The organism is Kluyvera sichuanensis, from assembly GCF_040930405.1.
GTDB classification, from domain to species: Bacteria; Pseudomonadota; Gammaproteobacteria; order Enterobacterales; family Enterobacteriaceae; genus Kluyvera; species Kluyvera sichuanensis.
Window position 1 is genome coordinate 2,446,524 of sequence record NZ_CP162271.1, and the last position, 57,671, is coordinate 2,504,194.

The window sequence follows — 57,671 nt, forward strand, 5'->3', positions numbered from 1 at the left end:
CCCTACCGCTTCAGCTGTTCGCCGCCGAAGAGTACGCCCGCCGCACCGGCGTGTTGTTGATTCCGGCGCAGGTGCTCGCCGCTGCCTCACCGTTTGCCTACGCGTGGCTGAATCATCGTCTGGGGATCAATGGCAGCCTGATGCTCTCCGCTGCGCTGGCGCTGATCGTCGCCGGGCTGGCGGTGTCGATTGCGCTGTGCCAGGCTAGTCGCACAATAAAAACGCACGATGAACAACCTTTTCGACAAGGATAAACCCATGCACCTGCAATCAGAACATCTCACCCTGCGTCCAGCGACAGCAGACGATCTCGACGATCTTTATCGCATTTACGGTGACCCTGCGACCAACACTTTTAACCCAGCAGGCCCGCATGCGGATCTCGCACACTCTTGCCGGGTGCTGGCGGGCTGGCTCGAGCATCTCAACGTTTATGGTTTTGGTAACTGGGCCATCAGCCTGCGGGAAAACCCGCAGCGGGTGATTGGTTTTGGCGGGCTGCGTATCGTGGAATATCCCGACTGCACGGTAAACAACCTGGGGTATCGCTTTGCGCCAGAGGCCTGGGGTAAAGGGTTGGCCACGGAGTTCTCACTGACAGCGATTGATTATGCGTTCAACGTGCTGAATTTTGAGGAGGTGGTAGGCATCGTGCGCAAGAACCATCTTGCCTCGCAGAAGGTGCTGCTGAAATGCGGAATGACGCTGGTACGGGAAATTGATGATGTGCCGGGGAAGGAGCCTAGCCTGATGTTCAGACGGCTACGTGGCTAGCTATCGCTCCAGTCTTCGAGACGCAGCCCACAGATTCGCTCAAATTGGCGGGTATTAATAGGGTGGCCTGCTTTTGCAGGCTCAACCCCTATTTTCGTGGTCTGAGGCATCATGGGCTTTCTATGTGACATGTCACGCTCTCTTTCTAAATGATAGCCATTCAAAAAATGATGACATCCCCCCTAGTGCAATTGCGAACACGAGCCCGCCAAAGAATAACAGACAAGCCTGCCACCACTCCCAGCGCCAAACATCCATTGCCCCGACGACACCAACAATGGAACCGACTAAAGGGATATAACTTATGATGAATGCCACTGGGCCAGCAATTATCCAGTGAACGCCCCACCATGACTCAAGACCAGCCATGATCGCAGCTAATTGAAAAAGCCCAACGACGATGTAAACAATGAATCCGATAGCTTGCATATACCCACCAATTGAATTGTTATCTGGAAAAAATCATGCAGCTTGCTCTAAAAACTTTCTTAATTTTTTAGAAAAGAAGATTTAAACGATAGTCAGAATGTAGGCTAGCTATGCGCCAATGATTCCTTATGTTGTCTCCAATAATAGAGCGTGGTTATTTAGCAATATGTAGATAACAGGCCCATCCAATACCATCACTACAACCAAACAGATAATCTGTGTAAATGACGACGACTATCCGCCAGCTCTGGTATTCAAAGTGTATGCTACAAAAGTTATCAGTATCATTTGCAGTACAACGATTGGCCCAATCACACCGGTCAGCAGAGAAATGACACCGAATGCATAGAAAAATTTCAGAAACAGCATTGACCAGGAAATGCAACGATAACGGTCTCTCTGTCTTGAATAAATTCATTTATTTTCCGATAGCCTTCCCAGTATCAGGTGAACGTCGTGAAACCTGGTAGGGCCAACAAGCCAACATCAGCGGTAGCCATCTATAAAGGCTATCCGACGTCAACTCGGTAACGTATAACCCGTCACGTTCAGAAACCTTATAAAGTTTATCCTGTGGATTAATATTTTTTAGCTTTGTATCGGTAGGCACTTTTCAGCTGTATGGCATCCCTGATTCGACGGTATGCGAATATGCCCGGCAGATAATACCAGTCACACATACCGGCAAAAAAGTGAAGCAGAGTGAATAGATTTGAAGTGATATAAAGAAAAACCCTCTGATTTACAGAGGGTTAAAAGCTAAATCAAGTAAATATGATGAACTAGTGAATAGCAGTGCATCATTCCCACTCAATCGTAGCCGGTGGCTTACCGCTGATGTCATACACCACGCGGGAGATACCGTTGACTTCGTTGATGATGCGGTTGGATACGCGGCCGAGGAAATCGTACGGCAGGTGCGCCCAGTGTGCGGTCATAAAGTCGATGGTTTCCACAGCACGCAGGGAGACAACCCAGTCGTACTTACGGCCATCGCCCATCACGCCAACGGAACGAACCGGCAGGAACACGGTGAACGCCTGGCTCACTTTGTTGTACAGGTCGGCTTTGTGCAACTCTTCGATGAAGATAGCGTCCGCGCGACGCAGCAGGTCGCAGTACTCTTTCTTCACTTCGCCCAGCACGCGAACGCCGAGGCCTGGGCCTGGGAACGGGTGACGGAACAGCATGTCGTACGGCAGGCCCAGCTCCAGACCAATTTTACGCACTTCGTCTTTGAACAGCTCACGCAGCGGTTCAACCAGACCCATCTTCATCTCTTTCGGCAGGCCGCCCACGTTGTGGTGAGATTTGATGACGTGCGCTTTACCGGTTGCGGAGGCCGCAGATTCGATAACGTCAGGATAGATAGTGCCCTGCGCCAGCCACTTCACGTCTTCCAGCTTCAGCGCTTCTTCGTCGAACACTTCAACGAACACGCGACCGATGATCTTACGTTTGGCTTCTGGGTCGTTTTCGCCTTTCAGCGCGTCGAGGAAGCGCTGCTCGCCTTCGACGTGAACAATGTTCAGACCGAAGTGGTCACCGAACATGTCCATCACCTGCTGGGCTTCATTCAGACGCAGCAGACCGTTGTCAACGAACACGCAGGTCAGGTTTTTACCGATGGCGCGGTGCAGCAACATCGCGGTAACGGAGGAGTCTACGCCGCCGGACAGGCCGAGGATCACTTTATCGTTGCCAACCTGCTCGCGGATGCGGGCAACGGCGTCGTCGATGATTTTCTCTGGGGTCCACAACGCTTCACACTGGCAGATGTCGCGTACAAAACGCTCCAGCATACGCAGGCCCTGACGGGTATGGGTCACTTCTGGGTGGAACTGCACGCCGTAGAAGCGTTTTTCTTCGTGCGCCATAATGGCGAACGGACAAGTCTCGGTGCTGGCTACGGTGACGAAGCCTTCCGGGATGGCGGTAACTTTGTCGCCGTGGCTCATCCACACGTCCAGCAGTGGTTTGCCTTCAGCGGTCAGGGCGTCTTCGATGCCGCGGATCAGCGCGCTGTCGGTCTGTACTTCAACCTGAGCGTAGCCGAACTCACGCTCGGTGGAGCTTTCAACGTGGCCGCCCAGCTGCATTGCCATGGTCTGCATGCCGTAGCATACGCCGAATACCGGCACACCCGCGTTGAACACGTACTCTGGCGCACGTGGGCTATTTGCTTCGGTGGTGCTTTCCGGGCCGCCGGAGAGGATGATACCGCTCGGATTGAACTCACGGATTTGCGCTTCAGTAACATCCCATGCCCACAGCTCACAATAGACGCCCAGTTCACGTACGCGACGTGCAACCAGTTGGGTGTACTGGGAACCGAAATCAAGGATGAGAATGCGATGTTTATGAATATTGTCTGTCATTTGACGTTAATTCCGAGGCAAGTGAAACAATAACAAAGCGCCCGGTGAAAACCGGGCGCGGAAACTTATCAGGAGCCCATACGGTAGTTCGGGGACTCTTTGGTGATGGTCACGTCGTGAACGTGGCTTTCCTGGATACCCGCACCGCTGATACGCACGAATTCAGCCTTCGTACGCAGCAGGTCGATGGTACCACAGCCGGTCAGACCCATACAGGAACGCAGGCCGCCCATCTGCTGGTGAATGATCTCTTTCAGGCGACCTTTATAGGCTACGCGACCTTCGATACCTTCTGGTACCAGTTTGTCGGCAGCGTTATCGCTCTGGAAGTAACGGTCGGAAGAACCTTTGGACATCGCGCCCAGGGAGCCCATACCACGGTAAGATTTGTAAGAACGGCCCTGGTAGAGTTCGATTTCACCCGGGGATTCTTCGGTACCTGCCAGCATGGAGCCGACCATCACGGCAGCAGCGCCTGCTGCGATCGCTTTGGCGATATCGCCGGAGAAACGGATACCACCGTCGGCGATAACCGGAATACCGGTACCTTCCAGCGCTTCAACCGCGTCGGAAACGGCGGTGATCTGCGGTACACCGACGCCGGTGACGATACGGGTAGTACAGATGGAGCCAGGGCCGATACCGACTTTAACCGCGCTGCAGCCAGCGTCTGCCAGCGCACGAGCGCCCGCACCAGTAGCAACGTTGCCGCCGATGATCTGCAGGTCTGGGTATTTTGCACGTGTTTCACGAATACGCTGCAGAACGCCTTCAGAGTGGCCGTGGGAGGAGTCGATCAGCAGGACGTCAACGCCCGCGGCAACCAGCGCATCAACGCGGTCTTCGTTGCCCGCACCCGCACCAACCGCTGCGCCTACGCGCAGACGACCTTTCTCGTCTTTACAGGCGTTTGGTTTACGTTCCGCTTTTTTGAAGTCTTTAACGGTGATCATGCCCAGCAGGTGGAAGCTATCGTCAACCACCAGCGCTTTCTCTACGCGGCGTTCGTGCATCTTAGCGAAGACCACTTCACGCGATTCGCCTTCGCGAACGGTAACCAGACGATCTTTCGGGGTCATGTAGACGCTCACCGGCTGGCTCAGGTCGGTCACGAAGCGCACGTCACGACCGGTAATGATACCGACCAGTTCGTTGTCTTCGGTCACAACCGGATAGCCTGCAAAGCCGTTACGCTCGGTCAGCTCTTTCACTTCGGCAAGCGTAGTGGTTGGCAGGACGGTCTGCGGGTCGGTAACCACGCCAGATTCGTGTTTCTTCACGCGGCGAACTTCTTCCGCCTGGCGCTCGATGGACATGTTTTTGTGGATAAAACCAATGCCGCCTTCCTGTGCCAGGGCAATTGCCAGGCGCGCTTCAGTCACGGTGTCCATTGCCGCAGAGAGCATAGGAATGTTCAGGCGAATTGTTTTGGTCAGCTGGGTGCTGAGGTCAGCAGTGTTCGGCAGAACGGTAGAATGAGCGGGAACGAGGAGGACGTCGTCAAACGTCAGGGCTTCTTTTGCGATACGTAGCATGGGCAATATCTCACCTGGGAGGTTATTAAATATTGCCGCGGCATTATACAGAGCGTAAGCGATTGCATCCACACTTTTTTGCACAAAATGCTTGCACTCACCTGTTAGCAGGTTACTATCGACTGAATAACCTGCTGATTTAGAATTTGATCCCGCTCACATGTTATCCTCACAAAGCCCCTCAATTTTTACCGTTAGCCGCCTTAACCAGACGGTGCGTCTACTGCTTGAGCAGGAGATGGGCCAGGTGTGGATTAGCGGCGAGATTTCAAACTTCACCCAGCCCGCTTCCGGCCACTGGTACTTCACCTTAAAAGACGATAACGCCCAGGTGCGCTGCGCGATGTTCCGCAACAGCAACCGCCGCGTGACGTTCCGTCCGCAGCATGGGCAGCAGGTGTTAGTCCGCGCCAATATTACGCTGTACGAGCCGCGCGGCGATTATCAAATCATCGTTGAAAGCATGCAGCCAGCGGGCGAAGGGTTGTTGCAGCAGAAGTATGAGCAACTGAAAGCGAAGCTCCAGGCCGAAGGCCTCTTCGACCAGCAATTTAAGCAACCGCTCCCCTCTCCGGCGCACTGTGTTGGGGTCATCACCTCGAAAACCGGGGCGGCGCTGCACGATATTCTGCACGTCCTGAAACGCCGCGATCCGTCGCTGCCGGTGGTGATTTACCCGACCGCCGTGCAGGGCGAAGATGCGCCGGGGCAAATCGTTCGCGCTATTGAGCTGGCCAACGCCCGCGGCGAGTGCGACGTGCTGATCGTCGGTCGCGGTGGCGGTTCGCTGGAAGATTTGTGGAGCTTTAATGATGAGCGCGTGGCGCGGGCTATTTTTGCCAGCCGCATTCCAGTCGTGAGCGCCGTCGGCCATGAAACCGACGTCACTATTGCCGATTTCGTCGGCGACCTGCGCGCGCCAACGCCGTCCGCCGCAGCAGAAATGGTCAGCCGTAATCAACAAGAGTTAGTCCGCCAGATCCAATCCGCCCAGCAGCGTCTCGGTATGGCGATGGACTACTACCTGGCTAACCGCAGCCGCCGCTTTACCCAGATGTTCCATCGCCTTCAGCAGCAGCACCCACAGCTACGGCTGGCACGCCAGCAAACGACGCTTGAGCGTCTCCGCCAGCGCATGAGCACGGCGCTGGAAAACCAGATAAAGCAGGCCAATCAACGCCAGCAGCGCATGATGCAGCGCCTCAATCAGCAGAATCCGCAGCCGCGCATTCATCGCGCCCAGTCGCGTATTCAGCAACTGGAATATCGTCTGGCCGAGAATATTCGCGCCCGCCTGAGCGAGCAGCGTGAACGCTTTGGCAATGCGGTGACGCATCTGGAAGCCGTCAGCCCGCTGGCAACGCTCGCGCGCGGCTACAGCGTCACGACTGCCAGCGATGGCAAAGTGCTGAAGCAAACGAAGCAGGCAAAAGCGGGAGAGATGCTGACGACGCGTCTGGCAGACGGCTGGGTGGAGAGTGAAATCCGCACGGTCACCGCGCAGAAGAAAACGCGAGCGCGTAAAAAAGCCGACTAAGCGCTGAGAATGACCGGGCATTTATGCCCGGTCTGAGACGTCCATTACTCACCGACAGGCGCCCACTCCACCCGTTTTTTCGATATCAATCCGTGGCCGTTCTGGCAGAAGTAGTCCACCGCGCCGCAGGCTTTCAACACTTCCAGCGGCTTCAGACACTCCGGGCAGCGCGCCTCCAGCGTAAAATCTTGCTCGCAGCGATCGCAGTGGGCCTGGTTACCCTGCACCTCCAGCGAGGCCTGACAGGTTGGGCAGATGAATTCCATGACGACTCCTTAACTCGGTTCTTGTGCCGCTATTTTACCACGACTCACCGCTCAATGTTCCCCACGCAGCTGCTGCTGGATACGCAAAAGCGTCTCCACTTCCGCCATCCGGCGCTGCGTCAGTTTCGCCACTTCGTCCGGGGCGCGGAAAAACAGGCTACGCTTACCGAGAATGTGCTCCGCGAGGCAGTGCGCGTAAATGGCGCCCGGCCGCGTCCAGCGCATCACGCTATCGCCATCAATCAGCTCCACGCTTTCACCGCCAGGAGCACGAGTCTGGCTGATAATCCTGCCGTCGTGCAGATAAATGCGGATCCCTTTGCGCTCTACGCCCGGCCCAGCGTATTTGTTCAGCCACAGATTCACCGGAATATGGCCTAGCGTACCTTTGAGATGCGCCTCCCCTTCCGCCGTTTCGATATCGCCGCGTGCAATAGGCCGTCCCAGCCGGTCCTTAACCTGCTCCGCCACCAGCTGAATATCATCGCTACCGCCGAGATAGCGCACCGTTTCACGCATCATGGCCAGCACGTGGGTGCCGATATCGACAATCACGCCGTCAGGATGGCGAAATTCACGGGTATCCGGCTCGCCGGTAGTAAAGTTCAGGGCGATAGGCTCCCCGGCGGCGTTAAAGCCGCTTGGCTCCAGCAGAAAGCCGTCGATGCCGGCAATATCATCCAGCGAAGTGACCAGCGGTGCAGTCACGCTCGCTGAATCCTCCGGCTGCCAGCGCTCATCCATTTTCCCCTGCGCCAGACACCACGCGCCATCGCGCGCCATCCAGTGGTCCAGCGCCAGCACGCGCTGGGCATTATCTTCATGGGCAAGCAGTTGACGCAGGCTATCAATCTGCTCCAGGGTGGCGGCGACCGGTTTTTCCACCACGATACGGGGGATGTTAGAACGCAGCGCCTGCTCGAGCGCAGGCAGATGCTGCAATGAAACGGTGGTGATAAACAGCACGTCGAGCGGCTTTTCCAGCAGCTCCGCCAGTGACGCACAGGCGCTGACGCCCGGCAGCGTGCGCTGTGGATTCAGATCGTATCCCCAAAGCGAAGAGATTGGGAACGACAGTCGCGCTAGCGCAGGAAGATAGGCGGTTTCCACCACCGCTCCCAGGCCGATAAATCCAATATTCATAATTTCCGACTCACGTATAAGTAAACGACATTTAGCGCCATTATGCGTGAAGCGCCATCGTGAATTATTGTTCACGATGGGCTATCGGGTTACAGAACCGCGCGCAATCGCGCAAAACCTTCTGCCAGATCGGTCTTCAGATCTTCCATATCTTCAAGGCCAATCTGGATACGCAGCGTCAGGCCACCCGGCTGCCAGGTGGTGGCGGTACGATAATCAGCGCAGTTAAACGGAATCATCAGGCTTTCGAACCCGCCCCAGGAATACCCCATGCCAAAAATGCCCATATGATCCAGCATGTTTGCCACACCCGCTTTGGTAAATTCCGGCTTAAGCACGAAAGAGAACAGCCCGGATGAACCGGTAAAATCACGCTTCCACAGCTCATGCCCCGGGCATTCCGGCAGCGCCGGGTGCAGCACTCTCATCACTTCAGGGCGTTCGCTCAGCCAGTGCGCCATCTCCAGGCCGCGTTTTTCCGCCTCTTTCAGGCGTAGATGCATGGTGCGCAAGCCGCGCAGCGCCAGGAAACAGTCTTCGGCACCGGGCAGCATCGCCATCAAATCGTAGGTCTGACGAAGCTGGGGCCACCAGTTTTCATTAGCCGACACCACGCCCATCAGCAGGTCTGAATGGCCACCGAGATATTTGGTCCCCGCCTCCAGCGACAGATCGCAGCCGTGCTCGTGGGCGCGGAAGAAAATCGGCGTCGCCCAGGTGTTATCGATGATGGTGGCAATATTGTGTTTTTTCGCCGCCCGGGTCATCGCCGGAACATCCTGAATCTCAAAGCTTTGTGACCCCGGTGACTCGAGGAACAGCGTAGTGGTATTGGGCCGGAACAGGCTCTCAATGTCCGCACCAATCAGCGGGTCGTAGTAGGTGGTTTCGATGCCCATTTTGGTCAGCATCCCGGCGCAGAAGTTACGGGTTGGCCGGTAAACGCTGTCGGGCATCAGCAGGTGATCGCCCGCTTTCAGCGTGGTCAAAAGCGACAGCGCAATCGCCCCCAGGCCAGACGGCGACAGCACCGTACCGGCAGCACCCGCCAGCGCGCTCCACGCATTCTCCAGGCTGGCAATCGTCGGCGTGCCCATGGTGCCGTAGTTAAACTCCGCGCGGTTATGTTCAAGGTCACTCACCGTCGGGAAAATCACCGTCGAGCCGCGATAGACCGGTACGTTCACAAATCCCGCCTGTTTACTGGCATCCCGGCCAAGCTGGGTGATTTGCGTGCTGATGTTAAAGTCGGATGTGGATCGATTACTCATGGATTACCTCATAAATTTCCCTGGTCGCGAAAACATCGTAACCACCGAACGTTACTCAAAGAACTTAAAGAAGGGCGATAGACACAGCAAGATGCCGAAGAAAATGATGAACCAGACCCCCGGGCCTTTAAACTGATGCAGCACCTTCACCTTATAAACCAGATAGCAAGGGATCAGGCAGGACACCAGGCCAAACAGCGGACTGCCAAGCTGCATAAAGAACAGGATCGAGAAACGCGTCGAGATCCAGACCCACAGCGCGAGGATCACACCAATGCTAATTGCCACGTGCAGCACCTTCTGGTTGATCTTCTCTTCAGGCATAAAGCGGGTGATAACGTTCACCACGATGCCCTTAATCGCCTCCTGAAAACCGAGGTAGATACCGAGAAACGCGGTGAGGATGGCAAAAATATTGAGCAGCGCGCTCATCACTTTAACCACTGAACCAGGAATGACCTGGGCGGCAATGGCAAGCGCCGAAATATTCTGTTCAAAAGCCGATACTGCCTGCTCGTGGCTAATGGCAAAGGTGAACGAAAAAGCAAAAAACAGCACCGCAACGGCCAGAATAATATAGGCCACCCGGTTGGCGCGAATCGCCCGGTAAGTTGCGATACGTTTATCGGTTTCTATCTTGCGATAGGCGATATTCATTGGGCTTAATATCTGCACAAACAAAATAGAAAACAATGTAAACGGCAGCGTCAGGAACACATCGCGCATAAACGTCAATATAGGTGGAAATGCGCTAATATTGCTGAAGTTCCAGTACGGCACCATCACCAGACCCAGCACCACGATAATGCCAAACTTCACGCACACCATGGGTCCTGAAACCTTAAACAGCAGCTTTTCACCCTGCGAGGCAATACAAACCAGGACCGTCAGGATAATCAACCCGTACCAGATAGAATCAGATAGCAGGCCTTTCGTCAGGCCAAAGGTTTGAATATAGGATGCGCTATCAAAGGTCACGGCCAGCGAGTAAGAAAACATACCGTGCAGCAGCATCAGGAAGTAGGCAATGCCTAAACCCATCCCCCAGTTTTTCCCCAGATATTGAGTGATGACGCTGGCGTAATCCTGACAATCATCTGTTTCTGACAGCGTCTTCAGATAGAGGCTTTGCAGAATATAAATCGCTGGATACGAAATTGCCACCGAAGCGATAAAGACCCAAATACCTTTAATACCCACCTGTACTGGCATAAAAACGATGCCTGAACCAATGGCCATACCAATGCAGAGAATCACCCAACCAACATCATATTTCGTGAAGGGCACGGATTTATATAAATTATTAGCTTTATTTTCGAGTATCTCAGCCATTAAATGCCTTCCTATTTATAAGTGTTATTTAGAATAGAAACTCAAAAAACTGGATTGAGGTGTCTGTCAGCACAAATGTTAGGGGATATGGCAGGGATAAAGAAAGGTCTGAACGGTGTTAATCACTAACAATACCTTTGCGTTTAACGCAAAAGTTGATAGCCATCTCAATTTTTAAGGAATACAATAAAAGCCTTTTAAAAACAAATAACTATACCATAAAAAGATTCTATTTTTCTTTCTGAGTCGGTTCGGGTAAGGTGACAGCAGGCGGCGTACTTTATTGCGCATAGCGAACAGGTCAGTGAGCGGTTCACCATTTCCGTGATGGTGTTCAAACTTCGAAATTTTTACGGCTATTGTTCAGCTAAAAAAAAAGGGGTAGCGATGTCATTAAATAAAAATGCGGCACTCGCAAAATTAAAAATTGATAACTATTCCATCTTTCATCATCTGAAAACGTTTATCAAAGTGGTGGAGTGCAATAGCTTTTCTGCCGCTGCGCAAAAGCTGAATCTGACGCCCTCTTCCGTGAGTCGCAGTATTGCCCAGCTTGAGGATCAGCTAGGGGTCGTTCTATTAAAGCGCACCACTCGCACCTTAATTCTGACCGAACCAGGTCAATATCTACTGTCCCGCGCACAGCGCCTATTAGAAGAGCTGGACGAGTCGCTGGCCAATATCGCCAGCTTTAACCATCACCCTCAGGGCAAGCTGCGCGTCACCTGCTCTATTGCTTTCGGCGTAGGCCATCTGATGCGTATTTATAGCGACTATCGTCAGGACAACCCGGACGTCACGCTTTCCGTCGATTTAAACGACCAGAACGTCAATCTTAACGAAGAGAATTTTGATATTGCCCTCAGAATTACCGCACACCCGCCTACCAATTTTGCGCTGCGCAAAATCTGCAAAATTAACTGGGTGTACTGCGCCAGCCGGGACTATTTCGCACGGCGCGGCGTGCCGCAACGGCTTGAGGATCTTGAGCAGCACGACTGTCTGATAAATCCTAACGTTTCCGATAACTGGCGCTATCAGAACGTCAACGGCAGCTTTAGCGCGCTAAAGGTGAACAGCATCATCGAAGTGAACAGCACGCTCGGGCTACTTCAGGCTGCGCTGCATCATCAGGGAATCGTCAGCCTGCCGACCTATATGCTGGGCGATTCGATTGCCCGGGGTGAGCTGGTGCCGGTACTGACGGAATATAGCACGAGGGAAAATGATTACAGCCTGTACGCGCTGTATCATCCGGGGCATTACCAGGATCCCAAGGTCAGAAGTTTTATCGATTTTCTGGTCGAGAGCATCGGGGAAAACCCCGACTGGGATCGCTGGATGCAACGCCCCGCAGAGGCGTAGCGCGTTACTCGTTGCCCCACTCGTTGAGGAAGTTGGCAATCTCATCAATACGCTGCGCACTGATACCGGCTTCGGTCGCCATCTCCTGCTGGGCTTCTTCGCTGATCTCTTCGTTATTCATTAAACGGGTCAGCAGCAGCTGGAAGTAGTGCGCCAGCGCATCCAGTTCGCTCTCGCCGACGGGCTTCGCCGATTCAGAGGCGTACTCTTCGGCAATATCATAATACTTCAGTGGAATGTCATTATTCATACATCGCTCCTGGGTTAATCTCATTCTTCGCGGTTGAGCTGGTCTCAGACCTTGAGCATTTTTACCGTGGCTTCAATATCAATCTCATCTTCCGAGAAAATGAGCGTCGTGCCCTGGAAAGTGGTGATTGCCAGCTTCTTCAGCGTGCGCATTTCACCCGCTTTCTCCGCTGATTTCGGCTTGATGCTGTTCATCAGAAGCCCAACGGACAGCACCGCATTCTCTTTATCAATACGGCTATCGGCAGGCACTTCCTCGCTGTACACCAGGAAGGATTTGATCGACGTAAGCTTGATGCGCTCGCCCGCGATATAGATATGTTTGCTTTCCGGGATAACTTTCACCGCGTAAGCAGACAGCCCTTTGTTGTTGGTGGTGGGTTCGAAGGTCACCGCGGCGTCTTTTTTAATCAGATCGGGGTTGGCAACCTTAATCACATGAAAATAGCGGTTATCGCCGTTTTCATCTTTGATAAACCCAAAACCTTTATCTTTAAACCAGGTTGTGATTGTTCCGTTCATCGACCTTACCGCCTACTTTAATCGTTTGTTGACTCAATTTTTGCAGCGCGCAGTGTAAAGCACAATGCCTGTACAGACTACGTCTTTGGCTTAAGTCTGGATGATAATTTTCGCCTACGCGAGAACAACCTGCCATAAGCGGCGTCATAAAGCGGTTACGTTCGCTGCTCACTCCGGCAATTGTGCCCACGGTCGGGCCACATTCAGCCGTCGGTACATCGACGGCGTGATACCGACGCGCTTAATAAACGCCCTGCGCAGCACGTCGCTGCTGGAGTACCCACACTGGCTGGCAATGGTTTTCAGCGGCAGCGTGCCGCTTTCCAGCAGCATTTTAGCCCGATCGATACGCCCAGCCTCCAGCCACTCTCCAGCGGCCATATTCATCTCCTGACGAAACAGCCTGCCCAGATGGCGGGCGCTAAGACCAATATGGTCAGCCATATCCTGCAGGCTCAGCACCGTCGACAGGTTGGCAAGCGTCCAGCGCTGCAAGTCCTGAAAGGCATTGCGACCGGTCGTAGAGACCGCGCTGTGGCGTATAAAGTGCCCCTGATTCACCGGGCGACGGAAAAACATCACCAGATTACAGGCTATCTCCTGCGCTACCTCGCGCCCCAGATCTTCTTCCACCAATCGAATGGCTAAATCCATACCCGAGGTCACCCCTGCCGCCGTTCTGACCGGGCCGTCCGCCACATACAACGCATCGGCATCGACCTCAACGTCTGAGAACGTCGCCATAAAGCGGGACGTCATGGCCCAATGGGTGGTGATTTTACGCTGGGTCAGCAGCCCCGTTTGCGCTAATAGAAACGCACCGGTACAGACGGAGCCGTAGCGGCGGCTACTGTCACAAAGCCTGCGGATTTGCGCGATTTGCTCATCGTTCAGCGTCTGTTGCCAGACTTCCGGCGCACCGGCTAGTAAAAACGTATCCGGCTGTAGCGCCGTGGTTTCCGCCAGTCGCGTATTCGCCACCAACTTCACGCCGGACGAGGCGCTCACCGTCATCTCTTCCAGTGCAATAACGGCAAACTCATACACCTCGCGATGCAGGATCCGGTTAGCCTCGGCAAAGACATCCAGCGGGCCGGAAACGTCCAGTAGCTGAACGCCGGGCACGGCAAGTAGAGCAATAACGCGTTTCATGAGCGGGGTGTCCTGATTCGATGCAATGTCTTAAATCGTCGCAATACGTCAATTCATGACATATAGAATGCCCTGTAAACTCCCCTTCAACAACCCATGAGGAGAAAAGATATGACCATCAACGTGCAAGGCATCCGTATTCCCGACAGCAAACTGGCTCGCGAAACCACCGAGTTTATTCGCGATACCGAAAGTGACCTGCTGTTCCACCACTCTAGCCGCGTCTACTACTGGGGGGCGCTGGCCGGAGCACGCCGGGAGCTGAAAGTGGACCACGAACTGCTGTACGTCGGCTGTATGTTCCATGATATTGGCCTGACGCATGGGCATTGCAGCTGCGATAAGCGATTTGAAGTCGACGGCGCCAACGCCGCCCGCGCTTTCCTGGAAGGCCACGGAATCCCGCCTGCCGATATTGATAAAGTGTGGACGGCGATAGCCCTGCACACCACGCCCGGTATTCCGGAATTTATGGCCCCGGAGATAGCGCTGTTAACCGCAGGTGTGGAAATGGACGTGCTGGGAATTGGCTATGACGAGGTTAGCGATGCGAGTCGTGAAACGGTCGTTCAGCAGCACCCGCGCCTGGATAACTTTAAAGAGAATATCATTAGTGCATTTTATGATGGGATTAAAGGTAAAACCCAGACCACCTTCGGCAACGTGAAGGCTGATGTTATCTGCGATAAAGACCCTGGCTTTGTGCCCGGCAATTTCTGCAGCGTGATTCGTCAGTCGCGCTGGAAATCATAATAGCGCCGGATGGCGCTTTGCTTATCCGGCCGACAACGGCCATAAAAAAACCCGCTCTCGCGGGTTTTTTGCTATTCGGCGCTTAAAGCATCACTTATTTGCTTTTCTTAATGTGTCGAATCAGACGCTGACGCTTACGCATCTGGGTTGGCGTCAGCGTATTACGTTTGTTCGCATACGGGTTCTCGCCTTCCTTGAACTGAATGCGGATAGGCGTACCCATCACATCCAGCGATTTGCGGAAGTAGTTCATCAGATAGCGCTTGTAGGAATCCGGCAGGTCTTTCACCTGGTTACCGTGGATAACCACAATCGGTGGGTTATAACCACCGGCGTGCGCATATTTCAGCTTCACGCGACGACCGCGAACCAACGGCGGCTGGTGATCTTCCGTCGCCATGGTCATGATGCGGGTCAGCATCGCGGTACCCACGCGGCGGGTCGAGCTGTCATACGCTTCACGGATAGATTCGAACAGGTTACCTACGCCGCTGCCGTGCAGTGCGGAGATAAAGTGCACGCGAGCAAAGTCGATAAAGCCCAGACGGTAGTCCAGGGTCTCTTTCACCTGCTCTTTCACTTCCATGCTCAGGCCGTCCCACTTGTTGACGACAATAACAAGTGAGCGCCCACTATTGAGGATAAAGCCCAGCAGCGACAGGTCCTGGTCAGAGATACCTTCACGGGCATCAATCACCAGCAGACAAACGTTCGCATCTTCAATAGCCTGCAGGGTTTTGATTACGGAGAACTTCTCAACCGTATCCGTTACCTTACCGCGCTTACGCACGCCTGCGGTGTCGATGAGGACGTATTCGCGCTCATCGCGTTCCATTGGGATATAGATACTGTCGCGGGTGGTACCCGGCATATCGTATACCACTACGCGGTCTTCGCCGAGGATACGGTTAGTAAGCGTAGACTTACCTACGTTCGGACGGCCCACGATAGCGATTTTGATTGGCAGGTCCTGCGGGTTGAAGTCGTCTTCCGGCTCTTCAACCGCTTCGCCATTCTCGGCTTCAAACTTCGCCCAGTACTCGGCATCTTCGTCCACTTCTTCCGGCGGGTTGACGTCGTCAACAAACGGCAGCAGAACGGTTTCCAGCAGCGTGGTTACGCCACGACCGTGGGAGGCCGCAATCGCGTGAATTTCACCGAGGCCCAGCGACCAGAAATCGGCAATCGCCTGATCCGGGTCAATCCCGTCGGTTTTGTTCGCCACCAGGAAGGTTGGCTTTTGACGAGAACGCAGATGTTTGGCGATACCTTCGTCCGCAGGCATCAGCCCCGCACGCGCATCCACCATAAACAGCACGACGTCAGCTTCTTCAATCGCCATCAGCGACTGTTCCGCCATGCGGGTTTCCACGCCCTCTTCCGTGCCATCGATACCGCCGGTATCGATACAGATAAACTCACGCCCTTCAACTTCAGCACGACCGTACTTACGGTCACGAGTCAGACCCGGGAAATCCGCAACCAGCGCATCACGAGTGCGCGTCAGGCGGTTAAAAAGCGTGGATTTTCCAACATTAGGGCGCCCGACAAGCGCGACCACAGGTACCATGTTAAAGCCTCATATACTCAAAATTTTGACAAAATCTATAAATAGCAAACGGCCCCTGAGCATTCAGGAGCCGTCCATTGCTGAATCAACGCCGCCGTTAACGCGTAATCGCGTAAACCGTACCGTCTTTCGCCTGAATCAGCAGTTTACCGTCAGCCACCACCGGCTCCGTCAGGAAGCCCGCGCTGTCAACCTTCTGCTGAGCGACGAAACGCCCATCTTCCGGGTTAATCCAGTGCATGTAACCTTCCGCGTCACCCACCACCAGGCTGCCATTATACAGCGCCGGAGAGGTCAGCAGACGGTGCAGCAGATCGCTCTGCGTCCACAGGGTCACGCCACCGTCGGTGGTCAGCGCCAGCAGACGGTCGTTCTGGTCAACGATGTAGATACGGTTGCCGTCAACGATGAAGTCATTCACCGAGCCCAGCTCACGCTTCCACATGATCTGACCGCTGCGCAGATCCAGCGCCGTCAGGTTACCATTGTAGGCTAACGCGTAGACAACGCCATTCACGATAACCGGCGTAGTATCTACATCGCTCAGACGATCGATTTCGGTTGAGCCAGTCGCCTGAGAAATACGCTGCTGCCAAATCATCTGGCCCTGCTGCATCAGTACCGCGCTCACGCGACCGTTATCGCCGCCAACAATCGCCGCGCCGAAGGCCACAGCCGGTGCAGATTCACCGCGCAGAGAGAGCGCAGGCATATCCAGGTTCACCGTCCATTTCACGACGCCGCTGTTTTCATCCAGTGCCTGCAGCTGACCGTTGCTGGTATGCACCAGCACCAGGCCATCGCTGACGGTTGGACGAGACAGCACTTCGCCTGCTGCCGTGGTTTTCCAGACAACGGAACCATCACCCGCATCCAGCGCATAAACCTGCGCTTTTTCGCTGCCCACATAAACGTGGCCGCCGGCAACGGTCAGGCCGCCGGAGAGCAGCGCTGGCTTACGAGAGAACCAGCCATCTTTTTCCGCCAGGTTGACGGACCACACTTCTTTGCCGTCATCCGCGTTCAGCGCTTTCACGGTACCTTTACGGTCTGCCGCGTAAACCACGCTGTCCGCATAAGCCGGATGCAGGTTAGAGTAGAAGTCACCGATACCGCTGCCGACGGAAACATCCCATGCGGTAGACGGCGTAAACTGGTTTTCTACGGTTGGCAGAGGAGACATTTTAACCACATCTTCTTCGCCGCTAAACAGTGAACAACCACTCAACAGAGTGACAGAAAGCAGTCCTGGCAAAAGTAATTTACGCAATTGCATCGGGTCCCTCTCAGACGGACAAATTATTAATTTTCATGCGCATCATTTCGCTCAGCGCGGGCGATGCATCGCTCTTAGCGCCAGCTTCCCACGCCGCACGTGCACCCTGCTTGTCACCTTTACTGAGCAGGATTTCCCCGCGTAAATCAGCAACAATCGCCGTCCAGCCTTCGCCCTTCACGCCTTCCAGCGTTTTCAGAGCAACGTCAGGCTGCTTCAGCTGTAGCTGAACGCGCGCCAGACGCAGGCTGATGACGGATTTCAGATTATCATCAGATGCGGCAGCCAGGCCCTGCTGCAGCTGTTTTTCAGCCTGAGCAAGGTCGCTTTTATCGACGAAGACCTGAGCCAGTTCCAGAGAAGCAAACGCACCATAGGTGTTTTTACTGTCGGCGGCAAATTTCTCCGCGGCGGCCAGCGCTTCCGGTTTCCCTGAACTCAGAGAAGAGACGGCGTTTTCATAAGCCGCAGAGGACTCACGGGCCGAATCTAACTGATGCGAGTTCCAGTAACGCCAGCCAACCAGCGCACCAATCCCAAGAATGACCCCAACGGCCAGCGCTTTACCATTTTCGGCAAAGAAGCTTTTAATCGCCTCAACCTGATCGTTTTCGTTATTAATTTCCACGCAGCCCTTCTCCTGATAATAATGTCCTGGAGATTAACCCAGAATAGTGCGCAAATGCGCGGCAACGCCTTCCTGCGTTACGGTTGTCTGCTCACCAGAGCGCAAATCCTTCACGACAACAGTGGCTTGCTCAACCTCAGACTCACCCAGAACCAGGGCAATACGGGCGCCCCATTTATCAGCGCGGGCAAACTGCTTCTTAAAGTTGCCGCCGCCGTGGTTGGTCATCAGCTTCACGCCCGGTAACGCATCACGCACCTGCTCTGCCAGACGCATGGCGGCTGACTGAGTATCGGTGCCTGAAGCGACCAGGTATATATCGACAACAGGATCGGCTTTAAATTCCGGATTAACTGCCTGAACTAATAAAACAAGACGTTCCAGACCCATCGCGAAGCCTACCGCAGGGGTAGCACGGCCGCCCAGTTGCTCAACCAGACCATCATAACGGCCGCCTGCACAAACGGTACCCTGCGAGCCGAGGCTGTTGGTCACCCATTCGAAAACGGTGCGGTTGTAGTAGTCCAGACCGCGAACCAGACGCTGGTTAACGGTGTAGGCAATTCCAGCGGCATCCAGCTGCGCGCACAGGCCAGCAAAGTGCTCACGGGACTCTTCGTCCAGATAGTCGCCCAGCGCAGGAGCGTTGTTCAGCAGCGCCTGTACGTCTGGGTTTTTGGAATCCAGCACGCGCAGTGGGTTGCTGTACATACGACGTTTGCAGTCTTCGTCCAGCACTTCTACGTGCTGTTCAAGGAAGGCCACCAGCGCGTCACGATAGTTGGCGCGGGCTTCCAGAGAACCGATGGAGTTCAGCTCCAGATTCACATGTTCTGCCATGCCCAGCGCACGCCACCAGCGCGCGGTTAGCATGATAAGCTCGGCGTCGATATCCGGCCCCTGCAGGCCAAACACTTCGACACCCAGCTGATGGAACTGGCGGTAACGTCCTTTTTGAGGGCGTTCGTGGCGGAACATCGGCCCGATGTACCACAGACGCTGCTCCTGATTGTACAGAAGACCATGTTCGATGCCGGCGCGTACGCAGCCCGCAGTACCTTCCGGACGCAGCGTCAGGCTATCGCCATTGCGGTCTTCGAAGGTATACATCTCTTTTTCAACCACGTCGGTCACTTCACCGATAGCGCGTTTGAACAACGGGGTCTGCTCTACAATCGGCAAACGGATTTCGCTATAACCGTAGCTGCCGAGCACCTGCTTGAGTGTGCCTTCAATGCGCTGCCAGATGGCGGTCTCGCCAGGCAGATAATCGTTCATGCCGCGAATGGCTTGAATGTTTTTTGCCACGTTAATTCTCTTTATATATAAAAATGAACCCTCGGCGCGTTCGGCACCTGGGGTTCAATCATACACAGGAAGCAAGCCGCTTCCCATCTCGTTATTTTTCAACCTGCTGAACGTCGATACGGCGCGCTTCATCAAGCACCGACGCTTTCGCGCGGATCCTTGCTTCAAGCTGGCTAATCATATCGTCGTTATCGACGCGATCTTTACGCACGCCGTCTTCATACAGGCCGCTTTTTTTGTTGCCGCCGGTCACGCCGAGCGTCGACACCAGCGCTTCGCCAGGGCCGTTTACCACGCAGCCGATGATCGATACGTCCATCGGGGTGATGATATCTTCCAGACGCTGCTCCAGCGCGTTGACCGTCCCGATAACGTCAAACTCCTGACGTGAACAGGTTGGGCAGGCGATGAAGTTGATCCCACGTGCGCGGATGCGCAGTGATTTCAGAATATCGAAACCGACTTTGATCTCTTCAACCGGATCCGCCGCCAGCGAAACGCGCAGCGTATCGCCGATCCCTTCAGAGAGCAGCAGGCCCAGGCCAATGGCAGACTTCACGGAACCGCTACGCAGACCGCCCGCTTCGGTGATCCCGAGGTGCAGCGGCTGATCGATCTGTTTAGCCAGCAGGCGATAAGATTCCACCGCCAGGAAAACGTCGGACGCTTTCACGCTGACTTTAAACTTGTCGAAGTTCAGACGATCGAGGTGATCCACATGACGCATTGCTGATTCCAGTAGCGCCTGCGGCGTAGGTTCGCCGTATTTTTCCTGCAGATCTTTTTCCAGCGACCCGGCGTTCACGCCGATACGGATAGGGATATTTTTGTCGCGAGCGCAGTCAACGACCATGCGAATACGCTCTTCGTTGCCGATGTTGCCCGGGTTAATACGCAGGCAGTCAACGCCATACTCCGCCACTTTCAGAGCGATACGGTAGTCGAAATGGATATCAGCAACCAGCGGGACGTTAACCTGCTGTTTGATAAGTTTGAAGGCTTCTGCGGCGTCCATCGTCGGCACGGATACACGAACGATATCCGCCCCCACGCGTTCCAACGCCTTAATTTGATTAACCGTCGCTTCAACGTCTGTTGTGCGCGTATTGGTCATCGACTGTACGGCGATAGGAGCCCCATCGCCGATCGGCACGTTCCCAACGTAAATGCGTGTGGATTTTCTACGTTGAATTGGAGCCTGGTTGTGCATGAAAAATCTCCCGCATTACGCGTCTGTTATTGTGCTGGTGATTGTTCAGCACTCACGGTCAGGCGCGCAACCTGGTTAGTTCTGATAAAGCGGCTCAGATCGACCGGTTTACCCTGGTAGGCGATCTGTACTGCGGCCGGTGCACCAATTTTCAGTTTGTAAGGCGCCTGGCCGCTCAGGTTCAGGTTACCACCTTTACGCTGCAGGCCGCTGAACAGCTTTTTACCGGTAGCGTCGGTCACTTCCAGCCAGCAGTCGGCGGAGAAGTTCATCACCAGCGCGTTAGCATCAGCAACCGGTGCGGCGGTTTGCGCCGGGTCGGTTGGCAGTGCACCCGGCGTTGCGGTCTGCGGTGCAGGGGTGGTGGTTTGCGCTGCGGTACCGTCGACGTTAGCCTGAGACGGTGCCACAACGGCGTTATTCTGTGCGGTCGCTACAGGTGCATCTGGAGCCGGGGTGGCATCCGCTGGTGCGGCAGTAGCGCTATCTGGGGTTGCTGCAGTATCGGTCGTAGCAGGAGTCTGCGCGGTATCCGCGCCGGTATTCAGCGGGATATCCTGCGAGTCGTTGCCGCTCGCTTTCAGCTCAACGGAAGATTGATCGGCCATGGTGGTGATCTCTTCCTGCTGCGCTTTATGGTTCTGCCACCACCAGGCGACGGTTAACCCGACAACCACGAAGAGGACAAGCCAGGTAAAGCTCATCAGCCAGCCATCACGTTTTTTGCGACGCTTGCCCAGGGAGAAGGTCTGCATCGGAGCGACTTTCGCCGCGCGTACCGGTGCTTGCTTTTCCATCATCGGCAGCAGCTCTTCCTCGGGGATATGCACAAGGCGAGCGTAGGAGCGGATATAACCACGCAAGAATGTTGAAGCGAGTTCAGCAGGCGCCTTATCTTCTTCAATATCACGAACGGTGGAAACCTTCAGGCACAAGCGTTCTGCAACGGCTTGCTGGCTGAGTCCGAGTTGTTCACGGGCAGTACGCAGACGGACACCCGTGGTTTGTGCTTCTTGTTGGTCGTGGTTGGTTTCAGTATTCATTCGCTACAACTGCTGATTCGTGAAATTTAAGGTTCTGATGCGGAACCGTACCCGCACCGCGAAACATCCGATCGTTGCTATCGGACAGACCGACAAACTGCCCGGTATACCCAACTTCAAAACAGCGTCAAAGGCCGTCGCTACGCTGTTGTTGCAACGCTACATACTGCCTCAATACTCATCGAAACGCACCGTAATTATTATCCAAATCAGTACGTTTCGCCTAATCCTTAAGCACTTGGCTTTACGTGCGCCTTTTCAGGCGCACGCCACGCTGAATTACAGCGCTTTCACGTCGATCGCTTCACCCTGCATACGCTTACGCATTGTACGCTTGGTGCGGTCGATAACGTCACCGGCCAGTTGGCCGCAGGCGGCGTCAATATCATCACCGCGCGTTTTACGCACAATGGTGGTAAAGCCATAGCCCATCAGCACTTTACAGAAACGGTCGATACGGCTGTTCGAGCTGCGGCCATACGGCGCGCCCGGGAACGGGTTCCATGGGATCAGGTTGATCTTACATGGCGTATCTTTCAGCAATGCCGCCAGTTCATGCGCATGCTCGGTACCATCGTTGATATGGTCCAGCATCACGTACTCGATAGTCACACGGCCCTGGTTGGCGTTGGATTTCGAGATATAGCCGCGAACAGATTCCAGGAAGGTGGCAATATTGTACTTTTTGTTGATAGGTACAATTTCATCACGGATGGTGTCGTTCGGAGCGTGCAGGGAAATCGCCAGCGCCACGTCAATCATATCACCCAACTTATCCAGCGCAGGCACAACGCCTGAGGTAGACAGGGTTACACGACGTTTGGAGAGACCAAAACCGAAATCGTCCAGCATGATTTCCATCGCTGGAACCACGTTGGTCAGGTTCAGCAGAGGCTCGCCCATGCCCATCATCACCACGTTGGTGATAGGACGTACGCCGGTCGCTTTGACGGCACCGACGATTTTCGCCGCGCGCCAGACCTGGCCGATGATTTCCGATACCCGCAGGTTACGGTTGAAGCCCTGCTGAGCCGTAGAGCAGAATTTACACTCTAACGCGCAGCCGACCTGTGAAGAGACGCACAGGGTCGCGCGGTCGTCTTCCGGGATGTAGACAGTTTCAACGCGCTGATCGCCAACGGCAATCGCCCATTTGATGGTGCCGTCAGATGAACGCTGCTCTTCCACCACTTCAGGGGCGCGAATTTCAGCGACTTCTTTGAGCTTGCCACGCAGCACTTTGTTGATGTCAGTCATCTCATCAAAGTCGTCGCAGCAGTAGTGATACATCCACTTCATCACCTGATCGGCGCGGAAGGGTTTTTCGCCTAAGTCTTTAAAAAACTCGCGCATCTGCGGACGGCTAAGATCCAGCAGGTTAATTTTTCCATCTTTGTTGGGAACCGCCGGGATGGCGCTCTCAGGCGTGACAATTTGTTCAGACATTTTCTATTCCGGCCTCGTTGTTACACGTTATGGCCCCTGGAGGGTTGATAAAAAGAAGCGCCCCAGGAAAGCGGTCTGCTCGTCCGGGGGCGCTGCATTGTACAAATTCTGGCGCATGGATGCCACGTCTGCACGCGGCATTCGCTAAATAAAGTGTAAACGTGCCCTTAGCGGGTACGTGGGCACACTTCGCCTTCTGCGAAGAAGAACGCGATTTCGCGCGCGGCGGATTCTACGGAGTCAGAACCGTGGGTGCCGTTTTCGGTGAAGCTGTCCGCGTAGTCAGCACGCAGAGTGCCAGCCAGCGCGTTATCTGGGTTGGTTGCGCCCAGCAGGTCACGGTGACGCTGAACGGCGTTTTCGCCTTCCAGTACGGAAACCACGATTGGGCCGGAGGTCATGAACTCAACCAGACCGTCGAAGAATGGACGACCATCGTGCTCAGCGTAGAAGCCACGAGCCTGCTCAACGGTCAGGTGCAGCATTTTGGTGCCAACAATCTTAAACCCTGCTGATTCAAAGCGAGCGAAGATGCTGCCAATAACGTTTTTTGCCACCGCGTTTGGCTTGATGATGGAAAAAGTACGTTCAATAGCCATGATTACCTCTAATTTTATGTTGTCGTGCATACAGCTGTTGTATGACCTGGCGCGGATTATAAAGACCAGATGCGTCGTTGCCTATGGATGAAGGTAACATTTTTTTAAAATAAAACACTTTTAAGCAACACATTTTGTAACAAGCCCGGTTTGGCTATTGTGCGCCGGTTTTGCCCGATGGCGCTACGCTTATCAGGCCTACAACACGGTATCTCACTGCAGCGTAAAGTTCGCCACCGACGTCTGCCCGGTTTCATCCATCACCACCAATTGATAGCGCGCTGGGTCCGTCAGCGTTAAGGTCAGGCTATCCCCTGCGCTCGTCTGCGGTTCACCGTTGAGAAACCACCAGCGTCGCCCTTCTCCACCGCTCGCCTGTAACACCACTTTTGCGTTCGGCTCCCCGGGCAAGCGCCGGATTACCGCGTCTTCACGAATACCGGAAAGCATCAGCGGGGCGGCATTCTGCAATTGACGCGGTGGGCAACTACTCGAGATCGGCGGCAACCGTGCGGCGCGTCGCTCACCGACGGGCAGCCACGGCTCCAGCGGCAGCGGCCAGACGTCGAGCGTGATTTCACGAGCATCAGGACAATCCGCGGCGACGCGCTTACCTTCGCTATCCAGCCACAACGGGAAACGAATCCCCTGCATCCCTTCCTGCTCTGGCAGCAGCAGCGTCGGCGGCAGGCTGTTATCCAGTACCCAGGTGGACAGACGTCGACGGCAGTTGCTGTCTCCGGCAGGTAACGGCTGCCCGCCCGGCCAGCAAATTTCCGCTGAACTGACCGAGGCAGGACGCGGATCGCGACCTTCCTGCTGGCGCGCACTATTCGCAAGCAGCAGGTTACTCACCTGATTGAGCAGCGGGATCGCGCTGGCAAACCCGAACTGCCCGGCAACCGGCGTGCCGTCTGGTCTGCCCGTCCAGATCCCGATGCTGTAGCGAGCATTTACGCCAATAGCCCATGCGTCGCGATAGCCATAGCTGGTGCCGGTTTTCCACGCCAGCGGCACCACCTGAGGCAACGACGCGTCCGGCACCGGCTGGGCTTCGCCCGCGAGGATGCGGCGAATGATCCACGCCGCGCCGGGCGAAAGCAGCGGGCGTTCCACCAGCGGGTCACTCGCCAGCATACGTAATTTTCCGACCTTGCCGTGGCGAGCCAGAGCGCTATAGGCCGCGGTGATATCCGCCAATCGCGCGCCCGCACCGCCGAGGATCAGCGACAGATTCGGCTCCGCGCCCGCAGGCAACATCAGCGGCAGCCCGGCATTACGCAAACGCGCGGCAAACTGCTTTGGCCCGTAGGCGTCCAGCACCTGTACCGCCGGGAGATTCAGCGAGCGCACCAGCGCCTCGCTCATGCTGACCGGACCGTGGAAACCGCTATCAAAGTTGCCGGGACGATAGTCGCCCACACGCCGGGGGACATCCTGTAGCAGCGATTCAGGGTGAATCAGCGCGCTGTCGAGCGCCAGACCGTACAAAAACGGTTTCAGCACCGAGCCCGGCGAGCGCACCGCCGTCACCATATCGACATGGCCAAAACGACTGTCGTCAGTGATATCCGCCGACCCCACCCAGCCACGCACTTTCATATTGCGGTTATCCACCACCACCATCGCCAGCGAGCTGCGCGGCGGCAGGCGCGATTTCCAGTTCAGCGCCATCTCTTCCAGTTGACGCTGCAGCCCGGCATCCAGCGTGGTGACGACTTTCTCATCCCGGCTCTGCGCCAGCATGTGACGAGCAAACAGCGGCGCAAGCTGCGGCATCTGCCGAGGAAACAGCCACACCGGCTCCTCTTTGGCCTCTTTCACCAGCGCGGCGGACCAGACCTGTTGGGCCTGCATGCGGTCCAGCACTTTGTTACGTGCGGCCTGAGCCCGTTCGGGCCAACGGTCCGGGCGCAATCGGCTCGGCGCCTGCGGCAACACGGCCAGCAGTGCAGCATCGGCGTAGCTTAGCTGGGCTGGCGGTTTACCGAGATAGGCCCAGCTTGCCGCCCCGATGCCCTGCAGCGTGCCGCCAAACGGGGCGCGATTAAGATAGAGGGTGAGAATGTCACGCTTAGAGAGGTGCCACTCCAGCTGCATCGCGCGCCAGAGTTGGCGAAATTTACCGCCGAAGGTTCGTGGGTGCGGGTCGAGCAGCCGCGCGACCTGCATGGTCAGGGTGCTGCCGCCGGACACGACGCGGCCAGAAGTCACATCCTGCCAGGCCGCGCGGGCAATAGAAAATGGATTCACGCCGGGATGATCCCAGAACCAGCGGTCTTCATACTGAATCAGGGCATCAAGATAGCGCGGCGACACCTCTTCGATGGTCACCGGGTAGCGCCAGATCCCCTGCGCATCGGCAAAACGCCACAGCGGGCTGCCATCTTCCGCTACCACCACCCTAGCGGGGGTGACTTCATGGAGCGGCAGCGGCCAGAGTTTATCCGCCAGCAAAATGCTGGCGGATAATAATACGACCGCCCCGACAAGCCATCGCCAGACGCGGCGTATATTCCAGGCAAGACGCATCCTACGGCACAACGATCAGCATATCGTCAGCCGCCCCAACGGCGCGCCAGCCTGGTACATACATAGACTCAACCTGCGACGGCGGCACGCGGTAGGTTCCCGGCATCACCGCTCGAGCCAGATAGACCAGCGTGACCGGCTGATTCGCGCTGACGGCAACCGCCGCCACAAAGCGATCGTCACGGAACTCCATATGCTGGATATCTGCCTGCTGCATCTGGTTGAGCCACTCCTGCACTGCGGTGCCGTTGTCCTGCAGATTAGCGCTGCTGTTCGCCAGATTCTGGTTTTCCAGCTCTAGCCCCGCTGGCAGCATATCGACGACCAACGCGTCTGGTACGTTTTGACTGGCGTTAACGTCCAGCTTCACCAGCACCAGCTCGCCGCTGCGCAGGGAAGAGAGCGATTTACGCTGCCCGTCGGTACCGTAAAACTGACGCTCGATGTGCAGCACATTGCTGGACGCCGCAGGCGCATTTTCCGGGTATCCGTTGCTATCCAGGCGTAGCCACAGCGGCTGTTCGCCTTTGTTGGTCACCGTCAATGTAGAAAGCTGATCGCCGTCAAGATTCCGCGTCAGGGCCTTTTCTCCTTGCAGCGGCTGGCTTTCAAACGAGGTCTGCGCCTGCCAGTTGCCGGGGAGATCCAACACGCCTTTCGCCGCCAGGAACAGCGCATTGTTCTCCTGGGTTGACAGCCAGCGCTCGCTGAACGCCTGTTCAGAGAGCGTCTGCAGCAGCGTGTTTTGTGCATTCGGCAGCAGCTTGTTCTCTTCCAGCAGCGAAAGCATCAGTGCGTTATCGCGAAGCGCGCTGCCGTAGTCCGCCAGCCAGCGTCGCTGATCCTCACGTTTGGTGGTGAGCGAAAGCTGGATAGCCTGTTCGCTACGTGGCGCATCACCCATTGCTTTTAGCGCAATGCCTAGCTGCATTAACGGCAGGCCGGAACCCACCTGAGCGCGACGTTCCCACAATTCGCGCAGCGCGCCAAGCGGCGCTTTTTGCTGTCGCGCCAGCACCAGGCCGGCATAGGCCTGAATGGCGAAGCGGCTTGCCGCGTTATCATCGGTATAGCGTACGCTCATCAGCCCCGGCTCCTGCAAGTAGCGCAGCAGACGATTGTTACCGTTGTTAATCGCCTCTGCCGGTACGCTATAGCCCTGCTCGCCCGCGCGCACCAGGAAGTCCATCACGTAGGCGGTCAACCAATACTCTTCCGACCCGTTTTTATCCCACAGCGCAAAGCCGCCGTTATCTTTCTGCATTTGCAGCAGGCGCGAGATACCGATATCGACCGCTGCACGGCGTTTATCGTCACTATCACCCACGATACCCAGCGTTTTCAGCTGCGCGGCGTTGGTATAAAGCTGTGGGAAGAGGCCGCTGGCAGTCTGCTCCAGGCACCCGTACGGATAGGCTTTGAGTTCACGAATATAGCGCGCCAGATTCAGCGGCGGTTTGCCGCTCAGCAGCAGTTGCCCCTGTAGCGTCACCGGAGAGAAATTCAGATGCTGATTTTCCGCAATGTTCCAGCTTTCACCCGGTTGCAGCACCGCACCGCTATTGACGGTTTGCGCCGGATAGGCCGGACGCACGCCGATTTTCCACTGTTTGTGGAGATCGGCCAGGGTTTCGCCTGGCAACGTCATGCCCGATACGCTTACGCTGATCTCGCCGTCACCAAAGCCTTCACCTGCGCTAACCGGGACAAAAAGCGTGTGACGCACGCCCGGCTCTAACGTGACCGGTTCCGGTGGTGTACTTTTCAGCTGCAGCAGGCCATTAGCCACTATCTGCACGTTGAGCGTCTGCGGTTTGTCCGTCAGGTTAGTGACGTCCAGCGTCAGGCGCGCGCTGTCGCCGCCGGCCATAAAGCGCGGCGTATTCAGTTCAACCACCACCGGCGCAGCGACCACGACCTTCGACTCGCTGCGGCCAAAATCTTCCGCCGTCCACGCCTGCGCCATCACTCTCAGCTCGCCGTTAAAATCGCCGATAGGCAGCGTAATGGTGCCCTCGCCGTTCTCATCAAGCGTTACCGGCTGCGCCTGTTCGGCAATAATGGTGACGTGGTTCACCGGCGGTTTGCCGCCACGATTAAGCTCATCACCATCGCCGCCAAAGCGCAGGCTCGCCAGTCTCCCCTGGCCTTCAATTACCTGACCGTAGATGTCGTAGATATCCGCACCGTAGCGTTTCTGACCAAAGAACGCCTGCCATGGATCGGGGGTGGTGTAGTCGGTAATACTCAGCACGCCGCTATCGACCGCTGAGAGCAGCACGTTTACTTGCTTCGGCGTATCACCCTCTTTGCGATTCACTTTAACCTTGACGGTCAACGGCTGGTTTGGACGCATTTTCTGCGGCCCCTCCAGCGTTACATCCAGACGACGCTGTTCATCGCCTAGCGGCAAATGCAATACGCCCACCGCCCGCTTCGGCGTAGCAGAGCGGGATTTATCCCCCGGACGCACCACCAACGTGCTGAGATAGAGGTCGTGACGATTCCAGCTTTTATCCACCGGAATGGTGAGATCCAGCCCTTCGGCCGGAACGTTAATTTCCTGCCACCATAGCGGACCGTCGCTGGACTCCACCATCGCATAGCCTTTACCTGCTGCCGGAGCAGCAACGTGCAGCTTGATGGTATCGCCAGGACGGTAGCTCGGTTTATCGAGTTTCAGCGTCACGCGATCCGGGCGCGCCGCGCCGCTACCGTCGCTGTTGTCCTGCCAGCTATAGCCTGCCCAGAAACGCACGCTGCTCACCGCATCGTTCGGTGCCTTCACTTCTAATCGATAAGCGCCCCACTCCACCGGGAAGCTGACTTTGCCGGTTTCGTCGGTTTTCAACGCCAGCGTCTCTTCACCTTCGACCAGATCTTTTTGATCAAAGCGGGACTGCCAGCCGTCGCTTTCCGACCAGTTCCAGTAGTAATCGCGGCGTTCGCGAATCAGCCGAACCTGGAGATCGGAAACGGCCTTTTTTTCACCCCTGGCATCGGTGTAGACGATATCAAACGCCGCCTGGCTGTTTTCTTCAACGATCGGCTGATTCACCGTAGTGTCAGTGCGGTAGTCATAGACCGCCTTACTGGCGAACTGCGGGCGAATACCCGGCAATTCAGAGGCTGGCCAGATGGCCTGCGTGGCGCGGCGAGTGACTGGACGACCGCCGGACTCAAGCAGGCTGGCCTGCAGAATCACCTGCAGCGGCGAATGCGTTTCCTGCCACTGGCTAGCGGTGGTCACTTCGCCGTGACCTTTGGCATCCAGCGTCAGATTCATTTCATCAAGACTGCGGGTGGTGTTTTGTTCGGCAATATCGCCAAACTGAAAGCCCGGCAGCGCGGCAACGGCCTCGCGCAGCGGGCGTAAAAACAGTTTCCCCTGCAGGCTATTGCCGTTAGCCGGCGCGCCGTAAAGATAGTAGCCCGACACGTCAAACGTCACGTCATCACCTGGTGCAAGCGGCGTCGGCTGCGGCGTCAGGTTGAGCGCCATACGTTCAGGCATAAAGTCTTCGACGTGGAAATCCCATTCGCGCGGCTGGTTATCGCCGGTGTTGGCGCGAATATGCCACATGCCGGTTGCCGCACTGCTATCCAGCGGATAGGTAAACTGATAGAGACCGTTCACCGGCTGGCTGACGACGCTGCGGATCACCTGCCCGTCAGGTTTCACCACCTCAAGTTTTACCGGCTGTTCCGGTAACGCTTTGCCATCGCCATCGCGCAGCAGGCCGTTGAGGATCACCGTTTCGCCAGGACGATAAAGATCGCGCGGGCCAAACATAAAGAACTGCTTGCTGAAGCCAGGGTCACCTGCAACGTTAAACTCCGCCAGGTCGAGCGCCGGCAGTTTGAGATCAAGTAAGGTGGTTTGCCCCTCTTTGCGCGCCAGCAGCAGCGCAGCCTCTTTGTCGGTTTTCAGGACCGCATGTCCCTGAGCATCGCTGGTCGCCTGCGCCAGGGTTTGCCCTTTGTCGTTGAGCAGCGTGAGCTCAACCGCCGACTGGGCCCCGCCGTTTTCCAGGCTTTGCGTGAATACATCAAGCTGGTTGTGGTAACGGTGTAACGACACGCCAACGTCGCTGAGAGTAAAGAGCGTGGCGGCATTACTGTAGCTGTACTGCCCCGCTGGGTTCATCACCGCAATGTAGACACCGGACTGCTGTAGCGGCGCAATATCTTTCAGCGGCAGCAGCAGTTTTTCCCGCGTGTTGCGTGCCGGGTTAAGGTCGAAACGTCCGGTGTAAACCAGATCCGCCATTTTCAGCAGTTCGTCAGACTCCCAGTTACTGAGCGAACTGCGGTACTCCCACTGGCTGACAAACGCCGCCAGCGACTCCGGCTTCACGCGGAAGAAGTTAACGTCTACATGCGGCACGTTAAGCACCATTACCGGCAGCCCGTCCACCACTTTGCCCGGCAGCAGCGAGCCACGACTGGCGAAGCCAACGCTTGGGGCAATATCGCGGGTGGTCAGCGTTTTCTCCACGCTGGTGCCGAAGGTGGCCTTATTCAGCGCAGCAAGCTCTGGGTCAACGGTGACAATCAGATCGCGCTTCGGCTCCAGATGACGCAGACGCAGCTCTTTCAGATTCGGCGCCAGCTCCCAGGCTCCGTCCACCTTGCCGCTTTTCTTATCCACCACGTGGACGGTCTTGCTGAAATCCTGCTCGGGATTGAGCGCAATAGAGAACGTCAGCACCAGCGTTGCCGCGCCGTCGAGCTGAACCTCTGAGGCATCCAGCAGCGTGAGCGCTTTACCCTCGCTCTGCTGGGCAAGTTTCGCCAGCTGTGCGGCATCCGGTTTAACCGGCGCAACGTTTTGCGACGCCGTCGAGGACGCGACGGGTTTGACATCCTGCGCTTTGTCGCTGTTATCGCACCCGGACAGGAGCGAGGCGGCCAGCATAGCAAGCACGGCTAAACGGAACGGTTTCATCCTTATAACCTCTGACGTTAAGTCTCTATTTCGTTAATTGACATAGTATTATGTGCAAACGTGACTTTTACCAATAGCACGCTCATTACAGAGCCGATTTTCAGATTTCATATATAGCCTTAATCACAACCGCAGCGTTGCTAACTTGTCAGCTCTCCGGAAAACATCGACAATTCCTCTACGATTGCAAATGGAGGCACTCAATGACCACCTCTTTCTTTGTCGCCGCCGATTGGCTGGCTGAACACATAAACGATCCGGCAATTCAAATTATCGATGCGCGAATGGCGCCTCCCGGACAGGAACACCGGGATATGGCGGGTGAGTACCGTGCAGGCCATCTGCCCGGCGCGCTGTTCTTTGATATTGAAGCGCTGTCCGACCACACCTCGACGCTGCCGCATATGATGCCGCGCCCGGAAGCTTTTGCCGTCGCCATGCGCGAACTGGGCGTGAGCAGCGACCGCCATTTAGTGGTGTATGACGAGGGTAATCTGTTCTCCGCGCCGCGCGCGTGGTGGATGCTGAAAACCTTCGGCGTGGAAAACGTCTCTATTCTGGCGGGCGGCCTTGCAGGCTGGCAGCGCGATGAACTGCTGCTCGAGGAGGGCGATGTTGATGCCGGTGAAGGCGAGTTTGAGGTTAAGTTTAACGCCCACGCCGTTGCACGTCTGACCGATGTACTGCTGGCAAGTCATGAACGTTCGCAGCAGATTATCGATGCGCGCCCAGCCGGTCGCTTTAATGCCGAAGTGGATGAACCACGCCCTGGCCTGCGTCGCGGCCATATTCCCGGCGCGCTGAACGTGCCGTGGAGCGAACTGACTTTCAACGGCGAGCTGAAGACCACCGACGAGCTGGAAATGATTTTTGCTCGCCAGGGCGTAGACCTTAATCAGCCGATTATCACCAGCTGTGGCTCAGGCGTGACGGCAGCGGTGGTTCTGCTGGCGCTGGAGACGTTGGGGGCAAAAGAGGTCGTGCTGTATGACGGTGCCTGGAGTGAATGGGGCGCGCGCGACGATTTGCCGATTGAGCCTCAAAAGTAACGACGGGGCCGTGCCATCCCGGGGTCGGCGTGAACGCCTCGCCCGGGCTTGTATGATTACCTCGTCAGAAAGAACCGGCCAGTTCTCTCTGATGGCGGTCCGGATGCCGTGCCCGGGCTTAGGCTTTCACGCCTGTACCGTAGATATTCTGCACCGGTCCGCCGTTCTTTCTCATGTGACAAACCGGACAGTATCATGGACCGGTTTTTACCGGTAATCCGCATTCGCAAGGTGGGTTTCACTATGGAATATGAACTGTACTTCATCGGCATTGATGTCGCTAAAACTAAACTTGATGTTGATATCCTTCGCCCTGATGGCCGCCATCTCTGTAAAAAGTTTGCCAATACTCCCCCGGGCTATGAGGACCTGGTCCGCTGGCTTCGTAGCCATGAGGTGAGCCATGCTCATGTCTGCATGGAGTCTACCAGCACCTACATGGAAGACGCTGCCGCCCATCTGAGCGATGCCGGGTATACCGTCTCCATCATCAACCCTTCCCTGAGCGCTGCCTTTGCCCGCAGTGAAGGGCTGCGCAACAAAACCGACAAAGTGGACGCTCGTATGCTGGCTCACTTCTGCCGGGAGAAAAAGCCGCCAGCATGGGAAGCGCCGCACCCGACAGAGCGGGCCCTGAAAGCGCTGGTGCTACGACATCAGTCGCTGACAGAGATGCAGACTCAGGAGAAAAACCGCCAGGAAACTGCACCGGAAGTACAGCTGGAGAGCATTGATGTTCTCCTGCAGTGTCTGGGAGCAGAGCTGAGGCGCATTGAAAAACAGATAAAAGACCTGACGGACAACGACCCCGATATGAAACAACGGCGGAAGCTGCTGAGCAGTATCCCGGGGATAGGAGAGAAAACCGCCGCGGTGCTGCTGGCGTACACGGGACTGAAGCTGAGGTTCGCCACTGCGCGGCAGTTCGCAGCGTATGCAGGACTGACGCCGAAGCAGCATGAGTCGGGGAGCAGCGTGATGCGAACAAGCAGGATGAGCAAAGCAGGACCGGTTCATCTGCGCGGAGCATTATATATGCCGGCGATGTCAGCGTTGTATCACACGGCATGGGGAAAAGCGTTCAGGGAAAGGCTGGAAGGTAACGGGAAGCGACCGAAAGTGATAATAGGTGCAATGATGCGTAAGCTGGCGCAGGTGGCCTATGGGGTATTAAAGTCAGGAAAAACGTTCGATGCGTTGCAGCATGGGATGCCTGTAGTATAAAGGCGGACGGGGAAGTGATAACAGCGCCAGAAGGCGCTGTTAAAGTTATGCCTGCAATCCGGGAAGCAACGGTGAAAAGGAGTTGCTGCCGCTCACAGTATCTACCATAGAACCGGATCGGCTCAAATGATTCGGTTCTGCTTAAAATCACGCAGGAAGCTGCCCCAGCGTTTTTCATAGAACGGCGTGATATGGGCGAGCATAAAGTGGCTGATGCCCTTCTCGCCTTCCACCACCTGACAGATATCAATCGGTTCATCACCCGGTAAGGTGTCGGTCGCTACGCTGCCCGCGGCGTGAATAATCTCTTCGATATCCCCTTCCGCTTCAATGCCAATCAGCAGGTTCGGCTGCTCGTCCGCACGCTCTTTAATGGAGCAGATAAACGCACGCTTCACCGTTTTCAGGGTTTTGAACAGCGTGGTCAGCGATTCCACCATCTGGGCCGGTGGCTCTGCAACTTCAGAGAGCAGCAGCGCGCTGCCACCTTCCAGCACTTCCTGCGTACTCAGCGGGTTGCCCTCTTCACCAATCAGGTGGCTGATTTCTCGCGGGGTAAACTCTTTGCCGGTCGGCAGCTTCGCGTTGAGGAACAAGGTTTCGCCAAGCGTCATTTCAAACAGCGTGCGCACCGGCATAACCACAAACGCCTGCTCGGTGGTGACCGCTTCTTTCAGGGCTTCCAGCGAGGTGAAGAACGGGATGACGGAGGTGCCGTCGTCTTTTTCCCAGTGCTGTAATTCTAAGGCGCTGTCATCAACGACCTGCTGGTCATCAGCTGCGCTGCCGGGCACCCAGACGGTGGACTCCAGTAAGGTGCGGAAAAAGGCCGGGCGATGAGCAGGTTCGGTTGCCGCCTGTTCCAGCAGCGTTTCGAGTTCGTTTTTGCTTTCAGACATAGTGCTTCCAGAAGGTGTGAATACCCCTCACCCCGGCCCTCTCCCCAAAGGGGCGAGGGCGAAAATCGGACGGTCCCCTCTCCCTTTTGGGGAGAGGGTTAGGGTGAGGGGAAAAGATTACTCGGCGGTCAACAGATTCGCGATAGTCCGCACACCCAGCCCGGTGGCACCCGCCGACCACTGCTCAACGGCAGATTTGCGGTAGGTGGCAGAGCAGTCGATGTGCAGCCAACCCTGGTGGTAGTTTTCCACGAAGTGGGACAGGAAGCCCGCCGCGGTGCTTGCGCCTGCCGGGTAGGCCGCGCTGCCGGTGTTGTTCAGCTCAGCAAAGTTAGACGGCAGCTGGTTGCGGTGGAACTCGGCCAGCGGCAGACGCCAGAAGGCTTCGTTTTCCGCACTGGCGCTTGCCAGCAGACGGTTCGCCAGCTGGTCATCAAAGCTAAACAGCGCGTGGTAATCGTTGCCCAGCGCGGTTTTGGCCGCCCCGGTCAGGGTTGCCGCATCGATGATAAGCTCTGGCTTCTGCGCGCTGGCATCAATCAGGCCATCGGCCAGCACCAGGCGACCTTCTGCATCGGTGTTCATCACTTCCACATTTTTACCGTTACGGTAGTGGATGATATCGCCAAGCTTGAAGGCGTTGCCGCTGATCAGGTTATCCGCACAGCACAGGTACAGTTTGACGCGCTTGTTCAGGCCGCGGGTAATCGCCAGCGCCAGCGCACCGGTCACGGTTGCGGCACCGCCCATATCGGACTTCATGGAGTCCATGAACGCGCTCTGTTTGATGCTGTAGCCGCCGGAGTCGAAGGTGATACCTTTACCGACCAGACAGGCGTAAACCGGCGCTTCTTTATCGCCCGTTGGGTTGTAGTCCAGCGCCAGCAGAACCGGTGGACGTTCGGAACCACGGCCCACGGTGTGCAGGCCCGCGTAACCCTGCTCACGCAGATCTTCGCCTTTGGTGATGCGATATGAGACATTGTCGCATGCCACGCCGCACAGCAGGTCAACCGCGCGCTGCGCAAGCTGCTCTGGGCCCAACTCTTCCGCTGGGGCGTTGATGGTGTCACGTACCCAGTCAATGTAGGTAAGACGGTTGTCCAGTTCCTGGCGCTGTGCATCGTCCAGCTCAGGCCATTCAACCTGACGAGTGCCTTTCGGCCCTTTGTAGCCCGCCCAGAAAGCCCAGGCGAGGTCGACGTTCCAGCCTTCGCCAGACAGGTCAACGTGCTTGATGCCCATGCCGTCAATTTTACGCGCCGCGCGCTGGATAAGGCCCGCGTCGTCGCGGCCGGTCAGGTGCAGGACAATACCTTCATCATTAATGCTATAGGCCGCTTTTTCACCCCAGCGCGCATCGGCTGGCTGAGTAGAAAGGGTAATTTTCATGGCTTGTGTCATTTTTTTATCCTTATTAGCAAACGGGCCGCCGAATGGCAGCCCGTTATGTGACTTATTCTGCTTCATCCAACCAGACTAGCAGAATTGCCTCAAGGATTTTTTCATTTGATGCCTGAGGGTCATCATCAAAATCTTCGAGGTCGCAAATCCACTGGTGCATGTCGGTGAAGCGCACCGTTTTCGGATCGGTATCCGGGTAAGCATCGTACAGCGCTTCGCCGATTTCGCGGCTGTCAGTCCACTTAAGTCCCATACTATCCTCTTAGTGCTCGCGCGCGTGGTTAATTGTGTAACGCGGAATTTCGACCACCAGGTCTTCATCCGTGACGCGGGCCTGGCAGCTCAGGCGGCTATCTGGTTCCAGCCCCCAGGCTTTATCCAGCATATCGTCTTCGTCTTCGGTGCTTTCTGGCAGCGAGTCGAAACCTTCACGCACGATGCAGTGGCAGGTGGTGCAGGCACAGGATTTTTCGCAGGCGTGTTCAATCTCGATACCGCTACGCAGCGCAGCATCCAGAATGGTTTCACCGGTCTCAGCTTCCACAACGATGCCATCCGGACACAGGTCCTGATGTGGCAAAAAAACAATCTTTGGCATATTAAACCTCGTCCACGGATTGGCCTTTCAGCGCGACACGGACGGATTGGTCCATGCGGCGAGCGGCGAATTCCTGGGTTTGTTTATCAACGTTTTTAATGGCTTGTTCTATGGCGTCAGTGTCATTACCCTCGGCAACCGCACTCAGCACGGCGGCAGCCTCGTCAATCTCCTGACGCTCTGCGGCGCTTAACAGCGCGGCATCAGCGGCCAGCGCGCTGTGCAGGCTTTCCAGCACGCGAGCGGCTTCCACTTTCTGCTCTGCCAGCATACGTGCTTTCACGTCCTGCTCGGCATAGCTCATGGAATCCTGAATCATGGTGGCGATTTCGCCATCGGTCAGACCGTAGGACGGCTTCACCTGAATAGAGGACTCAACGCCGGTGGATTTCTCCATGGCGGTGACGCTCAGCAGGCCATCGGCGTCCACCTGGAAGGTTACGCGAATGTGCGCGCCGCCAGCCGGCAGCGCCGGAATCCCGCGCAGCGCAAAACGCGCCAGTGAACGGCAGTCCTGCACCAGTTCACGCTCGCCCTGCATCACGTGGATGGACATCGCGGTCTGGCCGTCTTTGAAGGTGGTGAACTCCTGCGCGCGAGCCACTGGAATGGTGGTATTACGCGGGATAACCTTCTCGACCAGGCCGCCCATGGTTTCGAGGCCAAGAGAGAGCGGGATCACGTCGAGCAGCAGCATTTCGCTGTCCGGCTTGTTACCGACCAGAATATCCGCCTGCACGGCAGCGCCAATAGCGACCACTTTATCCGGGTCGATAGAGGTCAGCGGCGTACGGCCAAAGAATTCACCTACGCGCTCACGCACCAGCGGTACACGGGTAGAACCGCCGACCATCACCACTTCCAGCACCTCTTCGGCTTCCACGCCCGCATCTTTCAGCGCGCGACGGCAGGCCAGCAGCGTGCGCTTCACCAGCGCGGAAATCAGGTCGTTAAACTGTTCGCGGGTTACCTCGCCTTTCCAGCCAGCGACCTCAACGGTCACGCTATCGGCATCGCTCAGGGCGATTTTGGCGGCGATGGCGGCGTCAAGCAGTTCGCGCTGTACGCGGTTGTCGCTGCGATCGGCAATGCCCGCCTGTTCGCGGATATGGTCGGCCAGCAGGTGGTCGAAGTCGTCGCCGCCCAGCGCAGAATCCCCGCCGGTAGCCAGCACTTCAAACACGCCGCGGCTCAGGCGCAGAATCGAGATATCGAAGGTACCGCCGCCCAGATCGTAGACGGCAATCACCCCTTCCTGACCGGAGTCGAGGCCGTAAGCGATAGCCGCGGCGGTCGGTTCGTTCAGCAGACGTAGTACGTGCAGGCCCGCCAGACGCGCAGCGTCTTTGGTGCCCTGACGCTGTGCATCATCAAAATAAGCGGGAACGGTAATCACCACGCCATCCAGCTCGCCTTCAAGCGTTTCGGTGGCGCGAGCCGCCAGCGCTTTGAGGATATCGGCCGAAACGCGGATTGGGTTCAGTACACCGGCCTTGGTCACCAGCATCGGCAGGCCGTTTTCGCTTGCCTGGAACTGGTACGGCAGATGTGGGTAGCGCGTCTGGATGTCCGCCAGCGAGCGGCCCATCATGCGTTTTACGGAGCTAATGGTGTTAGCGGGGTCCAGCGCGGCATTGGTGCGCGCATCGTAGCCGACCACGTGGCCCTGCACCTGATAGTGCACAACGGAAGGCAGCAGGTGACGCCCCTGATTGTCGGCCAGCGTTTCCGCCTGGCCGCTACGCACGGTAGCCACCAGGGAATTGGTGGTGCCTAAGTCAATGCCCACCGCCAGACGACGCTGGTGCGGCGCGGCGCTTAGACCCGGCTCACTAATTTGTAATAAGGCCATGTTAAGCTTCCAGAATCAGAAATCGAGCAGCTTTTCTTCGAGTAATTCAGCGCTGCTTTGGAGTTTATCGAGAAAACGCAGTTTACGGACGGTATCCGCCGCCGCTTCCCACGTTTGCGAATCGAGTTCCGCCACCATCTGCTGCTGGCGTTGGCTATACATTGCTTTGATGCGTTTGATAAGCCCTTCCAGGCGGTCGGTATCTTTTGCCTGTTCAATCTCGTCCAGCTCTTCACGCAGTTCCAGCTGTTCCATCAGGAACGCGGTATCACGTACGGTGTGCTGTTCCGAGGCGAGATCAAAGCCGTGCAGGGAGAGCAGGTATTCGGCGCGCATCAGCGGGTGACGCAACGTTTGCCAGGCCTGGTTGATGTTCGCAGAACGCTGAACCGCTGCGAGCTGTTCAGCGTCGCTGCCGCTAGCAAATCGGTCGGGGTGGTTCTGACGCTGCAGGTCCTGGAAGCGTGCCGCGAGGGCCTGAGTGTCTACATGATAACCGGCTGGCAATCCAAAGAGAGTGAAGTAATCCATGACGATCTCAGGGTTAACTATTTAAAACAAACCCCACGCACAGCGATGAAACCATGGGTGGGGTTGGCAGGACTCAAAATCAGACGTTAAAGCTTTCGCCGCAACCGCACTCGTCTTTTACGTTCGGGTTAGTGAATTTAAACCCTTCGTTCAGACCTTCTTTCACGAAGTCGAGTTGCGTGCCATCAAGAAATTGCAGGCTCTTACCGTCGATGACAACCTTCACGCCTTTGTCTTCGAAAACGGTATCTTCTGCCGCCGGCTCGTCAACAAATTCCAGTACATAGGCCATACCTGAACAACCGGACGTTCTCACGCCAAGACGCAGACCAAACCCTTTACCGCGGTTTGACAAGAAGGTATTGACTCGCGCTGCTGCACTGTCGCTTAAGGTAATCGACATAAAAACCTCAACTCTTAATTATTTTGCTTCACGTTTGCTTTTGTAATCCGCAATAGCGGCTTTAATCGCGTCTTCTGCCAGGATAGAACAGTGAATTTTCACTGGTGGCAGTTCAAGCTCGTCTGCGATATCGGTATTTTTAATGGCCTGTGCTTCGTCCAGGGATTTCCCTTTTACCCACTCGGTAACGAGGGAGCTGGAAGCAATGGCGGAACCGCAGCCGTAGGTCTTGAAACGCGCGTCTTCAATGATACCTTCATTGTTGACTTTAATCTGCAACTTCATCACGTCGCCGCAGGCCGGAGCACCGACCATGCCGCTGCCGACGCTGTCGTCGCTGTTGTCGAAGGAACCTACGTTACGTGGGTTCTCGTAGTGATCGATTACTTTTTCGCTGTAAGCCATGATGAATTCTCCTTATCGGTACCGATTAATGATGCGACCATTCAATGCTGTTCAGATCCACGCCCTGTTTGAACATTTCCCACAGTGGAGAAAGGTCGCGCAGACGGCCAATGGAGTTGCGAACCAGATTGATGGTGTAGTCAATCTCTTCTTCGGTAGTGAAACGACCTAAAGAGAAACGAATGGAGCTATGCGCCAGCTCATCAGTCATGCCCAGTGCGCGCAGCACGTAGGATGGCTCAAGGCTTGCGGAAGTACAGGCAGAACCGGAGGAAACCGCCAGGTCTTTCAGCGCCATAATCAGGGATTCACCTTCAACGTAGTTAAAGCTCACGTTGAGGATGTTTGGTGCGCCCTGCTCAAGATCACCGTTCAGGTAGACTTCTTCCATATCCTTCACGCCGTTCCACAGACGGTTACGCAGACCGCGCAGACGGGCCATTTCGGTCTCCATCTCTTCTTTCGCGATACGGTAAGCTTCGCCCATGCCGACGATCTGGTGAACAGGCAGGGTACCGGAACGCATGCCGCGCTCGTGACCGCCGCCGTGCATCTGCGCTTCGATACGGATACGTGGTTTACGACGAACGTACAGCGCGCCGATACCTTTTGGACCGTAAATTTTGTGACCGGAGAAGGACATCAGGTCAACTTTCAGCTGGCTCAGGTCGATAGGCAGTTTGCCCACGCTCTGGGTCGCATCAACGTGATAGATGATGCCGCGCGCACGGCACATTTCGCCGATGGTCGCGATATCCTGCACCACGCCGATTTCGTTGTTCACGTGCATGATGGAGACGAGGATGGTGTCGTCACGCATGGCTGCTTCGAGCTCTTTGAGATCGATAATGCCGTTGCGCTGTGGCGCCAGATAGGTGATTTCGAAACCTTCGCGCTCGAGCTGACGACAGGTGTCCAGCACGGCTTTATGCTCGGTTTTGCTGGTGATGATGTGCTTGCCTTTTTTCTGATAAAAGTTGGCTGCACCTTTAATCGCCAGGTTGTCGGATTCAGTCGCACCGGAGGTAAAGACGATTTCACGCGGGTCTGCACCCACGAGGTCGGCAATCTGGTTACGGGCGATATCTACCGCCTCTTCAGCCTGCCAGCCGAAACGGTGTGAACGAGAGGCCGGGTTACCAAAGGTCCCGTCCAGGGTCAGAAACTGCATCATTTTCTCGGCAACACGCGGGTCCACCGGCGTGGTTGCGGAGTAGTCGAGATAAATCGGTAATTTCATTGCTCTTTAACTCCGTACATCACTCAATGCAAGGAGTCAGGCAACCGGCTGGATGTACGACCGTGTTGACGGGACGCTGTCCCGGCCTGACTCTGAAATCTCATTTTTATCTATAACCAGCCTGCTACGTGCGCCCGATAAGGCACACGGCAGAGCGGGTGGATTATGCACGTAACTTAACGTCGATAGCGTCTTGTACGCGGGTATTGCGGGAGGTGTCGTGCGAATGCTGGCGACCAGACACGTCCAGAACTTCCTGGTTATTGACCAGTTCACCGAGGGTGATGTTGTTCAGGAAGCCGGTCAGACGGTCGCTCAGATCGCGCCAGAGTGCGTGGGTCAAACATTTATCGCCGCCCTGGCAGCCACCTTTCCCCTGACAGCGGGTAGCGTCAACGGACTCGTCCACTGCGCTAATCACTTCACCCACTGCGATGTGGTTTGCTTCTTTACCCAGCAGATAACCACCGCCTGGTCCGCGTACGCTGGATACTAAGCCATTTTTACGCAGACGGGAGAACAGCTGCTCCAGATAGGAGAGTGAAATTCCCTGACGTTCAGAAATATCAGCCAACGGCACCGGGCCCGCTTCGGAGTTGAGTGCAACGTCCAGCATCGCGGTTACGGCATAACGCCCTTTAGATGTCAGTCTCATGTCTTACTTAACCTCAAACTCGCCCCTGCCCGGGGTTTTTAATAATATTGTGGGTATTGCATAGCAGGGCCAAGTCTGACATTCCCGACTAAAACAGTCAACTATTTACTTGAGTAATTTAGTCAGGTATTTGGCGTTCCGTGCGGTATTGATTTTGAGCCGTTTCCGGGGTCGGCCAGAGGCCTCGCCCCGGTTACAAAAGGGGTGTAGCCCGGCCAAACGGAGCGCCGCCGGGAATGCACCTTACTCTTTGTTTTTCTGCTCAATAGACGCCAGAATTCCACGCAGGATGTTCAGCTCCTGGCTTTCCGGGCGCGCACGGGTAAACAGACGACGTAAACGGCTCATCACCTGCCCCGGATGGTTTTCGCGGATGAAACCGGTAGCGAGCAGCGTCTGCTCCAGGTGGCCATAGAAACGCTCAAGATCGTCCACCAACGGGTACGGCGTCTCTTCGTGCTCAACCTTCGGTTCGTTGCTTTCCTGCGTCGCCAGCCAGGCCATGCGCACTTCATAAGAGATAACCTGCACGGCCATCGCCAGATTCAGCGAGCTGTATTCCGGGTTAGCGGCAATCGCCACGTGGTAATGACATTTTTGCAGTTCATCGTTGGTCAGGCCAACGCGTTCACGACCGAACACTAGCGCCACCGGCGCATGTTCACCTTCTGAGACGCTTTTCAGACCGCACTCACGCGGGTCGAGCATCGGCCACGGCAGCGTACGGGAACGCGCGCTGGTGCCAACCACCAGGCTGCAACCGGCCAGCGCTTCATCCAGGGTATCGACGATCTGCGCGTTGCCAATCACATCGCTGGCACCGGCTGCCAGGGCGATGGCCTGGGAGTCTGGTTTCACCAGCGGGTTGACCAGCCACAGGTTGGTTAAGCCCATGGTTTTCATAGCGCGGGCCACGGAGCCCATGTTGCCGGTGTGAGAGGTTTCGACCAGCACGATTCGGATATTTTGCAGCATTGTCATTCTTCGTCTAAAGATTATTCGACCATATTACCATAAACCTGAGACAGAATCCGAATTCGCTGCTATGATATGTGCCGTTTTCCCCGTTCTTTAACATCCAGTGAGAGTAACCTGATGCATCCGATGCTGAACATCGCCGTGCGCGCAGCGCGCAAGGCGGGTAACCTGATTGCCAAAAACTACGAAACACCAGAAGCTGTTGAAGCGAGCCAGAAAGGCAGCAACGATTTCGTGACTAACGTTGATAAAGCCGCTGAAGCGATGATTATCGACACCATTCGCAAATCTTACCCGCAACACACCATTATCACCGAAGAAAGCGGTGAGCATGTTGGCGAAGATCTGGATGTTCAATGGGTTATCGATCCACTGGATGGCACCACCAACTTTATCAAACGTCTTCCACACTTCTCCGTCTCCATCGCCGTACGCATCAAAGGCCGTACTGAAGTGGCTGTGGTTTACGATCCAATGCGCAACGAACTGTTCACCGCTACCCGTGGTCAGGGCGCACAGCTGAACGGTTACCGTCTGCGCGGCAGCACTGGCCGTGACCTGGATGGCACCATCATCGCGACCGGTTTCCCGTTCAAAGCGAAACAGCACGCTACCGCCTACATGAACATCCTCGGTAAAATGTTTACCGAATGCGCTGACTTCCGTCGCACCGGTTCCGCTGCGCTGGATCTGGCCTATGTTGCCGCTGCGCGCGTTGACGGTTACTTCGAAATCGGCCTGAAGCCATGGGACTTCGCCGCTGGCGAACTGATCGCTCGTGAAGCAGGCGCTATCGTTTGTGACTTCACCGGTGGCCATAACTACATGATGACCGGCAACGTCGTTGCAGGTAACCCACGTATCGTGAAAGCCATGCTGGCGAACATGCGTGACGAGCTGAGCGAAGCGTTGAAGCGCTAAGTTCACTCCGGCGGATGACGCTGCTCATCCGCCGAGCCCTCTCCGGGCGTTTTTCCTAAAAACTCCCTCACAGCTTTACTTTCCCTGCGCGTTTTAACACGATGCCTTCACTTAAGGGCACCACCGTCGTTCGCTCACTGCGGCAAGGAAGCATGGACATGGCACCTCCCCGGCACATCATCAAAACACTTTCCATTCTGTTTATCATTGCAGTCTGCATTTATTTTCTGCCTCGCGTGGCGATCAATGCTTTTTATTACCCCAACAATGAGTTCTACGGCCCTGAGCCCCACTTCGCGGAATCCATCACCTTCACCGCCAAAGATGGCACCCGTTTACATGGCTGGTTTATCCCTTCATCCGCAGGACCAGCGGAACAAGCCATCGCGACGGTAGTGCACGTTCATGGCAACGCGGGAAATATGTCGGGACACTGGTCGTTCGTCAGTTGGCTACCAGAACGCAACGTTAATGTATTTATGTTTGACTATCGTGGTTTCGGTAAATCAGAGGGCAAGCCGTCACCGCAAGGGCTACTGGATGATACGCAAAGCGCAATGAACTACGTGCGGCATCGCCCCGACGTCAATCCTGAACGACTGGTACTACTGGGACAGAGTCTGGGAGGTAATAACGTACTGGCAGCCGTGGGCAGCTGTATGTCCTGTGCTAATCAGCGACACGGCGATCGCGCGGGCGTACGTGCGATAATTCTCGATTCAACCTTTCTGTCCTACTCCGCCATTGCCAACCATATGCTGCCAGGCAGCGGATATTTGCTTGATGATAGCTATAGCGCAGACCGCAATATCGCAAGCGTCGCCCCCATTCCGCTCCTGATCCTGCATGGCACAGCGGACGGCGTCATTCCCTGGCAGCAGAGCGAAACGCTTTTTGCCCTGGCACGCGAACCGAAACAAAAAATCATCATCCCGGATGGAGAACATATTGACGCCTTCACCGAGCGACATGGCGATCGGTATCGCGACGCCGCAATGGCCTTTATCCGCGACGCGCTGCAATAAGCAATGCTGCGTTTAAAACGGCCTTAGCCCACGCCCAACCGGCACTGCGCTAACCCACATCACCACCGCCGCAGCGACCAGAACCGCGCCACCGGCCAGCGCCAAAGTTGTCCAGCCCACCTGCCGCCAGAGTATCGGCGTTTTATTGCCGCTGAGCTTCACCGCCAGGGTACGAAAACCATGAACCAGCAGCGCTAAAGAAGAGATGGTGAGCGACGTTCCTGCTGCCATCGCCAGCGCAGAGGCGACGCCCCAGCCAAACACGCCAATCACTTTGCTGAACAGCAGCACCATAATGGCACCGGAACAGGGGCGCATGCCCATCGACAGTATAATCATCAGCCTCGCCCGCCAGTCTTCATCCCGCTCAAGCCGTTTAGGGTCTGGCATGTGCTGATGACCACAGCCGCAGTGCTGGTCATGGACGTGGTGTGGTGTAAAAGCGGTAAACGTCGGTTTGCGCAGCAGCATGCGCAGCTTTTTCAGCGCCCGCCAGCACAGTAATAATCCCAGCACGCCCACCAGCGCATAGCTGCCCTTCTCCAGCCAGAAACTGCTGAGGTGCAGTTGGCGCGCCGGAAGTCGTAGCAGCGTCAGCACGACGACCACCAGGCCAATGGCTACCAGCCCCTGTAATAAAGAAGCCGCGAGCGTCAAACCAATACTGGATTTTAATTTTGACGGATGGGTGGCCAGCCACGTGGTGATGACGACCTTACCGTGCCCCGGCCCCAGCGCGTGCAGCACGCCGTAGACAAAGCTGAACAGCAGCAGCGCCCCACCCGCCTGAGTCGGGTTTTCCGCCACGGCCTGGAGCAAACCACTCATCTGCTGGTTCACATCGCGCTGCCAGACCACGCTTTGCAGCATGACCTGTGGCCAGGCCTGCCAGAGCCATAGCAAGCCAATAACCGCAACCGCAAAAAACAGCAACAGCGGCCAGAGCGACAGCCAGCGGCGAGAGGTGCGACGATTAACGGAGATTACTGACATGCGATGGTGACCTTCTGCGCAAACTGTTTTCCAAGATCCATATCTTCCGGAGGCGCATCCGCTTTATCGAGCGATTGCGCGTAGGAGAGCATCTCATCGTTAGGATGCGGAGTGTGGACGCTGACTTTGCATGCACCTTTAAAATCTGGCGCAAACGCCACGTCACCGTCCTTCTCGTAGCTCATATCGACATAATAGGTCGGGTCGAAGGTGGAAAAGGTGTAAGTCTGTCCCACCAGCGTTTGCGGCGTCGCCAGCGGTAAGGTAAAGGTCAGCACCGCCTGATGCCCCTGTCGCGCCAGGCCGTAGGCGGTAGGCAGGTTTTCGAACTTCACCTTTTTGCCGTCGTGCCAGAACTCGGTAAAGTAGTGCTGCCCCAGCACGTTCGCCATCACCTCAGCGGCCAGCTTTTTCCAGACCTCATCGCCCGGTTTTGCGTTACCCGCGTCGTAGAGCAGATCCGCCGAGGTGAGTTCATCCATTACCCAGCGCATTTTCATGCCCGTCAGCTTGCCGTCAGCCACCACCAGCTGGTTAGTGATGGTAATAAAGCTGTGCGGATGTGCGCTGACGTTTAACGATAAAACCGTAAGAAATATCAGAACCGCGCATTGTTTCACTCTCTTCATCGGTTCCTCAGTGAAAAATTCTGTGACCGTCACCCGCATTCCTTAGCTAAAGCTCATTAGCTGCCGTTATCTTTTGTCTATTCTTATGCTCATAACCTGCTGCTGGATCCCAACAGATGATGACCGTACTCGAACCGCCATCTGTGCTTTCCAGTCCGCAGCGCCGCTGCCAGGCGCTGCTGATGCTCTATCTCCCTGGTCATTCCATCACGGCGGAATACATTGGCATGGTGAATAATGTCGATGTTTCCACCGCCCGGCAAGATGTCATTGAAGCCGGAGAGGAGGTTGAGCGTTACCATCGTCTGGCGATCGCCACTCAGGCGGATGGCTGCTATCGGATTGAAGGCACAACCCTCGACCTGCGCCTGTGCTTACTGCACTGGCTTCGCCGCGCATTGCGTCTGTGTCCGCACTTTGTGACGCACCATTTTACACCAGCGCTGAAAACGCAGCTCAGGCAGTTGAAGATCCCGCGTACGCTATACGATGAAACCAACCTGCAGGCGCTGGTGAACCGCTGCGCCCGAAGCCTGCAGCGCGATTTTGAATGTCGCGACGTGCAGTTTTTACGCCTCTATCTCCAGTACTGTTTATTACAGCATCATCAGGGAGAAAGCCCGATTTTTAGCACGCTGCAAAGCGCCTGGACGCAGTCCACGCTGGAATATCAGATGGCGGCGGATATTGTCCACCACTGGCAGAGGCGGGTAATGCAAACGCCAAACCGCAACGAGCAGCACTTCCTGGCGCTGCTGTTTATGCTGCTGAAGGTGCCAAATCCCCAGTTTGATGGACGCGAGCAGGACCAGCAGCTACATCTGGCGATTGCCCGGCTGGTCGACCGTTTTCAGCATGAGGCGCACTGCCATTTCACCAATGAACGCAGCCTGCACGATCAGCTCTACGTTCACGTAGCGCAGGCGCTGAACCGCTGCGTGTTTGAGATCGGCATCGATCATCACCTGCCGGAAGAGATCCACCGACTCTATCCGCGATTGATCCGCACCACTCGTGCGGCGCTGAGTGATTTTGAAACCCGCTATACCCTGCACTTCAGCGACGATGAAGCAGCGCTGATTGCGGTGATTTTTGGCGCCGGATTAATGCAGGAGAGCGAGCTGCACGAGAAACAGGTGGTGCTGTTAACCGGCGATAACCCGGCGCTGGAGCAGGAGATTGAACAGCAACTGCGCGAACTGACGCTGCTGCCGCTCACCGTGAAGTACCTGACGGTCAACGTCTTCCAGAAAGAGGGCGCGCCGAAAAACAGCACGCTCGTGATTTCACCTTACGCGATTGCCCTGCCCCTATTTTCACCGCCGCTGATCCACGCCGAGCAACCGCTCAGCGAGCATCAGCAGCAGCATATCTGCAAGATACTGGAAACCTAGCGGGCGACCGTTTTTGGTCGCAGCACCAGCGCAGGCAGCGCCACCAGCGCCATCACCCAGAACAGCCCCTGATGAAGATGCTGATAAAGGAAGCCTGAGAACATGGTCATCACCGCAATGCTGCCGCCCATCGCCACCGCCGAGTAGACCGCCTGCAGGCGGATAACTTCGCTCCCCTGACGGGCAGCAATGTAGCGCATCGCCGCCAGATGGCAGACGGTGAAGGTGCCGCAGTGCAGGATCTGAATCAGAATCAGCCACGGCAGACTCGTCGTCCAGCCCATCAGCCCCCAGCGGATAACGCCGCAAATGGCCGACAGCAGCAGCAGATCCCGGGCGCTAAAGCGACGGAATACCTTTTTACTCAGCGCAAAGGTGACCACTTCGGCCACTACGCCCAACGACCACAGATAGCCAATAGCCGACGCTGAGTACCCCGCCCCTTCCCAGAAGATAGCGCTGAAACCGTAATAGGCGGCATGTGCCCCCTGAAGCAGGCTCACACAGGCAAGAAAGCGCCAGTTTTGCGTCATTAAGGAACGCCAGGCCGGCCAGCCAACGCTCTCCTGATGGCGGGATTCACCGAGCGGCATCACCGACGGTTTCAGCAACATCCCCAGCAGCATTGACGCGACGCCAAGACTCAGCATCACCAGGATGACGTGGTAATCGAACAGGCTCACCAGCTTACCGGTCAGCGCGGAACCAATCACGAAAGCAATGGAGCCCCACAGGCGCACCCGGCCGTAGTCCATGGTTATCTGTTTTTGCCAGGTGTTCGCCAGTGCATCGGTTAGCGGCACCAGCGGCGAGAAGAACAGGTTGAAACCGATCATCACCACCATCAACCAGGCAACCTGCGTACCCGCCCAGAACGCGGCGGCGAACAGCAGCGTCATCAGCGCCAGAATGCGCAGCACGCTTATCAAGCGCGAAGGATCGCTCACCCGCGGCGCTATCAGCAGGCTGCCGAGAAAACGGGCGACCAGCCCCGCCCCTAACAGTAGACCGATAGTTTCGGGCGACAGCCCAGCGCCTTTGAGCCAGACGCTCCAGAAGGGAAGAAAAATGCCGTAGCTAAAGAAATAGGTGAAGTAACTGAGCGCCAGCCAGCGCGTGGAGTGCAAAACCATGGGTCCTCCCGTTTTGGAGCCCCTAGTCTAATGACTCAACCCACATTCTGAAGAGCACTACTCCTCACATTAACGAGATAATTGTGATGGACATCACCTTTAGCTGTTTTTACGTCAGTCATCCGTCCGCACAAACGGTTACCGCGCTCGCTTCTCGCAGCCCCCCCAACAAGAGCGCACAGAAAAGCGACGAACTTCGTATTAGAAATATTCATATAACCGGGCATCAAAGCGGGGTTATCGTCCTGCCATGGTGCGGTACGTACGTTACAGCCATAAGACTGATTTATGTGCGCGCGGTGGCAGGGAGCAACATTGTGTATTACGTTTAAATCACACGTACTTACACCATGGAATGACCATGAACGCTCTCCGTTATCTCGACTTTGGCGCATCGCGCGACCTGCTGTTGCTGATTGCGCGTATCGCTATCGTGCTGCTGTTTATTCTCTCCGGCTATCCCAAAATGCTTCACTACGATGGAACGGTGCAGTACATGGCATCCATCGGCACGCCAATGCCTGCGCTGGCGGCCATCATTGCCATTCTGATGGAAGTGCCGGCCGTTATTCTGGTGATTCTGGGCTTCTTTACCCGTCCACTGGCGGTGATTTTTATTTTCTACACTCTGGGGACGGCGGTGATTGGTCACCACTTCTGGAACATGACCGGCGATGCGGTGATGCCTAACATGATTAACTTCTACAAGAACATCAGCATTTCAGGCGCATTCCTGCTGTTGGCGATTGTCGGGCCGGGGAAAATTTCTCTGGATCGGCGCTAAGTATTGCCCGATGGCGCGACGCTTATCGGGCATAAAAAAAGGCCGCTTGCGCGGCCTTTTTTGCATCTTACGGTTAGCGATTACGCGTAAACCGGGAAGCGAGCGCAGATATCCAGTACTTTCGCTTTGACGCTTTCGATAACGGACTCATCGTTGATGTTGTCCAGCACGTCACACATCCAGCCAGCCAGCTCCTTCACTTCCGCTTCTTTGAAGCCGCGACGAGTGACAGCCGGGGAACCGATACGGATACCGGAAGTCACGAACGGGCTCTTCGGATCGTTTGGCACGCTGTTTTTGTTCACGGTGATGTTCGCACGACCCAGAGCGGCGTCTGCTTCTTTACCGGTCAGGTTTTTATCAACCAGATCCAGCAGGAACAGGTGGTTTTCAGTACCGCCGGAAACCACTTTGTAGCCACGGTTCAGGAACACTTCCACCATCGCTTTGGCGTTTTTAGCAACCTGCTGCTGGTAAACCTTGAACTCTGGCTCCATCGCTTCTTTCAGCGCAACCGCTTTACCAGCGATAACGTGCATCAGAGGGCCACCCTGCGCGCTTGGGAACACCGCGGAGTTCAGTTTTTTGTACAGCTCTTCACTACCGTCTTTCGCCAGGATCAGGCCACCGCGTGGACCCGCCAGGGTTTTGTGAGTGGTGGTGGTCACAACGTGAGCGTGTGGAACCGGGTTCGGATAAACGCCTGCGGCAATCAGACCGGCAACGTGCGCCATGTCGACGAACAGGTAAGCACCGATGCTGTCTGCGATTTCACGCATTTTTGCCCAGTCTACAACGCCGGAGTATGCGGAGAAGCCACCGATGATCATTTTCGGTTTGTGGGTCTGAGCCAGCTTAGCCATCTCGTCGTAGTCAATTTTACCGGACTCATCAATGCCGTAAGGGATGATGTTGTACAGTTTACCGGAGAAGTTAACCGGGGAGCCGTGAGTCAGGTGGCCGCCCTGCGCCAGGTTCATACCCAGAACGGTATCGCCCGGCTGCAGCAGCGCGGTGTAGACCGCGAAGTTAGCCTGAGAGCCAGAGTGCGGCTGTACGTTAGCGTAGTCTGCGCCGAACAGTTCTTTCGCGCGGTCAATCGCCAGTTGTTCAACGATATCAACGTATTCGCAACCGCCGTAGTAGCGTTTGCCTGGGTAACCTTCAGCGTATTTGTTGGTCAGCTGAGAACCCTGCGCCTGCATCACGCGAGGGCTGGTGTAGTTTTCGGAGGCGATCAGTTCGATGTGCTCTTCCTGACGTACTTTTTCCTGCTCCATAGCCTGCCACAGTTCGGCATCATAATCGGCAATGTTCATTTCACGCTTTAACATCCGCATCTCCTGACTCAGCTAACAATTAAATTTTGGCCTGAAAAGGCAGTCCAATTGGACAACGGCCAACAGTATAACTGATTAGTTCTGCGATAACAGGTCTTGACAAACGAAATTACGCAAACGTTTCCCTCCGCGCCGCACAAGGGATTGAGGAATAAAGGGCTGAGGCAGGGAAACGGATTTCTTTTCAGGATTGTGATGTGAATAATTCATGTTGTAACCGCAATGGTGCATTCTTTCAAAGAACCATTTACAAAACAGGGGTATTTTTATAAGATGCATTTAACATGCAACATTAGATAACATTGATTGAAAGGAAGACCTGCCATGCTTGACGCTCAAACCATCGCCACCGTAAAAGCCACTATCCCCCTGCTGGTTGAAACCGGCCCGAAGCTCACCGCCCACTTTTATGATCGGATGTTCACCCACAATCCGGAGCTGAAAGAGATTTTCAATATGAGCAACCAGCGTAACGGCGACCAGCGTGAAGCGCTGTTTAACGCCATTGCCGCTTACGCCAGCAATATTGAAAACCTGCCCGCGCTGCTGCCAGCGGTAGAGAAAATCGCCCAGAAGCACACCAGCTTCCAGATCAAACCAGAGCAGTACAACATTGTGGGCTCGCACCTGCTGGCGACGCTGGATGAGATGTTTAGTCCAGGCCAGGAAGTGCTGGATGCCTGGGGCAAGGCCTATGGTGTGCTGGCGGGCGTGTTTATTAACCGTGAAGCTGAGATTTATCAGGATAACGCCAATAAAACCGGCGGCTGGGAAGGCACCCGTGCGTTCCGCATCGTCAAAAAGACCCCGCGTAGCGATCTGATTACCAGCTTCGAGATGGAGCCGGTAGATGGTCAGCCGGTGGCCGATTATCAGCCGGGCCAGTATCTGGCGGTGTGGCTGAAGCCTGAAGACTTCGAGTATCAGGAGATTCGTCAATACTCGCTGACCCGCAAGCCGGACGGTAAAGGCTATCGCATTGCCGTGAAACGTGAAAACGGCGGCCAGGTCTCCAGTTGGCTGCATAACGCGGCAAAAGAAGGCGATGTGGTCTATCTGGCCGCGCCTGCCGGTGATTTCTTCCTTAACGTCACCCCGCAAACCCCGGTTACGCTGATCTCCGGTGGCGTGGGGCAAACGCCGATGCTGGCCATGCTGGATACGCTGTCAAAAAACCGCCATCCGGCACAGGTGAACTGGTTCCACGCGGCGGAAAATGGCAGCGTTCACGCCTTTGCAGATGAGGTGAAAACGCTGGGTAGCGCGCTGCCGAACTTCACCTCACACCTGTGGTATCGCACCCCGACCGACGCAGACCGCCAGTCCGGCGCGTTCGACAGCGAAGGGCTGATGGCGCTTTCAGCGCTTGCCGATAAGCTGCAGGATCCGCAGATGCAGTTCTACCTGTGCGGCCCGGTGGCCTTTATGCAGCATGCGGCAAAACAACTCGTTGAGCTTGGCGTCAACACCGACAGCATCCACTACGAATGCTTCGGCCCACATAAAGTCCTGTAATCTTTTCTTTCCAGGCGGGTAGGAAACTCCCCGCCTTCCCGCCTTTCTTCGCTCGTCCCGGTCAAAAAATAGGATAGTGAGCTGTGTTATCATTACTCACTTATCTATTTCTTTTCCTTTGGTGATTCATTTTTATGCAACAACCGTTTGTGCGCGTTGGGGAATGGCTCGTCACGCCTTCAGTGAATCAAATAAGCCGCCCTGGACGCCAGCTCACTCTGGAACCTCGATTAATCGATCTGCTGATGTATTTTGCCCACCACCCAGGGGAAGTGCTCAGCCGCGACGAGCTTATTGATAACATCTGGATGCGGAATATTGTGACCAGCCATGTGGTCACGCAAAGTATTTCTGAACTGCGTAAATCGCTGCGCGACGGTGGTGATAGTCACGCCGAATACATTATTACCGTGCCCAAACGCGGCTACCAGCTTACGGCCCCGGTCACCTGGCTTAGCGAATCTGAAATAGGCGATGAAGCCGATGAGATAAAGCCTACCACCGCCCTTAATAGCACGCCGGTCACGCCCGCGCGTGTCGCCGCTGTAGAGCCCAAACCACGCCGCTGGTTCGCCAACTTCTGGACCCAATGCGCCTTTTTACTCTCGCTTGGCGTGCTGATTGCCATGGTCCTGTTGAGCGTGGTGCGCCCGCATCCGCAGGTCACGCGTGCACATCTGCTGCTGAACCCGCGCGATATTGACGTTCGCTTTGAACCGGGATCCTCCTGTAATAACTGGGCCTCGCAGCAGTCTTATGCCATCGGCCTCGGCACGCTGATTACCACCTCGCTGAACACCTATTCCACCTTTATGGTTCACGACAAAACCAACTATAACGTCAATGAACCGAGCAGCTCCGGGAAGACGCTGACCATCAGCTTTGTGAATCAGCGCCACTACCGCGCCCAGCAGTGCTTTATGTCGGTGCTGCTTATCGACAACGCCGACGGCTCAACCATGCTCGATAAGCGCTATTTTGTCACTGATAGCAACCTGGTCTCTATCCAGGGCGATCTGTTCGATAGCCTCTCCAGCGCACTGGCCCAGCCGTGGCCAGAGGGGATGCAAAAGGAACTGACCCGGCTGAAGCTGCCGGAAACGCAGTCACTGGCGCAGTTTTACCAGGCACTGCAGCTGGTTTCTGTCGGCGATGCGCCGTCGTTAAATAAGGCCAGCACGCTACTGACAAACATTACTAAATCCTCACCTCATTTTGCCTATGCCTATGCGCAAAAGGCGATGGTGGATGTTTTACGCCAGTCGCAGCAGCCTTTTGATAACCAGCAACTGGCCGCGCTGAATGAAGAATTAACGCGCGTAGAACAAATGCCGGATATTCAGAACAGCGCCATACTGTATCGAATTAAAGCTATCGACTATTTAAGCCACGGTAGTATCGATAACGCCTTCGAGGCGGTGAATAAAAGCATTGAAATTGAGATGTCATGGCTTAACTACGTGCTGCTGGGTAAAGTTTACGAAATGAAAGGCGAGAGTCGTCTGGCGGCTGATGCCTATATTACGGCCTTTAATTTACGTCCGGGTGAGAACACGCTGTACTGGATTCAAAACGGTGTATTCCAGACCTCGATTGAAAAAATAGTCCCGTATTTGCAGTCTTTTTTAGCTAAAGAGTAATCGTTAGCCTAATAACCCGATTATCATGGTTAAATAATCGCCCTCAAAATGTAATATTGATGTTGTCGCAAGGTGTTATTTGTTACTTTGTGACAACATCAACCCTCTTAAAATACCACCACCTAACCAATTGTAATTAGTCACTATTTATCTTTTCCTGATATAAAGTTTTTATCCTGACGTGTTACGTTAAAAAGGTAAAGACCTCATTTTTTCTATGTTTGTTTTTACTTCACCTTTACTTTAGGACTTCTCTTAGCCTGCTCAGTAATAATTGCCGTCAGTTGGTCGGGTCATTCGTCATTTCTCATCTCGCGATCCGGTCCTAAAAATACTGTTCAGGAGAAACGAACATGAGTTCTGCCAAAAAGATCGGGCTATTTGCCTGTACCGGCGTTGTTGCCGGGAATATGATGGGGAGCGGTATCGCATTATTACCCGCGAACCTCGCCAGCATCGGTGGTATTGCCATTTGGGGCTGGGTTATTTCTATTATTGGTGCCATGTCACTGGCTTACGTTTACGCTCGACTGGCAACCAAGAACCCACAGCAGGGTGGCCCCATTGCGTACGCTGGTGAATTATCTCCCGCTTTCGGCTTCCAGACCGGCGTCCTTTATTACCATGCCAACTGGATCGGTAACCTGGCCATCGGTATTACCGCCGTCTCTTATTTATCCACCTACTTCCCGGTATTAAACGACCCGATTCCTGCCGGTATCGCGTGTATCGCCATCGTGTGGCTGTTCACCTTTATCAACATGCTGGGCGGTACCTGGGTGAGCCGTCTGACCACTATCGGCCTGTTCCTGGTGCTGATCCCGGTTGTACTGACCGCCGTGGTGGGCTGGCACTGGTTTGACATGGCGACCTACCACGCCAACTGGAACACCTCTACCACGACCGATCCACACGCGGTGATTAAAAGTATTCTGCTGTGCCTGTGGGCGTTCGTCGGCGTGGAATCTGCCGCAGTGAGCACCGGCATGGTGAAAAACCCGAAACGTACCGTACCCATGGCAACCATGCTCGGTACCGCGCTGGCCGGTATCGTTTATATCGCTGCCACTCAGGTTATCTCCGGGATGTATCCCGCTTCCGTGATGGCCTCTTCCGGTGCGCCGTTTGCCGTCAGCGCCTCAACCATTCTGGGTAGCTGGGCCGCACCGCTGGTTTCCGCCTTCACCGCCTTTGCGTGCCTGACTTCTCTGGGCTCCTGGATGATGCTGGTAGGTCAGGCGGGTGTGCGTGCCGCCAACGACGGTAACTTCCCGAAAGTGTATGGCGAACTCGATAAAAACGGCATTCCTAAAAAAGGTCTGCTGTTAGCTGGCCTGAAAATGACCGGTCTGATGATCATCATCACCGTGATGAACTCCAACGGCGGTAAAGCTTCTGACCTGTTCGGTGAACTGACCGGTATCGCCGTGCTGCTGACCATGCTGCCTTACTTCTACTCCTGCGTTGACCTGATTCGCTTCGAAGGCATCAACGTTCGTAACTTCGTCAGCCTTATCTGCTCCGTGCTGGGCTGTGCGTTCTGCTTCATCGCGTTGATGGGTGCAAGCTCCTTCGAACTGTCCGGTACCTTCATCGTCAGCCTCGTTATCCTGATGTTCTACGGTCGCAAAATGCACCAGCGTCAGCATAACGACGACGAAAACAACACGGCTCAAGCGCTGTAATCATCCCCTAATTTCTCTAAAGGCTCCTCCTTCACCTGCCACATCGTGGCGGGAGGGGCCTTCTTTATCCGGAAACATGACTATGACTATGAACGTTATTGCTATCATGAACCACATGGGCGTCTATTTTAAAGAAGAGCCTATTCGTGAGCTTCACCGCGCGCTGGAAGGCCTGAACTTCCGCATCGTTTACCCGAATGACCGTGAAGACCTGCTGAAGCTGATTGAAAATAATGCCAATCTCTGCGGCGTGATCTTTGACTGGGATAAGTACAACCTTGAGCTGTGCGAAGAGATCAGCGCGCTGAACGAGTACATGCCGGTTTACGCTTTTGCCAACAGCTACTCCACGCTGGACGTCAGCCTGAATGACCTGCGCATGCAGGTTCGCTTCTTCGAATACGCCCTGGGCGCTGCGGCTGACATTGCGGCGAAAATCCGCCAGAGCACCGACGAATACATCGACGCCATTCTGCCACCGCTGACCAAAGCGCTGTTCAAATACGTGCGTGAAGGCAAATACACCTTCTGTACTCCAGGCCACATGGGCGGCACCGCCTTCCAGAAAAGTCCGGTCGGCAGCATTTTCCATGATTTCTTCGGCCCTAACGCCATGAAGTCAGACATCTCCATCTCCGTTTCCGAGCTGGGCTCTCTGCTGGACCACTCCGGCCCGCACAAAGAAGCTGAAGAGTATATCGCCCGCGTCTTTAACGCCGAGCGCAGCTACATGGTGACCAACGGTACCTCTACGGCGAACAAAATCGTTGGCATGTATTCCGCACCGGCGGGCAGCACCGTGCTTATCGACCGTAACTGCCATAAATCACTGACGCATCTGATGATGATGAGCAATATTACGCCGATCTACTTCCGCCCAACCCGTAACGCTTACGGTATTCTCGGCGGTATTCCGCAGAGCGAATTCCAGCGCGCGACCATTGAAAAGCGCGTGAAAGCCACGCCTAACGCCACCTGGCCGGTGCATGCGGTGATCACCAACTCCACCTATGATGGTCTGCTGTACAACACCGACTACATCAAGAAGACGCTGGATGTGAAATCCATCCACTTCGACTCTGCCTGGGTGCCTTACACCAACTTCTCGCCAATCTATGCGGGTAAATGTGGGATGAGCGGCGACCGCGTTGAAGGCAAAGTGATTTATGAAACCCAGTCCACGCACAAACTGCTGGCGGCGTTCTCTCAGGCATCAATGATCCACGTGAAGGGCGACATCAACGAAGAGACCTTCAACGAAGCCTACATGATGCACACCACCACCTCTCCGCACTACGGCATCGTCGCCTCCACTGAAACCGCCGCGGCGATGATGAAAGGCAATGCCGGTAAGCGTCTGATTAACGGCTCTATCGAGCGGGCAATCAAGTTCCGTAAAGAGATCAAACGACTGAAAGGCGAATCCGAAGGCTGGTTCTTTGACGTCTGGCAGCCGGAGCACATCGACGGCCCTGACTGCTGGCCGCTGCGTTCTGACAGCGCATGGCACGGTTTCAAAAATATCGACAACGAACATATGTACCTCGACCCGATCAAAGTCACCATCCTGACTCCGGGCATGAAAAAAGACGGTACCATGGACGACTTCGGTATTCCGGCGAGCCTGGTTGCCAAATACCTCGACGAGCGCGGCATTATTGTTGAGAAAACCGGTCCTTATAACCTGCTGTTCCTTTTCAGCATCGGTATTGATAAAACCAAAGCGCTGAGCCTGCTGCGCGCGCTGACCGAGTTCAAACGCGCCTTTGACCTGAACCTGCGGGTGAAAAATATTCTGCCTTCGTTGTACCAGGAAGCGCCTGAATTCTATGAAAACATGCGTATTCAGGAGCTGGCGCAGAGCATCCATAAATTGGTTGAGCACCACAACCTGCCGGACCTGATGTTCCGCGCGTTTGAAGTGCTGCCAGCTATGGAAATCACCCCGTACGAAGCGTTCCAGAAAGAGCTGCACGGCGAAACGGAAGAGGTCTATCTGGATGATGTGGTTGGTCGCATCAACGCCAACATGATCCTGCCGTACCCTCCTGGTGTGCCGCTGGTTATGCCGGGCGAGATGATCACCGAAGAGAGCCGTCCGGTGCTGG

Annotated in this window: 50 protein-coding genes (2 of these 50 cut by a window edge); 15 read left to right on the plus strand and 35 right to left on the minus strand. The window is 55.6% G+C overall.

Features of this window, described 5'->3' with window-relative positions; translation table 11 throughout:
- A protein-coding gene (locus tag AB2B48_RS11980; protein ID WP_368301861.1) for an MFS transporter crosses the window boundary here: on the plus strand, positions 1 to 254 show its 3' portion. It extends 940 nt beyond the left edge of the window; only the last 254 of its 1,194 coding nucleotides appear in the window; its start codon lies beyond the left edge, outside the window; it ends in the stop codon at positions 252 to 254.
- Positions 255 to 258: 4 nt separating this feature from the next.
- Positions 259 to 774, plus strand: coding sequence for a GNAT family N-acetyltransferase (locus AB2B48_RS11985; RefSeq protein WP_185668915.1), 516 nt, complete (start codon positions 259 to 261; stop codon positions 772 to 774).
- A 132-nt stretch (positions 775 to 906) separates the two neighbouring features.
- Here the strand turns inward: AB2B48_RS11985 and AB2B48_RS11990 are convergent, their stop codons facing one another.
- From AB2B48_RS11990 to guaB, 3 genes are all read right to left on the minus strand, one after another.
- The gene (locus tag AB2B48_RS11990) at positions 907 to 1,203 is read right to left on the minus strand and encodes a hypothetical protein (RefSeq protein WP_368301862.1); all 297 of its coding nucleotides are present in this window, start codon (positions 1,201 to 1,203) and stop codon (positions 907 to 909) included.
- A gap of 800 nt (positions 1,204 to 2,003) precedes the next feature.
- Positions 2,004 to 3,581 (minus strand): glutamine-hydrolyzing GMP synthase, encoded by a 1,578-nt coding sequence (gene guaA / locus AB2B48_RS11995; RefSeq protein ID WP_333499552.1) that lies wholly within the window; start codon positions 3,579 to 3,581, stop codon positions 2,004 to 2,006.
- A gap of 68 nt (positions 3,582 to 3,649) precedes the next feature.
- The gene (gene guaB, locus AB2B48_RS12000) at positions 3,650 to 5,116 is read right to left on the minus strand and encodes an IMP dehydrogenase (protein ID WP_185668910.1); all 1,467 of its coding nucleotides are present in this window, start codon (positions 5,114 to 5,116) and stop codon (positions 3,650 to 3,652) included.
- A 160-nt stretch (positions 5,117 to 5,276) separates the two neighbouring features.
- Between guaB and xseA the strand changes: the two genes are divergently transcribed.
- The gene (gene xseA / locus AB2B48_RS12005) at positions 5,277 to 6,653 is read left to right on the plus strand and encodes an exodeoxyribonuclease VII large subunit (RefSeq protein ID WP_368301863.1); all 1,377 of its coding nucleotides are present in this window, start codon (positions 5,277 to 5,279) and stop codon (positions 6,651 to 6,653) included.
- Between the two features lie 44 nt (positions 6,654 to 6,697).
- On the opposite strand, the gene AB2B48_RS12010 is transcribed toward xseA, so the two are convergent.
- The 4 genes from AB2B48_RS12010 to AB2B48_RS12025 all read right to left on the minus strand — a co-directional run bounded on the left by AB2B48_RS12010 (position 6,698) and on the right by AB2B48_RS12025 (position 10,665).
- Positions 6,698 to 6,919 (minus strand): zinc ribbon domain-containing protein, encoded by a 222-nt coding sequence (locus AB2B48_RS12010; protein WP_333012912.1) that lies wholly within the window; start codon positions 6,917 to 6,919, stop codon positions 6,698 to 6,700.
- Between the two features lie 51 nt (positions 6,920 to 6,970).
- Positions 6,971 to 8,062: a Gfo/Idh/MocA family oxidoreductase gene (locus AB2B48_RS12015; protein ID WP_368301864.1), complete on the minus strand. Its 1,092-nt coding sequence runs from the start codon at positions 8,060 to 8,062 to the stop codon at positions 6,971 to 6,973.
- A gap of 89 nt (positions 8,063 to 8,151) precedes the next feature.
- Positions 8,152 to 9,333, minus strand: coding sequence for a cystathionine beta-lyase (gene metC / locus AB2B48_RS12020; protein WP_368301865.1), 1,182 nt, complete (start codon positions 9,331 to 9,333; stop codon positions 8,152 to 8,154).
- Between the two features lie 51 nt (positions 9,334 to 9,384).
- Entirely contained in the window at positions 9,385 to 10,665 is a 1,281-nt protein-coding gene (locus tag AB2B48_RS12025; protein ID WP_185668905.1) for an amino acid permease, read from the minus strand.
- A gap of 387 nt (positions 10,666 to 11,052) precedes the next feature.
- On the opposite strand from AB2B48_RS12025, the gene AB2B48_RS12030 reads away from it, so the two are divergent.
- Positions 11,053 to 12,030 carry a LysR family transcriptional regulator gene (locus AB2B48_RS12030; protein WP_368301866.1) on the plus strand — a complete coding sequence of 326 codons (978 nt, stop codon included), beginning with the start codon at positions 11,053 to 11,055 and terminating at the stop codon, positions 12,028 to 12,030.
- 4 nt (positions 12,031 to 12,034) lie between these two features.
- Here AB2B48_RS12030 and AB2B48_RS12035 read toward each other — a convergent pair whose 3' ends face one another.
- From AB2B48_RS12035 to AB2B48_RS12045, 3 genes are all read right to left on the minus strand, one after another.
- On the minus strand, positions 12,035 to 12,280 hold the full coding sequence (locus AB2B48_RS12035; protein WP_123650323.1) for a DUF2543 family protein: 246 nt from the start codon (positions 12,278 to 12,280) through the stop codon (positions 12,035 to 12,037).
- A gap of 44 nt (positions 12,281 to 12,324) precedes the next feature.
- Positions 12,325 to 12,801, minus strand: a complete 477-nt coding sequence (locus AB2B48_RS12040; RefSeq protein ID WP_368301867.1) for a cold-shock protein — start codon at positions 12,799 to 12,801, stop codon at positions 12,325 to 12,327.
- 168 nt (positions 12,802 to 12,969) lie between these two features.
- Positions 12,970 to 13,953, minus strand: coding sequence for a GlxA family transcriptional regulator (locus AB2B48_RS12045; protein WP_368301868.1), 984 nt, complete (start codon positions 13,951 to 13,953; stop codon positions 12,970 to 12,972).
- A 111-nt stretch (positions 13,954 to 14,064) separates the two neighbouring features.
- Between AB2B48_RS12045 and AB2B48_RS12050 the strand changes: the two genes are divergently transcribed.
- Positions 14,065 to 14,706, plus strand: coding sequence for an HD domain-containing protein (locus AB2B48_RS12050; RefSeq protein WP_368301869.1), 642 nt, complete (start codon positions 14,065 to 14,067; stop codon positions 14,704 to 14,706).
- A gap of 94 nt (positions 14,707 to 14,800) precedes the next feature.
- On the opposite strand, the gene der is transcribed toward AB2B48_RS12050, so the two are convergent.
- The 10 genes from der to AB2B48_RS12100 all read right to left on the minus strand — a co-directional run bounded on the left by der (position 14,801) and on the right by AB2B48_RS12100 (position 31,266).
- Entirely contained in the window at positions 14,801 to 16,276 is a 1,476-nt protein-coding gene (der, locus tag AB2B48_RS12055; protein WP_185668900.1) for a ribosome biogenesis GTPase Der, read from the minus strand.
- A gap of 97 nt (positions 16,277 to 16,373) precedes the next feature.
- Positions 16,374 to 17,552, minus strand: coding sequence for an outer membrane protein assembly factor BamB (bamB, locus tag AB2B48_RS12060; RefSeq protein ID WP_185668899.1), 1,179 nt, complete (start codon positions 17,550 to 17,552; stop codon positions 16,374 to 16,376).
- Positions 17,553 to 17,562: 10 nt separating this feature from the next.
- Entirely contained in the window at positions 17,563 to 18,180 is a 618-nt protein-coding gene (locus tag AB2B48_RS12065) for a YfgM family protein (protein WP_185668898.1), read from the minus strand.
- A 33-nt stretch (positions 18,181 to 18,213) separates the two neighbouring features.
- Positions 18,214 to 19,488, minus strand: coding sequence for a histidine--tRNA ligase (hisS, locus tag AB2B48_RS12070; RefSeq protein ID WP_220438302.1), 1,275 nt, complete (start codon positions 19,486 to 19,488; stop codon positions 18,214 to 18,216).
- Between the two features lie 91 nt (positions 19,489 to 19,579).
- Positions 19,580 to 20,698, minus strand: a complete 1,119-nt coding sequence (ispG, locus tag AB2B48_RS12075; protein ID WP_185668896.1) for a flavodoxin-dependent (E)-4-hydroxy-3-methylbut-2-enyl-diphosphate synthase — start codon at positions 20,696 to 20,698, stop codon at positions 19,580 to 19,582.
- Between the two features lie 26 nt (positions 20,699 to 20,724).
- The gene (gene rodZ / locus AB2B48_RS12080; RefSeq protein ID WP_220438304.1) at positions 20,725 to 21,741 is read right to left on the minus strand and encodes a cytoskeleton protein RodZ; all 1,017 of its coding nucleotides are present in this window, start codon (positions 21,739 to 21,741) and stop codon (positions 20,725 to 20,727) included.
- A gap of 279 nt (positions 21,742 to 22,020) precedes the next feature.
- Positions 22,021 to 23,187 (minus strand): bifunctional tRNA (adenosine(37)-C2)-methyltransferase TrmG/ribosomal RNA large subunit methyltransferase RlmN, encoded by a 1,167-nt coding sequence (locus AB2B48_RS12085; RefSeq protein ID WP_333496813.1) that lies wholly within the window; start codon positions 23,185 to 23,187, stop codon positions 22,021 to 22,023.
- Between the two features lie 167 nt (positions 23,188 to 23,354).
- Entirely contained in the window at positions 23,355 to 23,786 is a 432-nt protein-coding gene (gene ndk, locus AB2B48_RS12090; protein WP_185668893.1) for a nucleoside-diphosphate kinase, read from the minus strand.
- 213 nt (positions 23,787 to 23,999) lie between these two features.
- On the minus strand, positions 24,000 to 26,318 hold the full coding sequence (pbpC, locus tag AB2B48_RS12095; RefSeq protein WP_368301870.1) for a peptidoglycan glycosyltransferase PbpC: 2,319 nt from the start codon (positions 26,316 to 26,318) through the stop codon (positions 24,000 to 24,002).
- Position 26,319: 1 nt separating this feature from the next.
- Positions 26,320 to 31,266 carry an alpha-2-macroglobulin family protein gene (locus tag AB2B48_RS12100; protein ID WP_368301871.1) on the minus strand — a complete coding sequence of 1,649 codons (4,947 nt, stop codon included), beginning with the start codon at positions 31,264 to 31,266 and terminating at the stop codon, positions 26,320 to 26,322.
- A 203-nt stretch (positions 31,267 to 31,469) separates the two neighbouring features.
- Here AB2B48_RS12100 and sseA point away from each other — a divergent pair, with 203 nt between their 5' ends.
- Positions 31,470 to 32,315, plus strand: coding sequence for a 3-mercaptopyruvate sulfurtransferase (gene sseA / locus AB2B48_RS12105; RefSeq protein WP_220438307.1), 846 nt, complete (start codon positions 31,470 to 31,472; stop codon positions 32,313 to 32,315).
- Positions 32,316 to 32,558: 243 nt separating this feature from the next.
- Entirely contained in the window at positions 32,559 to 33,539 is a 981-nt protein-coding gene (locus AB2B48_RS12110) for an IS110 family transposase (RefSeq protein ID WP_368301891.1), read from the plus strand.
- 122 nt (positions 33,540 to 33,661) lie between these two features.
- Here AB2B48_RS12110 and sseB read toward each other — a convergent pair whose 3' ends face one another.
- The 11 genes from sseB to trmJ form a co-directional block, all read right to left on the minus strand.
- On the minus strand, positions 33,662 to 34,438 hold the full coding sequence (gene sseB, locus AB2B48_RS12115) for an enhanced serine sensitivity protein SseB (protein ID WP_035891377.1): 777 nt from the start codon (positions 34,436 to 34,438) through the stop codon (positions 33,662 to 33,664).
- A 117-nt stretch (positions 34,439 to 34,555) separates the two neighbouring features.
- Positions 34,556 to 35,842, minus strand: a complete 1,287-nt coding sequence (gene pepB / locus AB2B48_RS12120) for an aminopeptidase PepB (RefSeq protein ID WP_333012921.1) — start codon at positions 35,840 to 35,842, stop codon at positions 34,556 to 34,558.
- Between the two features lie 52 nt (positions 35,843 to 35,894).
- On the minus strand, positions 35,895 to 36,095 hold the full coding sequence (gene iscX, locus AB2B48_RS12125) for a Fe-S cluster assembly protein IscX (protein WP_185668888.1): 201 nt from the start codon (positions 36,093 to 36,095) through the stop codon (positions 35,895 to 35,897).
- A 9-nt stretch (positions 36,096 to 36,104) separates the two neighbouring features.
- Positions 36,105 to 36,440: an ISC system 2Fe-2S type ferredoxin gene (gene fdx / locus AB2B48_RS12130; protein WP_035891374.1), complete on the minus strand. Its 336-nt coding sequence runs from the start codon at positions 36,438 to 36,440 to the stop codon at positions 36,105 to 36,107.
- 1 nt (position 36,441) lies between these two features.
- The gene (hscA, locus tag AB2B48_RS12135) at positions 36,442 to 38,292 is read right to left on the minus strand and encodes a Fe-S protein assembly chaperone HscA (RefSeq protein WP_368301872.1); all 1,851 of its coding nucleotides are present in this window, start codon (positions 38,290 to 38,292) and stop codon (positions 36,442 to 36,444) included.
- Between the two features lie 15 nt (positions 38,293 to 38,307).
- Positions 38,308 to 38,823, minus strand: a complete 516-nt coding sequence (gene hscB, locus AB2B48_RS12140) for a co-chaperone HscB (protein WP_185668886.1) — start codon at positions 38,821 to 38,823, stop codon at positions 38,308 to 38,310.
- A gap of 79 nt (positions 38,824 to 38,902) precedes the next feature.
- Positions 38,903 to 39,226, minus strand: a complete 324-nt coding sequence (iscA, locus tag AB2B48_RS12145) for an iron-sulfur cluster assembly protein IscA (protein ID WP_035891367.1) — start codon at positions 39,224 to 39,226, stop codon at positions 38,903 to 38,905.
- 18 nt (positions 39,227 to 39,244) lie between these two features.
- Positions 39,245 to 39,631: a Fe-S cluster assembly scaffold IscU gene (gene iscU, locus AB2B48_RS12150; RefSeq protein WP_004866383.1), complete on the minus strand. Its 387-nt coding sequence runs from the start codon at positions 39,629 to 39,631 to the stop codon at positions 39,245 to 39,247.
- A 25-nt stretch (positions 39,632 to 39,656) separates the two neighbouring features.
- The gene (gene iscS / locus AB2B48_RS12155) at positions 39,657 to 40,871 is read right to left on the minus strand and encodes a cysteine desulfurase (protein WP_035891364.1); all 1,215 of its coding nucleotides are present in this window, start codon (positions 40,869 to 40,871) and stop codon (positions 39,657 to 39,659) included.
- 163 nt (positions 40,872 to 41,034) lie between these two features.
- A complete protein-coding gene (gene iscR / locus AB2B48_RS12160; RefSeq protein WP_035891361.1) occupies positions 41,035 to 41,526 on the minus strand; it encodes a Fe-S cluster assembly transcriptional regulator IscR in 492 nt (163 codons plus the stop codon).
- 243 nt (positions 41,527 to 41,769) lie between these two features.
- The gene (gene trmJ / locus AB2B48_RS12165; protein ID WP_185668884.1) at positions 41,770 to 42,501 is read right to left on the minus strand and encodes a tRNA (cytosine(32)/uridine(32)-2'-O)-methyltransferase TrmJ; all 732 of its coding nucleotides are present in this window, start codon (positions 42,499 to 42,501) and stop codon (positions 41,770 to 41,772) included.
- A 120-nt stretch (positions 42,502 to 42,621) separates the two neighbouring features.
- On the opposite strand from trmJ, the gene suhB reads away from it, so the two are divergent.
- Both suhB and AB2B48_RS12175 read left to right on the plus strand, forming a co-directional pair.
- A complete protein-coding gene (suhB, locus tag AB2B48_RS12170; protein WP_185668883.1) occupies positions 42,622 to 43,425 on the plus strand; it encodes an inositol-1-monophosphatase in 804 nt (267 codons plus the stop codon).
- 152 nt (positions 43,426 to 43,577) lie between these two features.
- Positions 43,578 to 44,450 (plus strand): alpha/beta hydrolase, encoded by an 873-nt coding sequence (locus AB2B48_RS12175; RefSeq protein WP_368301873.1) that lies wholly within the window; start codon positions 43,578 to 43,580, stop codon positions 44,448 to 44,450.
- A 12-nt stretch (positions 44,451 to 44,462) separates the two neighbouring features.
- Here the strand turns inward: AB2B48_RS12175 and AB2B48_RS12180 are convergent, their stop codons facing one another.
- Both AB2B48_RS12180 and AB2B48_RS12185 read right to left on the minus strand, forming a co-directional pair.
- Entirely contained in the window at positions 44,463 to 45,443 is a 981-nt protein-coding gene (locus AB2B48_RS12180) for a nickel/cobalt transporter (RefSeq protein ID WP_368301874.1), read from the minus strand.
- Positions 45,434 to 46,072, minus strand: coding sequence for a DUF1007 family protein (locus AB2B48_RS12185; RefSeq protein WP_368301875.1), 639 nt, complete (start codon positions 46,070 to 46,072; stop codon positions 45,434 to 45,436). The genes AB2B48_RS12180 and AB2B48_RS12185 overlap by 10 nt, the downstream gene beginning before the upstream one ends.
- Positions 46,073 to 46,188: 116 nt before the next feature.
- Here AB2B48_RS12185 and csiE point away from each other — a divergent pair, with 116 nt between their 5' ends.
- Complete coding sequence (gene csiE / locus AB2B48_RS12190; protein WP_185668879.1) at positions 46,189 to 47,466, plus strand: stationary phase inducible protein CsiE; 1,278 nt, start codon at positions 46,189 to 46,191, stop codon at positions 47,464 to 47,466.
- On the opposite strand, the gene AB2B48_RS12195 is transcribed toward csiE, so the two are convergent.
- On the minus strand, positions 47,463 to 48,599 hold the full coding sequence (locus AB2B48_RS12195) for a 3-phenylpropionate MFS transporter (protein ID WP_368301876.1): 1,137 nt from the start codon (positions 48,597 to 48,599) through the stop codon (positions 47,463 to 47,465). The genes csiE and AB2B48_RS12195 overlap by 4 nt on opposite strands.
- 361 nt (positions 48,600 to 48,960) lie before the next feature.
- Here AB2B48_RS12195 and AB2B48_RS12200 point away from each other — a divergent pair, with 361 nt between their 5' ends.
- On the plus strand, positions 48,961 to 49,383 hold the full coding sequence (locus AB2B48_RS12200; RefSeq protein WP_185668877.1) for a DoxX family protein: 423 nt from the start codon (positions 48,961 to 48,963) through the stop codon (positions 49,381 to 49,383).
- Positions 49,384 to 49,463: 80 nt separating this feature from the next.
- On the opposite strand, the gene glyA is transcribed toward AB2B48_RS12200, so the two are convergent.
- A complete protein-coding gene (gene glyA, locus AB2B48_RS12205) occupies positions 49,464 to 50,717 on the minus strand; it encodes a serine hydroxymethyltransferase (protein WP_035891344.1) in 1,254 nt (417 codons plus the stop codon).
- Between the two features lie 330 nt (positions 50,718 to 51,047).
- Here glyA and hmpA point away from each other — a divergent pair, with 330 nt between their 5' ends.
- From hmpA to cadA, 4 genes are all read left to right on the plus strand, one after another.
- Complete coding sequence (hmpA, locus tag AB2B48_RS12210; protein ID WP_333012928.1) at positions 51,048 to 52,238, plus strand: NO-inducible flavohemoprotein; 1,191 nt, start codon at positions 51,048 to 51,050, stop codon at positions 52,236 to 52,238.
- Positions 52,239 to 52,372: 134 nt separating this feature from the next.
- Positions 52,373 to 53,878: a lysine decarboxylation/transport transcriptional activator CadC gene (gene cadC / locus AB2B48_RS12215; RefSeq protein WP_368301877.1), complete on the plus strand. Its 1,506-nt coding sequence runs from the start codon at positions 52,373 to 52,375 to the stop codon at positions 53,876 to 53,878.
- A 353-nt stretch (positions 53,879 to 54,231) separates the two neighbouring features.
- Positions 54,232 to 55,563 (plus strand): cadaverine/lysine antiporter, encoded by a 1,332-nt coding sequence (cadB, locus tag AB2B48_RS12220; protein ID WP_185668874.1) that lies wholly within the window; start codon positions 54,232 to 54,234, stop codon positions 55,561 to 55,563.
- Between the two features lie 88 nt (positions 55,564 to 55,651).
- Positions 55,652 to 57,671, plus strand: partial view of a lysine decarboxylase CadA gene (gene cadA, locus AB2B48_RS12225; protein ID WP_185668936.1) — the 5' portion only. The gene runs 125 nt beyond the window's last position; only the first 2,020 of its 2,145 coding nucleotides appear in the window; it begins with the start codon at positions 55,652 to 55,654; its stop codon lies off the right edge, out of view.

Bases quoted from the DNA above. Each gene is read 5' to 3' on its own strand.
- AB2B48_RS12185 (WP_368301875.1), bottom strand. From the start codon at position 46,072: ATGAAGAGAGTGAAACAATGCGCGGTTCTGATATTTCTTACGGTTTTA.
- AB2B48_RS12180 (WP_368301874.1), bottom strand. From the start codon at position 45,443: ATGTCAGTAATCTCCGTTAATCGTCGCACCTCTCGCCGCTGGCTGTCG.
- hscA (WP_368301872.1), bottom strand. From the start codon at position 38,292: ATGGCCTTATTACAAATTAGTGAGCCGGGTCTAAGCGCCGCGCCGCAC.
- cadC (WP_368301877.1), top strand. From the start codon at position 52,373: ATGCAACAACCGTTTGTGCGCGTTGGGGAATGGCTCGTCACGCCTTCA.
- fdx (WP_035891374.1), bottom strand. From the start codon at position 36,440: ATGCCAAAGATTGTTTTTTTGCCACATCAGGACCTGTGTCCGGATGGC.
- hscB (WP_185668886.1), bottom strand. From the start codon at position 38,823: ATGGATTACTTCACTCTCTTTGGATTGCCAGCCGGTTATCATGTAGAC.
- AB2B48_RS11985 (WP_185668915.1), top strand. From the start codon at position 259: ATGCACCTGCAATCAGAACATCTCACCCTGCGTCCAGCGACAGCAGAC.
- glyA (WP_035891344.1), bottom strand. From the start codon at position 50,717: ATGTTAAAGCGTGAAATGAACATTGCCGATTATGATGCCGAACTGTGG.
- cadB (WP_185668874.1), top strand. From the start codon at position 54,232: ATGAGTTCTGCCAAAAAGATCGGGCTATTTGCCTGTACCGGCGTTGTT.
- metC (WP_368301865.1), bottom strand. From the start codon at position 9,333: ATGAGTAATCGATCCACATCCGACTTTAACATCAGCACGCAAATCACC.
- xseA (WP_368301863.1), top strand. From the start codon at position 5,277: ATGTTATCCTCACAAAGCCCCTCAATTTTTACCGTTAGCCGCCTTAAC.
- hmpA (WP_333012928.1), top strand. From the start codon at position 51,048: ATGCTTGACGCTCAAACCATCGCCACCGTAAAAGCCACTATCCCCCTG.
- iscU (WP_004866383.1), bottom strand. From the start codon at position 39,631: ATGGCTTACAGCGAAAAAGTAATCGATCACTACGAGAACCCACGTAAC.
- AB2B48_RS12085 (WP_333496813.1), bottom strand. From the start codon at position 23,187: ATGTCTGAACAAATTGTCACGCCTGAGAGCGCCATCCCGGCGGTTCCC.
- iscS (WP_035891364.1), bottom strand. From the start codon at position 40,871: ATGAAATTACCGATTTATCTCGACTACTCCGCAACCACGCCGGTGGAC.
- AB2B48_RS12040 (WP_368301867.1), bottom strand. From the start codon at position 12,801: ATGAACGGAACAATCACAACCTGGTTTAAAGATAAAGGTTTTGGGTTT.
- pepB (WP_333012921.1), bottom strand. From the start codon at position 35,842: ATGACACAAGCCATGAAAATTACCCTTTCTACTCAGCCAGCCGATGCG.
- rodZ (WP_220438304.1), bottom strand. From the start codon at position 21,741: ATGAATACTGAAACCAACCACGACCAACAAGAAGCACAAACCACGGGT.
- AB2B48_RS12100 (WP_368301871.1), bottom strand. From the start codon at position 31,266: ATGAAACCGTTCCGTTTAGCCGTGCTTGCTATGCTGGCCGCCTCGCTC.
- sseA (WP_220438307.1), top strand. From the start codon at position 31,470: ATGACCACCTCTTTCTTTGTCGCCGCCGATTGGCTGGCTGAACACATA.
- guaA (WP_333499552.1), bottom strand. From the start codon at position 3,581: ATGACAGACAATATTCATAAACATCGCATTCTCATCCTTGATTTCGGT.
- ispG (WP_185668896.1), bottom strand. From the start codon at position 20,698: ATGCACAACCAGGCTCCAATTCAACGTAGAAAATCCACACGCATTTAC.
- AB2B48_RS12195 (WP_368301876.1), bottom strand. From the start codon at position 48,599: ATGGTTTTGCACTCCACGCGCTGGCTGGCGCTCAGTTACTTCACCTAT.
- AB2B48_RS12045 (WP_368301868.1), bottom strand. From the start codon at position 13,953: ATGAAACGCGTTATTGCTCTACTTGCCGTGCCCGGCGTTCAGCTACTG.
- iscR (WP_035891361.1), bottom strand. From the start codon at position 41,526: ATGAGACTGACATCTAAAGGGCGTTATGCCGTAACCGCGATGCTGGAC.
- guaB (WP_185668910.1), bottom strand. From the start codon at position 5,116: ATGCTACGTATCGCAAAAGAAGCCCTGACGTTTGACGACGTCCTCCTC.
- sseB (WP_035891377.1), bottom strand. From the start codon at position 34,438: ATGTCTGAAAGCAAAAACGAACTCGAAACGCTGCTGGAACAGGCGGCA.
- AB2B48_RS12025 (WP_185668905.1), bottom strand. From the start codon at position 10,665: ATGGCTGAGATACTCGAAAATAAAGCTAATAATTTATATAAATCCGTG.
- csiE (WP_185668879.1), top strand. From the start codon at position 46,189: ATGATGACCGTACTCGAACCGCCATCTGTGCTTTCCAGTCCGCAGCGC.
- AB2B48_RS12200 (WP_185668877.1), top strand. From the start codon at position 48,961: ATGAACGCTCTCCGTTATCTCGACTTTGGCGCATCGCGCGACCTGCTG.
- AB2B48_RS12010 (WP_333012912.1), bottom strand. From the start codon at position 6,919: ATGGAATTCATCTGCCCAACCTGTCAGGCCTCGCTGGAGGTGCAGGGT.
- ndk (WP_185668893.1), bottom strand. From the start codon at position 23,786: ATGGCTATTGAACGTACTTTTTCCATCATCAAGCCAAACGCGGTGGCA.
- suhB (WP_185668883.1), top strand. From the start codon at position 42,622: ATGCATCCGATGCTGAACATCGCCGTGCGCGCAGCGCGCAAGGCGGGT.
- AB2B48_RS12050 (WP_368301869.1), top strand. From the start codon at position 14,065: ATGACCATCAACGTGCAAGGCATCCGTATTCCCGACAGCAAACTGGCT.
- trmJ (WP_185668884.1), bottom strand. From the start codon at position 42,501: ATGCTGCAAAATATCCGAATCGTGCTGGTCGAAACCTCTCACACCGGC.
- iscA (WP_035891367.1), bottom strand. From the start codon at position 39,226: ATGTCGATTACCTTAAGCGACAGTGCAGCAGCGCGAGTCAATACCTTC.
- AB2B48_RS11990 (WP_368301862.1), bottom strand. From the start codon at position 1,203: ATGCAAGCTATCGGATTCATTGTTTACATCGTCGTTGGGCTTTTTCAA.
- der (WP_185668900.1), bottom strand. From the start codon at position 16,276: ATGGTACCTGTGGTCGCGCTTGTCGGGCGCCCTAATGTTGGAAAATCC.
- AB2B48_RS12035 (WP_123650323.1), bottom strand. From the start codon at position 12,280: ATGAATAATGACATTCCACTGAAGTATTATGATATTGCCGAAGAGTAC.
- bamB (WP_185668899.1), bottom strand. From the start codon at position 17,552: ATGCAATTGCGTAAATTACTTTTGCCAGGACTGCTTTCTGTCACTCTG.
- AB2B48_RS12110 (WP_368301891.1), top strand. From the start codon at position 32,559: ATGGAATATGAACTGTACTTCATCGGCATTGATGTCGCTAAAACTAAA.
- pbpC (WP_368301870.1), bottom strand. From the start codon at position 26,318: ATGCGTCTTGCCTGGAATATACGCCGCGTCTGGCGATGGCTTGTCGGG.
- iscX (WP_185668888.1), bottom strand. From the start codon at position 36,095: ATGGGACTTAAGTGGACTGACAGCCGCGAAATCGGCGAAGCGCTGTAC.
- AB2B48_RS12015 (WP_368301864.1), bottom strand. From the start codon at position 8,062: ATGAATATTGGATTTATCGGCCTGGGAGCGGTGGTGGAAACCGCCTAT.
- AB2B48_RS12030 (WP_368301866.1), top strand. From the start codon at position 11,053: ATGTCATTAAATAAAAATGCGGCACTCGCAAAATTAAAAATTGATAAC.
- AB2B48_RS12175 (WP_368301873.1), top strand. From the start codon at position 43,578: ATGGACATGGCACCTCCCCGGCACATCATCAAAACACTTTCCATTCTG.